This window comes from Bradyrhizobium sp. SZCCHNR1053, from assembly GCF_032381235.1.
Classification (GTDB): Bacteria; Pseudomonadota; Alphaproteobacteria; order Rhizobiales; family Xanthobacteraceae; genus Bradyrhizobium.
The window spans coordinates 1-48,224 of record NZ_JAUHJM010000019.1; the positions used below are offsets into that span (position 1 = coordinate 1).

Here is a 48,224-nt window from a genome sequence, read left to right on the forward strand (position 1 = left end):
TCATGGATGCCCAGAACGACTTCGTCATGGACCGGACGCCGTACCCCTTCATCGAGATGAACCCGAACGACATGAAGGAGCTCGGCCTGGGCGAAGGCGATCTGGTCGAGGTCTATAATGATGCCGGTTCGACCCAAGCGATGGTCCAGCCAACGCCGTCGGCGAAGCCAAAGCAGACGTTTATGCTCTTTGCGTTCCCGACCGGCGTGCAGGGCAACGTCGTCAACGCCGGAGTGAACGAGCTCATCATTCCCAACTACAAGCAGACGTGGGCGGACATCCGCAAGATCGCTTCGGCTCCCGAGACGACGAAACGGCTATCGTTCAAGTCGCCCCACTACAAGGCGTAGAGAACCGGGACCGGGCGGCGGGAGCCGCCCGGCCCCGATTCAAGTGTGTTGATCTCGGTCATGTCGCTGCCGGTCAGCCGAGGTCAACATGGTGCCGGGCTCGGCAAAATGCCGGATGCTCGACCTGTTGGACCTTCGCACCGGGGAGCGGGCGAGGATCACCCAGGATCGCGGAAGCGAGTCTCGCGGCTGCAAGCTGGACGAACAGGTCCTGCTCTCGATGGCGCATTGCATAGAATCCGCGATCAGGGATGCAGTGGATCTCGTCGTCATCAGTCGGTTTGGCAGAGCCGAGGCCGCAGGACACGGGCTGCTCGCTTCCTGCGCGGACGTCGTCTGCGCGGGAACCCCGCTCCTGACAGCGGTGCGGGAGCCCTACGTGGAACGCTGGCGCCAGTTTCACGGCGGCTTGGGAGCTGAGCTCCCCTGTTCGGCCGAGGCCGTTCTTGCCTGGTTCGACGCGATCCATCGCACTCCACAACACCGGGAGCAGAGCGTGCACGCTGAACCCGCCGGATAGAGGTGCAATCGATGCCGCCCCGCTAAACCTGCGCCGGCTCTAGGTCTTGAAAGGCGAGAGGGCTATAATCGGCGGCCCGGAACACCCGGCAGACCGCCATGTCGCGTACTCCATCGCTGTACGACCCGATTAACGAATACAAGCCCTTCGCGCCAGGAATCGGGGTCGTCGACGGGCCATTCGAGTACCTGACGATGGCTGGCGTGAAGCTGCCACTGCCGTTTTCGACGCGCATGACCGTCGTGCAGCTTCAGAATGGTGAACTATTCCTCCATTCACCCATCGCGCTCGATCTCGAACTCGCGCGCCACCTACGATCGATCGGTTCGATCAGCCATCTCGTATCACCAAACCAATTTCACTATGCTCACATCGGGGAGTGGTCGCGAGCATTCCCCGATGCCACTACGTGGGGGTCTCCGGGCGCACGCCGACGCGCACGGGCGCGAGGAACTGACGTGCGGTTTGATGATGAGCTTACGTCGACGCCGCCGTCGGCGTGGGGAGGTGAAATCGACCAAACTGCCATCCCAGGAGGCATTTTCGGAGAAATCGTCTTCTTTCACAAGGCGTCCAGAACGCTCATTCTCACCGATACGATCATCAACCTTGAGCTGGACAAGATTAGCGAGCCCTGGCGCTCGGCTGCGCGCCTCACGGGAATGTACCATCCCAATGGCCAGATCTTTTTCGGAATGCGCTTGCCACTCTTGTTGCACCGAAGAAGAGCCCGAGCCGCAATTGACAGAGTCTTGTCTTGGGACCCCGAGCGCATAATCGTGAGTCACGGGCGGTGCTTCGAGGCGAATGGCCGTCAAGTTCTCGATCGCTTCTTCGCCTGGTATGCCTGAGAGAACCAGAGCACGCGTTATTTCGACATTTCTAGAAATACCGTTGACTCTTCCTGCGCGCCGGCGCATATTTGCTACATGAAGATCGAAGACGTCGCAGCGCGCCTGGAAGCGCTTGGAAACCGGACCAGGCTCCAGATCTATCGGGCCCTCGTGAGAGCCGGCAGGGCCGGTCTGCCGGTCGGCCGGCTCCAGGAAAAGCTCAAGATTCCTGCGTCCACGCTGTCGCATCACATCAAGACGCTGGTCTCCGTCGGCCTGATCACGCAGGTCCGCGAATCCACCACGCTCGTTTGCCACGCCAACTACGAGATCATGCGCGGGTTGGTCGACTTCATGGCGGCCGAGTGCTGCGCCGACGAAGTGGAGTGCCGGAGCAAGAAGCCGGCGGCTTGATTTCTGATCGATCAATATTCGATAATTCTAGAAGGATAGGAGACGATCATGACGGAGAAGAAGAAGGTGGCGATCGTGGGGGCAGGCCCCGTAGGTCTCGCCGCGGCTGCGCACGTTCTCGAGCGCGGAATGGAGCCGATCGTGCTCGAGGCCGGACCCGAAGCGGCACATGCCGTTCGCCAGTGGCAGCATGTCCAGCTCTTTTCGCCCTGGGAGTACAACGTGGACAAAGCCGCGCAGCGTCTGCTCGCGCCGACCGGATGGAACTCTCCGGACCCTCAATCCTACCCCACCGGCGGCGAGCTCATCGACCGCTACCTGGAGCCGTTGGCGACGAAAACCGCGCTCCGCGAGTCGATACGCACCTCGAGCCGCGTGACCGCGATCAGCCGGGTCGGATTCGACAAGGCCAAGACCAAGGGTCGCGAGGGCGCTCCTTTCGAGATCCGCTATCAGAACGGCAAGGGGCCCGAGGTGCTGCGGGCTGATGCCGTCATCGACGTGTCTGGCACCTGGTTCTCTCCCAATCCCGCGGGAGCAAACGGTCTGCCCGCCCTCGGAGAACGGGAGTACGGGGGCAAGATCACCTACGGCATGCCGGACGTCCGCGGCGCCGAGCGAGCCAGATACGCTGGGAAGGCGGTCGCCGTCCTCGGCGCCGGCCATTCGGCCGTCGGTACGCTCATCGACCTCGCCCACCTCGCCGAAAAGGCACCTGGCACTGAGCCGGTCTGGCTCTTGCGCGGCGCCGACCCTGCGAAGTCGTTCGGCGGCGGCCGCAACGACAAGCTCGCGGCACGCGGCGAGCTAGGCGCCGCCTTCGCCGCGCTCGTCGCCTCCGGCAAGGTCCGGGTCGAAGCCGAATTCGGCGTCACGCATATCTCGGAGGCTGAAGGCCGGCTCCGGATCGCGGCCGGCGCGTGCTGCGGGGCGCGCAGCGTGGTCGCCGATGAACTGATCGTCTCGACGGGCTTCCGTCCCGACCTGTCGTTCCTGTCCGAACTGCGCCTAAAACTCGATCCGGCCATCGAGGCGCCCGTCGCTCTCGCTCCCCTCATCGATCCGAACGAGCATAGCTGCGGAACGGTACGCCCCCATGGTGCGCGCGAACTCGCACACGACGAGCCCGGTTTCTACGTGGCCGGCATGAAGTCCTACGGCCGCGCCCCCACCTTCCTCATGATGACCGGCTACGAGCAGGTCCGCTCGATCGCGGCCGACCTTGCGGGCGACAGGGCCGCCGCGGCGAGGGTCGAGCTCGTGCTGCCGGAGACCGGTGTCTGCACGCGTGGAAGCGTCGCGGCGGCCACGCTCGCGACGGCCTGCTGCGGCGGCCCTCCCAAGGAGGATGCATCGGCCTGCTGCGGCGCCGACGAGGCGGCCAAGAAGACGGGAGCTTCGGGCTGCGGGTGCTCATGAATCGAATTCCTGCGGGCCAGGCTGCAGGTCCGGTCGCGGTCGTCGTTGCACTCGGCACCACGCAAACCATTGCGTGGGCCTCGAGCTATTACCTTCCGGCCATCCTCGCTGCGCCAATCGCGCGGGATTTGGGTCTTGCACCCACCCATGTCTTCGCGGCGCTCTCGGGCGCCCTCGTGATCGCGGGACTTCTGGGGCCACGGGTGGGGCATGCCATCGACACGTTCGGAGGCCGAGGCCTGCTCGCGGCCTCGAACCTTGTTCTGTCGGGCGGCTTGTTCGTGCTCTCGATCGCAGAGGGGCCAGCACTCCTGGTCGTATCCTGGGTGCTGCTCGGGATCGGCATGGGAATGGGCCTCTACGAGGCGGCGTTCGCAACGCTCGCGCGCATCTACGGCAGCAAGGCGCGACGCTCCATCACCGGCATCACGCTGATCGCCGGGTTTGCCAGCACCGTCGGCTGGCCCTTGTCGACGTGGCTGGATGCCCAATACGGCTGGCGAGTGGCGTGCCAGGCTTGGGTGCTGATCCATTTGGTCCTGGCGCTTCCTCTCAATCTCTACTTGCCGCGTGCCGCGCCCCTACGACAGGAAGCCGGGACGGTGGATCATCCTCAACTCCCCTCGCGTGAAAGCGAAACGTTCGCGATCGTGGTGCTGGCCTACATGTTCGCCGCCGTCGGGTTCGTCAGCTCGGGGTTTTCGGCCATCCTGCCGACGATGCTGGTGTCCCTGGGTGCCTCACCGGCTGCCGCGTTGTTCGCAGGAACGTTGGTGGGGCCCGCCCAAGTTGGTGCCCGGCTTCTCGAAGCGGGTTGGCTCGGTCGCTTCCACCCGCTGCTCTCGGCGAGACTTGCTACACTGATGAATCCCATCGGCGTCATTACGCTGATCCTGGGAGGTCCTCTGTTCGCGTCTGCCTATGCGGTCCTGTACGGCGCTGGCAACGGGATCATCACCATCGCGCGCGGCACGCTGCCGCTGGCTCTGTTCGGACCCGCCGGCTTCGGGAGACGGGTCGGCATGATTTCGCTTCCGGCACGGGCAACGGGAGCCGTCGCACCGCTCGCGATGGGGCTCATGGTAGAACATGTCGGTAGCGTCGCGCTTTGGGTCAGCGCTCTCGCATCGCTGTCTGCCTTCGTCGCGCTGTTGCTCCTGCAGCCTGGGCGAACCGCATGAATGCCCACAGAATCGAGGGGAGGCGAGCATCCGCAACTTGACCGGCCGGCCGCTGATCGCGGTGATGTGTCTCGGACAGGTGGGCAACCTGCTGCCGCACGTGACCCTTTCGGCAAATCTGGCTCAACACCTGATGCCGGCATGGGGGCTCAGTGCCGCCGAAGGCGGCTTGATGGCAAGCGGCTACGCCTTCGGCTACATGCTCGCGGTGCCCCTACTGACGACGCTGACGGACCGTATCGACGCGCGCTTGGTGCTCCTCTGCGGATCGGTCGTGAGCGGACTTGCGACCATCGCCTTCGGCTTGTTTGCGCAAGGATTCTGGTCGGGCACAATCATCTGGTCGATCGCCGGACTCGGCTTTGCGGGGGCGTACATGCCGGGCCTGAAGGCGCTCACCGACCGGCTCCCGGCAGGAGACAGTTCGCGTGCGGTCACGCTGTACACATCGAGCTTCTCGTTCGGGGTGGGTATCTCTTTTCTGGTGGCGCAGGTGACGGCGGACAAATGGGGCTGGCCTGCTGCGTTCGTGGTCACCGGAATCGGACCCATTGCAATGGTGATGGCGTGCGCGCTGATGGAAGCTCGCCGACCGGAGCCCAAGACAGGGCGTCTTTTGAACTTCAAGCCGGTGTTCGCCAACCGAGAGGCCCTCGGCTACATTTTCGGCTACGGCGCCCACTGTTTCGAACTCTACGGCATCCGTACCTGGCTGGTAGGTTTCTGGACGTTCGTGGTTGCGCACCAGGACGCGCCGTCATGGCTGTCGCCAGTCGTAGTGAGCTTCTTGTTTGCAATCATCTCGATGCCCGCCAGCATTTTGGGCAACGAAGCCGCGCTGAAGTTCGGGCGGCACCGTGCGATTATCTCGGTGATGATCACGTCCGCCTGCGTGGCGACCATCATCGCCTTCAATGCAACCGCCCCGGCCTGGGCGCTGGTGCTGCTGCTGCTGATCTACGGCGTAACGGTCCCTGCCGACTCTGGAGCGTTGACCGCGGGAATGAGCGCAGCGGCCGACCCCAATTATCGGGGAGCCACGTTGGCGCTGCACTCCACTGTGGGCTTCGGGTTGTCGGCCCTCGGAGCCTGGGGCACGGGCGTGGCCCTCGACGCGGCGGGAGGACCCCAGAGCGCCGGCGGGTGGTGGCTTGCCTTTATGATGCTGGCCGTCGGGATTCTCATGGGTCCGCTTGCGCTGCTCCTGTCCCGGGCGGCTCGACCGAAGAGGGACGTCCCTGCGCAATAGGGCGAAGCACCTCGAGCGCTCTGTGCTTCTAACGATTTTGATCACCTCCACCAGTGTGATCAGGGAGAGTTCCTTGTGCTCCGGTCTCGTATCTACATCGTCGCGTATGGTTATCGGACTATCGCCTTCCGGGTCTCTAATTCGAGCACGGCGCTCGCGCGCCTTTGTCGCGAGTCGGCTTTGACGCGCGGAGACATGAACCAGATCCAAGCCACGACCTGGAGCGCGAGATTGAGAGCAAAGGCTGTCCGATAAGCGATTTCGGGATAGTGTCCCGCTTGAGGTGTCCAATACTGAAGTACAACGCCGGTCGCGTATTGCACAACGAAGGCCGCGGCAATGTGGAACAGATTCAGCGCGCCGTTGGCCCTTCCGGGGAGCTGTTTCGGGAAATACTTGGCCAGAGTCGCGAAGCTCAGCACCGTAGCCGCGCCGACGGCCGCTACAACGGCCCACTGCAAACATGACGGCAAGGGCAAGCGCAGATCAATGCGAACTGAGTTGCAATAAAGACAGCCGCAACAAGCCCCAGGAGCACCTCCGGTCCAACACCGCGCCTTCGCAGCCGATCGGCACCGCCCCCAAGAAGAATGGCACCCAGGCTGAGCGCGACCGCCATCGCAAACAACTGAAATACCACGCCGGCGCGATCGAGGCCCTCAACGTCCTTGAACCACTGCGCCGCCCAGAGCCCTTAAGAGCCCAGGCCGTTCCAATGCAGGATGCCGAGAGCGGCGCAACGCGCCAGAATCGCGGATCGGCATAGACCTCTTTCAAACCGGCTGCGACCGCGCCGCCCGGAACTGCAGTCCTCTCGGGCACGATCAGATAAATCGTGATCGCACCGGCGACAGTCAGCCCAGCGAGCAGACCAAATAGTTCACGTCAACCAATCCACTCCAGCAACAGGTCGGCCGGCAATGTCGCCGTGACCGCACCCAGCGCGCCCAGCATCACCATCAAGCCGTTCGGGAGCGGGACGCGATCCCCGGGAAACCAGAGAACGAGTGGCACGGGGATTTTTGGCCGCTTCTGCCAACCGCGCAGCCATGCCCTCGGAGAGGTAAATGCCAATTCTGGGTTTCATGAGAGAGACTTGCTCTGAGAGCGACTAGAGAGTCGTTAGTCGTGCAAACAAATCACGCTGGCATCAGCGGTCTGGTGCCGCGGCCGACGAAGGTCAGGATTTCGTAGGGCGTTGCCGCCATCAGACGGGACGTCTTCAGTCCGCCATCGCGAGCTTCAACGATTTGCGAAGCAGCCCAGATCAGGACGTCGGCGTCCCAAATAGTCGCCATGCCGTGCTCCGGAACGGCTTCGACACGAATGCGGATCTCGCCGGCGCGAAGAGCACCAATCCATGGGATGAAGTTGCCGCGTGATTAAATGGACTCGCAATGACCACTCTGTGTATCAAGTACGTATACGAGGACATGGATCGACACGGTAATGTGCGCCGGTATTTCCAGCACAATCGAGGACCCAATATCCGTCTTCGTGCCGTGCCAGGTACCGACGAATTCGGGGGAGAGTACCAGGCCGCTCTGAATGGCAAGATCGAGCCCAGAGAGACCGAACAACCGCAGGGCACGCGCGCGAAAAATGGGTCGCTGCGATGGCTGATTGAGCAATACTACGCCTCGGCGGAGTTCACGAGACTCGACACCAGCACCAAGTCAGCCCGACGCGGCATTCTCGATAATTTGTGTAGCGAACCGGTCTCGGACGAGAATTCGAATTTGATCGGTTCCTTGCCCTACGCCTCGATGCCGAGCAGCAAGGTGCGCGCGCTGCGCGATCGCAAAGCGGAATTTCCCGAGGCTGCCAACGGTCGCATCAAGGCGCTGCGCCAAGTCTTCAAGTATGCAATCGCGGCGGAGCATCCCGGCGCCGAGCGAAATCCGGCCGGGATGTGCCGTACATGAAGACCGGATCGCAGGGCTTCCACACTTGGACGATTGCTGAAGTGCTGCAATATGCCAAGAAGCATCCAATCGGCACCAAGGCGCATCTCGCACTCGCGCTATTGCTGTTCACCGGTCAGCGAAGATCGGACGTCGTTAAATTTGGCCGACAACACATCAAGAATGGCTGGCTTACGTTTACGGGCGCATGCATTGCGGCCGAGAACGGCGCGGCCGAGAAGCAGCTGATGGCGATCTTCGGATGGCAGACGATGAAGGAGGCCGCGCACTATACCAAGATGGCCAACAAAAACGTCTCGCCGCGAGCGCGATACCGCTCCTGTCCCTCGATCAAACCGCGAACAATAGTCTCCCACTTTTGGGCCCGGTTGAAGAAAGTGGGAGTAAAAGGGGGAAAAAACCGAGGAAGATCAAAGCCTGATTTGAGACATGGTGCCCAGGGGCGGAATCGAACCACCGACACTGCGATTTTCAGTCGCATGCTCTACCAACTGAGCTACCTGGGCAGGTCTCTTGCGGGCAAAAAAGCCCGGCGAGCCGGCGGGTTATAGTGGGACCGGACCGCGCTGTCTACCGCCCTGAGGGCAAGTTTTCACATTCCTTGTGCGGTTGCGCGGCGGCGCGGGACGCACGTCCCGACCGGCCGGCACCGTAGGGGCAAGATGATGAAAACACGGCACTATTCGACGTCGTCCTCGTCGCCCTCGGCGGCCGGGATGACATAGGAGCCGCTGAGCCAGCGATGCAGGTCGACGTCGCGGCAGCGCGGCGAGCAGAACGGGCGGACGGCCTCGGCCGCGGGCCGGTTGCAGATCGGGCAGCGGCGGACGGGCTTGGCGGATTTCGAAGCGGGAGCGCTCCGGTGGAGCGATTTGTCTGACATCGGCGGCTATTTAATGGGCTGGACGCGCGGATGCACCCCCGCACGCGAATGGTCAGACGGCGACCGTGTTGAGCCAGCCGAAGCGGATCGGGAAACCCTCGCCGGCGAGCAGCGTCGTCGTCTCGTAGAGCGGCAGGCCGACGACGTTGGTGTAGGAGCCGACCATCTTGACCACGAACGAGCCGGCGATGCCCTGCACGGCGTAGCCGCCGGCCTTCCCCCGCCATTCGCCTGAGCCGATATAGGCCTGGATATCGTCCTCGCTGAGCCGCTTGAAGCGGACGCGGGTCTCGACCAGGCGCTGGCGGAACGCCTCCTTCGGCGTCACCAGGGTGATCGCGGTGTAGACGCGATGGTTGCGGCCCGACAGCAGCCGCAGGCACTGCGAGGCCTCGTCGACCAGATTGGCCTTCGGCAGAATGCGGCGGCCGACCGCGACCACCGTGTCGGCGGAGATGATGAACGACCCGCGCAGCTCGTCGTCGAGCTGGACGGATTTGAGCGCGGCATCGGCCTTGGCGCGGGCGAGGCGATTGGCGCAGGCGCGCGGCAGCTCGCCGCGCCTCGGCGTTTCGTCGACATCGGCCGGGCGCAGCGCGTCGGGCTCGATGCCGGCCTGGTTGAGCAGCGCCAGACGCCTGGGCGAACCGGATGCAAGAACGATTTTGGGACGGCCGAGCATGCTGATTTCGCTAGGGGATTCGGAAGCTGTGGGGCGGGCGCGCGGAACCTATCGGAAGGGCTGCCATTCCACAACCCGCGAGGCGTGCGACAAGTCCGAGACGGGCCTGCTCTACGGCCTCAGTTTGAGCGGCGGACGACGTTGGTATTTCGGTTCGATGACACCTGTGCAGGAACCGGGACCCTACAAGCCCGCCGGCCCGGGCTTGCCGAAACGCTTGCGGATCCGCGTGAACAGGCCGTCGCAGACTTCGCGATAGGCGGCGAGCTTCTGCTCGCGGTTGCCGTCGGCGCCGGTCGGATCGGGCGTCGGCCAGTATTCGACGTCGGCGGCGATGGTACGGGTCAGCTCCAGCGCCTTGTGATGGGCCTCGGGAGACAGGGTGATGATGAGGTCGAAATTCAGCCCCTCCCAGTCCTCGAGCTCCTCGAAGGTCGTCGGCTTGTGCTGCGAGATGTCCTGGCCGAGCTCGGCCATCACAGACACCGCGAACGGGTCGAGCTCGCCCTTCTTGACGCCGGCGGAGCGGACATAGAGCGCCTGCGGATACATCTGGCGCAGCAGGCTCTCGGCCATCGGCGAGCGCACGCTGTTCTGGCCGCAGGCGAACAGCACCGCCTGCGGCTGGCGCGCGCGCGGCGGCACCTCGGCCATGCGCCTAGGCGCCCTCGGCCGCGAAGGTGGCCGGGCCCGGCAGCAGGCGACGATGCAGCGCGGACGGCATCACTGGCCCTCGCCCTTCCAGTGCAGCACGGTGATCAGGGTGAACAGCCGGCGCGAGGTCTCGAAATCGACCCGCACCTTGCCCTTCAGCCGCTCCTGCAGGGTGCGCGAGCCCTCGTCATGGATGCCGCGGCGGCCCATGTCGATGGCCTCGATCTTGTCGGGCGTCGCGGTGCGGATCGCCTGGTAGTAGCTGTCGCAGATCATGAAATAGTCCTTCACGATCCGCCGGAACGGCGACAGCGACAGCAGATGCGTCACGACAGGCGTGCCGTCCTCGCGGCGGATGTCGAACATCAGCCGGTTGGCGGTGATGCCGAGATGCAGGGTGAACGGACCGGCGCCGTCGGCACCTTCGGGCGCGAACAGATTCTCCTCGACGAGGTCGTAGATCGCAATCGCCCGCTCATGCTCGATGTCCGGACCAGAGCGGCCGATCGACTCCTCGTCGAGCGTCACCGCCACGATGCGATTGGTCCGGTCGTCGCCTGGCGGGTGCTGGGTCATGGCAGGTTGAGGCGTATTCCCACGGAGCGTGAATGGGCGTCGAGGCCCTCGGCCTTGCCCAGAGTCATCGCCGCTGGCCCCAGCGCGCGCAACTGCTCGGGGCCGCATTTCAACAGCGACGTGCGCTTCATGAAGTCGAGCACGCCGAGGCCTGAGGAGAACCGCGCCGAGCGCGCGGTCGGCAGCACGTGATTGGAGCCGCCGACATAGTCGCCGATCGCCTCCGGCGTGTGCGCACCGAGGAAGATGGCGCCGGCATTGCGGACCTTGGCCGCGAACGCGTCGGGATCGGCCGTCATGATCTCCAGATGCTCGGCGGCGATGGCATCCGCCAGCGGCACGGCCTGGTCGAGATTGTCGACCTCGATGATGGCGCCGAAATCGGCCCAGGACGCGCCGGCGATCGCGGCGCGAGGAAGCGTCTTGAGCTGGCCCTCGACGGCGCGGGCGACGTCATCGGCGAGGCGGCGGCTGTCGGTGATCAGGATCGACTGCGCGCTGGCGTCGTGCTCGGCCTGGGCGAGCAGATCGGCCGCGATCCAGTCGGCATTGCCGCTGTCGTCGGCGATGACAAGCACCTCGGAGGGGCCGGCGATCATGTCGATGCCGACCTTACCGAACACCAGCCGCTTGGCGGCGGCGACATAGGCATTGCCCGGGCCGACGATCTTGGCGACGGGGGCGATCGTCGCCGTGCCATGCGCCAGCGCCGCCACGGCCTGGGCGCCGCCGACGCGGTAGATCTCGGAGACGCCGCCGAGATGGGCGGCGGCCAGCACCAGCGGATTGAGCCTGCCGTCCGGCGCCGGCACCACCATCACGAGGCGCGCGACGCCTGCGACCTTGGCCGGAATGGCGTTCATCAGCACCGAGGACGGATAGGCCGCAGTGCCACCCGGCACATAGAGCCCTGCCGATTCGATCGCGCTCCAACGCCAGCCGAGCTCGACGCCGGCGGCGTCGGTGAAGCGTTGGTCCTGCGGCAGCTGCTTGAGATGAAAGGCTTCGATGCGGTCGCGGGCGAATTTCAGCGCGTCCAACGTGGCCGTATCGCAGGCCTTGAAGGCGGCCTCGATCTCGGCAGGCTTGACGCGCAACGAGGAGGCGTCGAGCTCCAGCCGGTCGAACTTGCGCGTTGCCTCGAGCAGCGCCGCATCGCCGCGTTTGGCGACGTCGTCGACGATGGCGCGCGCGGCGGCTTCGACGTCGGCGGAGGTCTCGCGCTTGGCGGCGAGAAACTGCCGAAACTGGGCGTCGAAATCGGTGCTGGCGCGGGACAGGCGAATGGGCATCTCTGGCACTTTCCGAAGGGGTGGCTGCCCCCGACCCCCTGCTCAATGGCGCGGCAGCGCGGGGCCGTCAACCCTTTGAACAGGCGCCTACCGGGTCAGCGGCGGACCGCCATCGATATCGCTGGTGCCGAGATCGTCCTCGCCAAGATCGGTCAGCTCGCATTCCAGACATTCGACATCGAGCCGCAATGCGCCGCCATGGGAGAACAGCAGCAGCGCGCTGCCGGCGGGCGGCTCGGCGCCGGCATGGAATTCGATGCCGATCAGCTCCAGCACAGTATCGGGCGCATCGACCTCGATCCGCCGCGACTTGCAGGCCAGCACCCGATCGAACCGCAGCGCCGCCAACAGCCGGCGCGGCTCGCTCTCACCATGCAGCGCCTGGTCCCAGTCGAGCCGGTTCATGCCGATCACCAGCCGCTTCTCGGCCTGGCGCCAGATGATGTCGGCCGCCTGCACCCGCGCATCCTGCACATGGGCCGAGATCACGGCGAGATCGTCGGCATCGAGCGCGATCAGTTTGAGCCGGTCGGTCACGGTCTCATCCTCTTGGCAGCGCCCTCACTCGCGGATGCGCTCGATCGTGGCGCCGCAGGCCTTCAGCTTGTCCTCCAGCCGCTCGAAGCCGCGATCGAGATGATAGACGCGATTGATCATGGTTTCGCCTTCCGCGGCAAGCCCGGCAATCACCAGCGACACCGAGGCGCGCAGATCGGTCGCCATCACAGGCGCGCCACGCAAGCTCGAGGTGCCCTCGATCCGAGCGGTCTCGCCATCGAGACTGATCCGCGCGCCGAACCGCGCGAGTTCCTGCACATGCATGAAACGGTTCTCGAAGATGGTCTCGGTGATCGCCGAGGCGCCCTGCGCGCAGACCATCAGCGCCATCAGCTGGGCCTGCAGGTCGGTCGGAAAGCCGGGGAACGGCGCGGTCGTCACCTGCACCGGGCGGATGCCGTGGCCGTTTCTGACGACGCGGATGCCCTCGGCGTCGCTCGTGATCTCGGCGCCCGCCTCGATCAGCACGTCGAGCGCGGACTGCAACAGCTCCGGCCGCGCGCCGGCGAGCCGGACATCGCCGCCGGTCATCGCCGCGGCGATCGCATAGGTGCCGGCCTCGATGCGGTCGGGCAGCACGGTGTGACGCGCGCCGTGCAGAGACGCCACGCCCTCGATCTCGATGCGCGGCGTGCCGGCACCGGTGATGCGCGCGCCCATCTTGTTGAGGCAGTCGGCGAGATCGGTGATCTCCGGCTCGCAGGCGGCGTTGGTGATGACGGTCGTGCCCTTGGCGAGGCTCGCGGCCATGACCGCGACATGGGTGCCGCCGACGGTGACCTTGGGGAAGTCGATCGTGCCGCCGCGCAGGCCGCCCGGCGCTTTGGCGACCACGTAGCCGGCGTCGATGTCGATATTGGCGCCGAGCTTTTCCAGCGCCATGATCAGGAGATCGACCGGACGGGTGCCGATCGCGCAGCCGCCGGGCAGGGACACCCGCGCCTCGTGCATGCGCGCCAGCAGCGGCGCGATCACCCAGAAGCTGGCGCGCATCCGCGACACCAGCTCATACGGCGCCGTGGTGTCGATGATGTTGGCCGCCGAGATCTGCAGCGTCTGGCCCTGGTACTGGCCATCGCCGGGACGCTTGCCGACCGACATGATGTCCACGCCGTGATTGCCGAGAATGCGCTGCAGCTGCGCGACGTCGGCAAGGCGCGGGACGTTGTCCAGGATCAGCGTCTCCGGCGTCAAAAGACCCGCGATCATCAGCGGCAGGGCGGCGTTCTTCGCGCCCGAAATCGGGATGGTGCCGCGAAGCGGGTTGCCGCCGACGATGCGAATGCGATCCATGCTGGTCCTGTGGGGCTGGCCGGGAAATTGGGCTAAGGTCGGCGCAACAGGACCGACATTACGGCGATTTGATGGGTTCGCAACGGCAGGTCGCATCGCCGGGGAATTCATCCCCTGACGGTGCGGCCCGCCGCGGCGGGAACGCGCGAATCAGACCGGTGGGACCAGCGCATCGGCCAGAAACCCGTGCAGCGCGGCGACGACCTGGGCCCCCTCGCCGATCGCACCGCCGACGCGCTTGACCGAGCCGGAGCGGACGTCGCCGACCGCATAGACGCCGGGCACCGAGGTCTCGAGCGGCGACACCATCCGCCCGGCATTCTGCTCCGACTGCGCGCCGGTGACGACGAAGCCGGCGCGGTCGAGCGTGATGCCGCAGCCGTCGAGCCAGCCGGTGGCGGGATCGGCGCCGACGAACAGAAAGAGATTGCTGATGTCAGCGGGCGTCTCTTCGCCGGACAGCCGGCTCTTCAGGGTGATGCGTTCGAGCCCCGTGTCGGCCCCGCCATCGAGCGCGACGACCTCGGTGTTGAACAACAGCTCGATGTTCGGCGTCGCCTCGATGCGCTCGATGAGATAGCGCGACATCGACGCGGCAAGCCCGCCGCCGCGGATGATCATCCGCACCTTCTTGACGTGCCCCGACACAAACACCGCGGCCTGGCCGGCGGAGTTGCCGCCGCCGACCAGCGCAACCTCCTGTCCCGCGCACAGCCGCGCCTCGATCGGCGAGGCCCAGTACCACACGCCGCGGCCCTCAAACTCCTTGAGCCGGTCGAGATCAGGCCGGCGATAGCGCGCACCGCTGGCAACCACCACCGAGCGCGCCCGCACCTCGTCGCCGCCCTCGAGCGCCAGCACGAAGGCGCCGGCCTTGCGCTCGCAGTCGAGCGCATTGACCGCCACCGGGATCATGATCTCGGCGCCGAACTTCTGCGCCTGGTTGAAGGCGCGCGCGGTCAGCGCGAGACCGGTGATGCCGGTCGGGAAGCCGAAATAGTTCTCGATGCGGGCGCTGGCGCCGGCTTGGCCGCCGAACGCACGCGAGTCCAACACCGCCACCGACAGACCTTCGGAGGCGCCATACACCGCGGTGGCCAGGCCCGCCGGCCCGCAGCCGACGACCGCGACATCGTAGATCTTCTCGCCGCGCGGACCGCCGATCATCCCCACGGCACGCGCCAGCTCGGTCTCGCTGGGATTGCGCAGCACGCTGCCGTCGGACACCACCACCAGCGGCAGCTCGGCGGGCGTCGGTGAATAGCGCGCGATCAGATCGGCCGCGTCGTGATCATCAGCGGGATCGAGCAGATGGTGCGGAAAGCCGTTGCGGGTAAGAAAGCTCTGCAGCCGCGCGATCGCAGCCGATTGCGGCGGGCCGATCATGACCGGGCCGCCGGCGCCGCCCTGGATCAGGTTGACCCGGCGCAGGATCAGCGCCCGCATGATGCGCTCGCCGAGCTCGGCCTCGGCGATCAGCAGCGCGCGCAGCCGTTCGGGACGAATCAGGATGACCTCGACGTCGCCCTCGGCATGGCCGTCGACCAGCGCGACGCGGCCGGAGAGCTGGGCGATCTCGGCCAAAAACTGCCCTGGCCCCTGGTCGATCACCGGCGTGACGTGACCGAGGCCGTCACGCTGGGTGATCGCGACATGGCCTTTGAGAATCACGAACATGCCGGGGCCGGGCTTGCCGGTCTCGAACAGCAGCTCGCCGTCGCGATAGGTCTGGATCTCGCCGAAGCCGCGCAGACGCGCGATCTCCTGGGGCGTCAGCTCTGGAAAGGTCTGCTCAAAGCGGGGCAGCGTCTTCGCCAGCTCCGCCCGCTGTGCCCCTGCCTCCACCGTCATCCCTTCATCCGCTGCCATCACGCCCACCCCGCTTGCAATCTGCTCAACGCTTCGAATCGTCCGGGCCGTCGGCAGCGGCCTCGTCCACGCCGCCCTCCTCGGCCGTCACCGCCTGGCTGCGCTCGCGGCTCTGCGCCTTGCGCCGCTTCAGGTTCTCGCGCAGCGCCTGCTTCAGCCGCTCCTCGCGCGCGCCCTTCGGCGCCGCCTTCCCGGTCTTATCCGTCATCCCCTTCCCCCGGTCACCCGATACCAGAGGCACAATTGGGGCCCCAGATGCGAAAGCCAAGAGGCGTTGGCGACGCAGACGCTAGGTTCCGCCCGACCGGCCGTCGCCTGCCCGGATGGGGAGTTGCCGGCGCGACCCGGGCATTGGGGACGCCAAGGGCGGCCAACCGCGAGAATCCACCGTGAACGGGTGATTTCGGTCCGATTTCGGAGGTCTTTCGCTCCCTTTCGATGCATCACGCTGACGTCTTTCCCCGAAAACCGGACGAGCCGCGCTTGCGCAGGCGGGGACCTTGTGGCAAGAACCGCCCGCGTTCGGTCGCGGCCTTCGGGCCGGTCCCCGCTAGTCCCTTTGCTGCCGTAGCTCAGTGGTAGAGCACTCCCTTGGTAAGGGAGAGGTCGACAGTTCAATCCTGTCCGGCAGCACCAGGGCATTCTTCCCCGACATGATCTTCGGCGACGCCTCGGGACCGCAGGCCACGCACAGATGCGCGTCATCGGCCTCGCGGCGCAATTTGCGTCCGAGCTCTGCTGCAGCACCGCCCTCTCCGGAAAATCGAGGGCGCAGGGAAGGCCGGGCGCTGGCCGCGCCCGTGGCCCGCCTGCGGAAAAAAATGCAGGCGGCAGGTACCACAGGTCTGGCCGAACACACCCGGCCCTCCCTGCGCGATGGGCTTACGATTTATACGCGCTCTCCCTGGGGACCGGGCTTTGTTGCCCCCATCACCCGCGATGCACTGACGCACATCAGCGAGCTTGACCTCAGCATCGGGAGGCCAGGACCACGCGACTTCACCGTCCGTATCGAAGTTGTTCGTCCGCTCGCGAATGCGCGCTGCAACTCCGACCCGGCCACCGCATCCCACACCCAACGCTCGTGACGACTCGCGAACGCCCCTCTTTCGATGAGCACGGGACGGCCGGAAATGTGCAGGTGATTTGCCCGACGAGGCTGGGCAAGAATCCGAATTAGGGGGGTGAGAGGGCTCGGCGCGGTGCAATTTCGAGCCATGACTGCATCATGGTCCAGAATCGGATCAGGGCAAGCGAAACCGCCTCCCATGCGCCCCTCGCTTCGCCGGAAGTGGCATGTAGAGCTGCAAGAGCCCATTCGGCGATGCGGGCGAGGAAGTCGTCGAAGCCGAGAATGTTGAGGGCGCGGGTGAGATTGTAGCAGAGCGCCATGAGGCTCCATTCCCCGCGAACCTTGTCGAAGCCGCGGACAAGGAAGTGCTGATAGCCGGCGCGGCACTTGAGCGTGCCGAACGGGTGCTCGACGATGGCCGAGCGGCGGCGCATCAATTGGCCGGCCTGTTCGCTCGCCATCCTCTGGCGGTGACGATCCAGCACCTCTTCGTGCTCCCATCGAGAGACGCGGCGGCTTTTTTCCTTCGCAGAGAGACAAGACGCCTTGAGGGGGCAGATGCCGCAAGTCGCCACGGAGGCCAGGTAGCGGCGTTCCATCCTGCCGCTCGTATTCTTCCAGAGCTTCTTTGTTGGATGCAGCGCTTGGCCTGCGGGACACTGGTAGGTGTCGGTCGCGGAATTGTAGGTGAAGTCACCTCGCGTGAAGCGACCGTGCTTCTTGCCATTGCCGTGATGCAGCGGGACATAGGCGGTGACGCCGTCATCCTCGCAAGCCTTGATATCCTCGCTGTTGTAATAGCCGACATCTGCCAGTATCTGCAGCGCCTCGACCTGGAGGCCCTCCTTGGCCGCCTTCGCCATCATATGAAGGTGTCCTGTATCGCTGCGATTGACGACCTCGCTGGCGATGATCAGCTTATGCTTGTCGTCGACGACGCTCTGGACATTGTAGCCTGCGATCGTCTGGTCGCCCTTGCTCAGCAGTCGCGCATCGGAATCGGTCTTCGACACCTGTCCCTTGTCGCCCTTGTCCAGGTTCTCCAGATCGGACTGTGCGCGTTCACGCCTGGCCATCAGCTCCTTGATCTTGTCCCCGACATCGCCGCCATCCTTGTTGCCATCCTTGCCGTCGTCGGGCTGCTTGGCTTCCGCCGCGTCGTTGGTGTCGAGAGACTTGCCGTACGCCTCAATCTCCTCATCGAGCTTGGCGATCTGTTTGGCGAGCTTCCCGCGCGTGAAGATGCTGTCCTTGCTGGCATTGCCGTGGAACAGCGCGCCGTCGACCGCGACCAGGGTCCCGCCGATCAACCCGATCTCCTGCAGCAACAGGACGAAGCTACGGTTCGCCGCCTTCAAGGCAGCCCAGTTCTCCTTGCGGAAGTTCGCAATCGTCCGATAGCCGGGCTTCAGGTTCCTCAACAACCAGATCAGCTCCAGATTGCGGCCGGCTTCACGCTCGAGCCGGCGCGACGATCTGATCTGGTTCAGATAACCATAGAGATAAAGCTTCAGCAGGTCCGCCGGATCGTACGGCGGCTGCCCGACACCCGATCCCCTCCGCTTGGCGTGGCGGAAGCCAAGCTTGGCCAGATCGAGAGCGTTGACGTAGCTGTCAATCGCACGAACCGGATTGTCCGGCCCGACATAATCCTCAATCCGAGGCGGAAGCAGGCTCTTTTGATCGCGGCTCTCGCCGCTCTTGAACGGCCGATTCGTCATGCCCCCAAATCTTACCGTGAACACTGAGTTCTTGCCCAGCCCCGACGACACAAGGGGAATTGTTGCGGCAAACTAGCACGACGGGCAGTTTGGGCATGGCCGGCATGCGGGAGCTTTGTTGTTTGGTGCAGCGTCACCGTAATCCCGCTCGCCCGAGCTTGAGGTGGCCATGCTCCCGTAAACTCGACGCACATCAGCATGCCTCTCAAGCTGATCTGACCTTAAGGTCGCTATCGCGGTCGACGCCAACCTCAGGAGCTTGACAAGAGCTAGGCGCTGGCGGCGTCGGCGTTTCGCCTCCAGTTTCGAGCGAATCGTGCGCAGACGTTTCGGCTTCATCGGGAGCTGAATTATCAGTAGATGCCTCACCCTTGCTCGACGATGAGTTGGTTGCTCGAAAACGACGCAGCTCTTCTTCATCGGCGGCGGCAAGCATTCGTTCTCTTTCCTCTATTTCTTTGCGAGCATCAGCCAAGTCCTTCTTGGCAAGATCACCTCCGCCAATTATGCCGCCCAAAATGCCGAGCATAAGAAAACCGACGCCGATGGAGTTCACCGCATTGTCCGAGAGAGCAAATAGGTACTTTGAACCAAATGCTATTCCGGCGCCGATAATCCCGATCATCGGGGTCGTAATCATTATTGCGAAGGCGACATTACCAAAAGCAATATCGAAAGATCTTTTAAAGCCGACCCCTTTACTGAGATATGCTTCATTGATTTGCGCGTCGACGTGACGCTGTAACGGAAGAAAGTTCGCCTTTGCTTCCCGAGCTAGTTTCAGAAGTTCGAGATCACGCTTCAGGCGATCAACGGATCGCGGCATTAGCTTATAGGCCAACCCCACCACGGCTGAGGCGACGCCGGTCAAGACAGAGAAAGTTTGAAGGTCAAAGTTCATAATCCCCTCCTTTGCCCACAGGAATCCTGCGAGCATCTATCGGCCCACCGGGGGACGATGGACGGAATCAGCAGTGAATTGATCATCACTTGTTTCGTCCGATGGACATAGCCGAACAAAAAAATTTGGAAAACTTTTGAGACGATAGCGAGAGTTGTGGCGGCCGAAATTTCCCCCGGTGGGCTACCCTGTTCGCTTTAACTTTGGACGGGCCTACGTGAGCCCCAGCCGATTGGATCCGCTCTGCATAGGCATCATGTAGGCCGCCGCTCGTGCGGGAGGCGATCGCCAATCTGCAACAGCCCCGAGCGAGCGCTCATATGGGTACGCTCCAGCGAGCAGACCCACAAAAGCAAAAGAACCTCGGCGCGGCGCTGCCTAGGGCGGCGTCATTCATGACACGCCTCCTTGTCACAGCTCAGCCCGGTGGCGTTCGCACGCCGAAGCTCGTGCTCGGCTTCGTGGCCGAGCCAGAGAGGGAGATGACGCGGCTCGTCACCGAGACGCGCGTCTACTGTCCCGGCCGCACATCCTTCTTCATGCTCCCGCCGTACTGGCTCGTGATCCGGCCGGTGAGCGGCCTCATCCGCCGGCGTATGCTCGGCGCCATCAGGCGGATGACGGAAAGACGGAGGATGGATCGGGGCACAGCCGGGATTTGAGCCGACTTGTTGACTCCTATATTCCATCATGGAGCTTACCGACCGCAGGGAGCGAGAGATGGTGAGTCCGGAGCTGGCGGCACGATGGACGGCGGTCAGAGCCTCGCTCGGGCGGGCACAGACAGCGCTGCCAGCGCCTCCGCTCCGGCACGTGCAGGCCTGCGCCAAGCTGTACGAGGACTTCGCCGAATATCTCGAGCACAATGAGCTCGCGCTTGCGCTCGACGCACTCATGGAGCTCGGCCGCCTCACCACGCCGCCCGGCGGATTCTGGCGCGACCTGGAGCGCGCCGCCGAAATCATGAACCTCGACGATCGGATTCTGGCCTTGCGAGAGGCGTTCCGTGCGGCACCGATTTCGCAGGACGACGCGTCGTCCGGCGGTCCATAGCTCGATCACACCCGGGGAATCGCGACCCTGCACGTCGCTTGCGGGCTTCGCGGCCGCACAGCGGAGGGACATCGGGGCACGAGCCCCGATGCTGACATGCGCGGATTGTCTTCTGCAATGGCCCGCGGGCCCAATGGGCGGCGGGCTGATCGCGGAAGCCCGGCCGGCTAGCCAATCGACGCCTGTGCAGGTGATCGATCGGCCTCGACGGAGCCGCCGCAGCCTCTGATGGGTTACGCCGCCCGCACCGAATCGAGGAAGCGGCTGACCTCGTCGCGGAGGCGGCTGCTCTGGCCGGAGAGCGACTTCGCGGCGGACAACACCTGCGACGAGGCCGAGCCGGTGTCGTCGGCGCCCTGCCGGACGCTGGCGATGTTGGCCGACACCTGCTGGGTGCCGTGCGCCGCCTGCTGGACGTTGCGGGAGATCTCGCGCGTCGCCGAGCTCTGCTCCTCGACGGCCGAGGCGATGGCCGAGGCGATCTCCGACATCCGGGCGATGGTTTCGCCGATCTCCTTGATCGAGCCGACCGACTCCTGGGTCGCCGCCTGGATGCCGCCGATCTGCTGGCCGATCTCGCCGGTCGCCTTGGCGGTCTGCTCGGCCAGCGCCTTCACCTCCGAGGCGACCACCGCGAAGCCGCGTCCGGCCTCGCCGGCGCGGGCGGCCTCGATGGTGGCGTTGAGCGCGAGCAGGTTGGTCTGGCCTGCGATCGCGTTGATCAGCTCGACGACGTCGCCGATCCGCGCCGCCGCCTTGGCGAGCTCCGCGACGTTGTCGTTGGTCTTGCGCGCCTGCGCCAGCGCCTCGTTGGCGATGCGCGCGGAGTCCTGCACCTGGCGGCTGATCTCGGTGACCGACGAGCTCATCTCCTCGGCGGCCGCGGCGACCGAATGCACGTTGGTCGAGGCTTCCTCGGAGGCCGATGCGACCACGGTGGCGAGCTCCAGCGAGCGACCCGCCGTCGTCGTCAGCGATGAGGCCGAGCGTTCCAGATCGGCCGACGCCGACGACACGACGCCGACGACCTCGCCGATCGCCATCTCGAACTCGCGGGTGAAGCGCTCGACGCGCTGGCCGCGCTCGATCTTGGCCTGCGCGTCGGCTGCGGCCGCCTGCTCGGCGCGCTTCTTCTCGAGCAGCGCCTCCTTGAACGTCTGCAGCGAGCCGGCCATCGCGGCGATCTCGTCGTCGCGATTGATCGTCGGAATCGTCACGTCGTCATTGCCGGCCGCCATCTGGCCGATCAGGCCGGTCAGGTTCACGATCGGGTTGATCACGCGGCGGCGCAGCAGCATGGTGACGAACACGAGAATGCCGGCGAGGGCAACGACCACCGCCGTCGCCAGCGCGAGCATCAGATAGGCTGCATCGCGCGCCGCGACGGCGCGGTCGCGCGCCTCGGCGATCGCGGCGTCGCGCACGACGAAGAACTTCTGCACGGCCGGGACGACCGCATCGGCCAGGGTGTCGGCGGTGAGTGCGTAGTTGAGATCGCCGAGCCCGGCGGCGATGTCCTTGTCGACGATCGGAATGGCACGTCCGAAATAGGCCTCCCGGGCGTCCTTGAAGGCCGTGAGCAGGCGCTCCGGATTGCCGAGCTGGTCGATGCCGGCCTCCAGGCGCTCGCGGTCGACCTCGGTGCGGCCCTGAGCGCGATCCATCGCCGCCTTCTCGGCCGGAGCCACGGCGCGGCGGGCGCTGAGCGCCGGCGACAGCGCGGCGGCACGACCGCCGGCGGTCACGCGCAGGTCTTGCGCCGTGCGGGCGACGTCGAGCAGCGTCGTCAGCGACGCGTCGGCATTGGCGATGCGGTTCTGCAGACGGTTCAGAATCGGCTCGATCGCAAGAGCCACCTGGGTGACCCCGGGGAGAAAGCTCTTGATCGCAGCCGGGTCGCGCGCGCTCAGCGGCGCGGTCAGCGTGGGGTCCACCTTGGCAAGAATCTCGGACAGCTTGGACGACGCCTGGTCCAGGCTGCGGGTGATCGCCTCGCTGTCGGACACGCTCGTCAACTGTGCGCGCGCTTTCGCGAAGGACGCCTCGGACGACTGCCTGATCTTGCGCACGCCTTCGAGCTGCGCGGGGGTTGCGGGACCTTCCTGGAAGATCGGCGTGATGTAGGGCGCGCGGTGACCCACGACATCCTGCGCGAACAGCAGGACCGCGCCGAAGGCCTCGACGGTCTTGATCGCTTCGGCCTTGTCGCTGACCGCCTTCACCTGCTCGATCACGACTTGTGCAGCAGGGAGGACGGCCAAAGCCGTCACGGAAAGCATCGAAATTGCAAAAAGTCGGCCGATTTTCATCATTGCCCCCGGATTACGCGGGCCCACGCTAGGTTCCTTATGATTAAGGTTGTGCTTAAATCGAATCCCGTATTTCAACGGGGGCTGGCCCCAGCGCATGTGCACCAGGCCATCTGAGCGGGGCTGCTGTTCGAGCCGCGAGCGGACCGAGCGCCCGGCCCGCCCCGCCTACAAATCAAAATTCGTCGGCAGCATCACGACGTCGCGGATGGTCATGCCGCGCGGACGGGTCAGCATGAACATGATCACCTCGGCGACCTCTGAGGGCTCCAGCAGGCTGCCGGACTCGCGCGCCTCCTTCAGCTTCTCGGCCGGCCAGTCCGCGATCAGGGCGGTCACCACCGGGCCCGGCGAGATCGCGCCGACGCGGATGCCGTGCTTGAACACCTGGCGGCGCACCGTCTGCACGAAGCAGTCGATCGCCCATTTCGACGACGCATAGACCGGCTCCCACGGCGTCGGGTAATGCGCCGCGAGCGAGCTGGTGACGATGATGTCGCCGGACCCGCGCGCGATCATGTGGGGGAGAACGTCGCGCACATTCTTCATCACGACGTTGACGTTGAGGTTCAGCATGCGGTCGATGGCGTCGGTCCTGGCGTCGACGAGATCGCCGCCGAGATAGCTGCCGGCATTGGCGTGGAGGATGTCGAGCCGGCCGGCCGCATCGAGGACGCGCGGCAGCAGGGTGGCGCAATCCGTGGGATCGAGCAGGTCGATGACCACGGGGATCACGGCCTCGCCGTGCCGCTCGCGCAGGCTCGCCAGCGCCGCGGCGTCGCGATCGATCATGACGACGCGCGCGCCGGCCGCCAGCATCGCTGCGCTGCTGGCCAGCCCGATGCCCGACGCCGCACCGGTGACCGCCGCCACCTTGCCTTCCAGTTCCCTGCTCATCATCTTCTCCCTTGTCCGGCCAGACTACAGCAAATCGCGCGGCATTGCCGCGCTCCGTTGGATCCATGGAAGTTCCTGCGCGTTGCATCCCGGCCGCATCACCCGTGAAGAGCCCGATGGAGACGATCGAAGCCTATCTCGCCCGCAAGCATCAGGAGCTGCAGCTCCTGAACGGCTGCCTGCGGAGACCGCATGCGCTGCCGGCGCCGCGCGCCGTGATGGAGGTCATCCGGCGCAAGTTTCAGCTCACGGCCGCGCTGAAGGCGGAGCACGCGCTGGGCGACTGGAGCGCGACGGAGACGGCCTGGGCGGATGCCGCCGATCATCGCGCCGGCCCGTTCGCCTACAGCTACGACTATCAGCGCGCCGATCTCGACGTGCGCGGGCCGTCGTTCTATGCGGCGGGCGAGAGCCGTCAGGACACCATCTACACCATCTCCGGCATGGCCGCGATCGCGGCGCTGCTGCTGGCGACGCGGCCCGCTCTCGGCACGGCGGACCTGCTGATGCTGCCGGGCTCCTATGGCGAGACGCAGGAGCTGGTCGCGGCGCATGCGCGGCATCTGCGCCCGGTGACGCTGACCCGCGACCTTGCCGCCGCGCTGGCGCAGCCCTCGCCCGCGCCGCGGCTGCTGCTGATCGATTCCAGCGCGACCGCGCCGCGCTTCGAAGCCGTGCTGAGTTGCGACCGCCCGGCGATCGATCTCCTGATCTTCGACACCACCTGCTTTGCCAATGGCTCCGGCCGCATTCGCCGCGTGCTGGCCTGGGCGCGGCGCTGGGACGTGCCGGTCGTGATGGTGCGCAGCCACACCAAGCTCGACTCGCTCGGCGCCGAGTACGGCCGGCTTGGCTCGGTCGCTTTCAGCGATTGGACCAATGCCGGCTCTGCAAGCCGCGTTGCGCTTCAGACGCTGCCGGACGAGACGCGCAACGCCGTCAGGCTGCTCGGCGGCGCGGCGCTGCCGGCGCATTTCCCGCCCTATATCGGGATGCCCGCCTATCGCGAACTGACCGCGCGTCGCGTCGCCGCCATCCTGCGCAACAGCCGGCGCGCGCGGCGTCAATTCGCGACGACGCTTCCCGAACTGACCGCGGAGCTCGACTTCGCGCACGGCCTCTACGTCACGCTGGCAGGCCGCGCGCCTCTGGACGAGGCCACCGCGCGGCAAGCCGCAACCGCCATGAGCGATGATCTCCGGCGCGCCGGGCTGCCGATCCGCCACGCCGGGAGCTTCGGCTTCGATTTCGCTGCGACGGAATGGTTTCACGACGCCACCACGGATCGCTACAGCGTGCGCGTCGCCGTGCCCGACCTGCCGACCGCGATCTGGGACGAACTGACGGACGCCATCGCCGCGTGGTGGTTCGCGCATCAGGGGCGATCCGCGGCGGCGTGACCGCTGCGCCATGGCACGCGCCTTGCCGCCTCAACGGCAAACCTATCATGCCGCAAGGGGGGTCCAATGAGCAGCTCGGATTTCGATGTCACACGCCGCCACGTCGTGCTCGGCGGTCTCGACGCCACCGCACTCAGTGCACTGGCATCGCGCCTCGCTTTGGCGCAGGGATTCGGGGCAACGCCTCGCACCGCTCGCAAGTGACCGGACCCGCTTCGGGAGGAGGGACCAACGGTCCGTCAACTCACAGCCACCCGCGCCGCCTGAACTGCCAATACAGCACGCTGCACACGGTGGCGATGAAGCCGAGCACCGCGTAGTAGCCGTATTGCCATTTCAGCTCCGGCATGTGCTCGAAGTTCATGCCGTAGATGCCGGCGACCGCGGTCGGCACCGCCAGGATCGCGGCCCAGGCCGTGAGCCGACGGGCGATGTCGGTCTGCTGCGCCTGGCCGGCCATCATGCTGGCCTCGAACACGAAGGCGAGGATCTCGCGCAGGGAATCCGCATCCTCCTCGGCGCGCTTGGCGTGGTCGAGGACGTCGCGAAACAGCGGCGCCATCTCGGCATCGATCGCGACGTTGTCGACGTGCTCGAGCCGCTTGCAGACGTCGACCACCGGGCCGACGGCGCGGCGCAGCCGCAGCAGGTCGCGCCGCAGGCGATACAGAAGGTCGACCTCGTGACGCGCGAGCGGCCGCTGCAGCACGACCTCCTCCAGCGTCTCGACCTCCGCCATGATGCTCTCGGTCACCGGGCGGTAGTTGTCGACGATGAAATCGAGGATCGCATAGAGGATGTAGTCCTCGCCCTTGGCGAGCGAGCCGGGACAGCTCTCGCAGCGCTCGCGCACCGCGCCATAGGAGGTCGAGGCGCCGTGGCGCACCGAGACGACGAAGCCGGGGCCGACGAAGACGTGGGTCTCGCCGAACACGATGTGCTCCTTGACGAGCTGCGCGGTGCGGGCGACCACGAACAGCGCATCGCCGTAGCGTTCGACCTTGGGCTGCTGATGCGCCTTCGACGCATCCTCGATCGCGAGCTCGTGCAGTCCGAACTGCTCGGCCACGCGCTGCAGCAGCGCAGCATCAGGCTCATGCAGCCCGATCCACACCACATGGCCCGGCCGCCTGCTCCAGGCGCCGGCCTCCTCGATGGCGATGTCGGCGACGCGGCGGCCATCGGCATAGACGCTGGCCGCGACCACGCCGGGCTCGCGCGACGCGCCGCGCGTGGGCACGGCCGGCGCATCGGCCGCTGTCTGCATCGTGACGGGACGCATGGCTGAATCTCCGCTTTCCGGGCCGACTTTCGACGCGAGGAGTCGCCGGGTCAAGCGTCGCATCAGGTCACGCCGGTGGGGCCGTCGAGCAACTGCCTGACGCGGCGGACCAGATCGGTGCGGCGGTACGGCTTGTTGATGATCTCGAACTCGCCGATGTTGGCATCGGCGCGCTCGACCGCAGCATCGGAATAGCCGGTGGTGAGCAGCACCTTCAATTTCGGCTGGCTCTTGCGCGCCTCACGCGCCAGCACGGTGCCGTTCATGCCGCCGGGCATCACGAGATCGGTGAACAGGAGATCGAAGCGGGCCTCCGAATCCAGCAGCTCGAGCGCGGCATGCGCATTGGCGGCGACCTCGATGCGATAGCCGAAATCCTCCAGGATCGAGCGCGCGAGCTCGGCCACGTCCGGACGATCCTCGACGATCAGAATGCGCTCGCTGCCCGACCGCTCCATCGCCATCTGCGTCCGGATCGAGGGCGCGGCGATCGCCTGCTCGGTCGCCGGAAACAGCAGCTGCACGGTCGTGCCGAGCCCGACCTCGCTGTAGATATAGGTGCTGCCGCCGGACTGCCGCGTGAAGCCGTAGACCATCGCGAGGCCGAGCACGGTGCCCTTGCCCTCCTCCTTGGTGGTGAAGAACGGCTCGGCGACTCGCGCGAGAATATGGTGCGGAATGCCGACGCCGTCGTCGGACACTTTCAGCACGACATAGCGCCCGCCCTTGGGCACGCCGAACTGCACGATGTCCTCCTCCGCGATCTCCCTGTTCTCGGTGCGGATGGTCAACGTGCCGCCGTGCGGCATCGCATCGCGCGCGTTGACGAACAGATTGAGCAGCGCGACCTCCGCCTGGGTCTGGTCGACGCGGCTGTTCCACAGGCCCGGCTGCGCCTTGACGACGATGCGCACGCTGTCGCCGAGCGTGTGGCGCGCCATCTGCACCATGGTCTCGATCATGTTGTTGAGGTTGATCGGCCGGCTGTCGAGCCGCTGCTTGCGCGCGAACGACAATAGCTGCTGCGTCAAGGTCGCGGCCCGGTTGGCGGCCGTGCGGATGTTCTCGACGGCGCGGCGGTGCCGCGGGGCCAGATCGGCGACGGCGCCCTGCAGGGTCTCGGTGTAGCCGATGATGACCTGCAGGATGTTGTTGAAGTCGTGCGCGATGCCGCCGGTGAGCTGGCCGATCGCCTCCATCTTCTGCGACTGCACCAGCGCGCTCTCGGCGTCGCGGCGGCGCGACACGTCGAGCTGCGAGCCGAAATAATAGACCAGCTCGCCGTCGCGGTTGTAGACCGGGCTGACGAACAGCGCATTCCAGAACGCAGCACCATTCTTGCGATAATTGAGGATCTCCACCGCGATGTCCTGGCGGTTGGCGATCGCCGTGCGGATCGCTGCGATGGTGTCGCGGTCGGTGTCCGGCCCCTGCAGGAAACGGCAATTGGTGCCGACGATCTCGGACGTCTCGTAGCCGGTCATTTCCAGGAACGCCCGGTTGGCGAACAGGATCGGATTGTCGGGCCGGCGCGGATCGGTGACGATCATCGGCATCCGCGTGGTCTCGACGGCCGCGAAGAAGATGTCGTGGCGCTCCGATGACAGATCGGATGCATCGCCGCTGTCGACGACCGCGCGATCGCGCTGCGGCTTGTGTTCCAACATGCTTCCTTGCTCCGCCTTCTCTCTCCATGACATGCAGGGTCGCGCCGGCACCGGCGTGAGTTGCGCAACGCGCCCCTTCGATATGCCGATGGATGGGATCGGGTTCCCGCAGGCATGCCTGCGCGCGGGATGGCGGACACAGGGCTCACGAAAATGCGAGGAGGCGGCGGGGGAACAAATCCGGAGGATACGGAAATACCCGAGCCGCATCATCGTCGGCGCATTGCGCGTCCGCCGACGGAGCGCGGCCTACATCACCGGGCAGAGCATCCGGGTCGACGGCGGGCTGACGCGCAGCGTGCGATGCGCTGCATCGTGGTCAGAACATCTCGAAATATTCGCGCTGCTCCCAGTCCGACACCTCGGCCTGGAAGCGCTCGAGCTCGGCGGTCTTGAGGAAGGTGTAGTAGTCGATGAAGGTCGAACCGAAGGCTTCGCGGAAGAACGCGTCCTGCTTCAGCGCATCGACCGCTTCGCCCAAGGATTTCGGCAGGAGATCTGCCTTTGTCTCGTAGGGAACGTCAGCGGACGGGCCGGGATCGATCTTGCGGTCGATGCCGTCGAGGCCGGCTGCGATCTGCGAGGCCATGTAGAGGTAGGGATTGGCGGCGGGCTCGCCGATGCGGTTCTCCAGGCGGGTGGCGCGATCGCCGGGGCCGCCGAGCACGCGGATCATGACGCCGCGGTTGTCGCGGCCCCAGATGGCGCGGTCCGGTGCCAGCGAATAGGCGCGGTAGCGCCGGTAGCCGTTGATCGTCGGCGTCGAAAACAGCGCGGAGGCGCGCGCATGCGCGAGCAGGCCCGCCATGTAGTGACGGCCGAGCGTGGACAGACCTTCGGCGTCCTCCGTCATGAACGCGTTGCTGCCGTCGCGCGCCACCAGCGACTGGTGCAGATGCCAGCCCGACGACATCACGTTGGGGATGCGCGGCCGGCACATGAAGGTGGCGTGATAGCCGTGGCGCTGCGCGATCTGCTTCACGGCGCTGCGGAACAGCACCATCGTATCTGCAGGCGCCACCCCGATGCCCGGCTGCAGCACGAATTCGCACTGGCTCGGCCCGTATTCGAGCTCGATCGAGCGCAACGGCAGGCCGAGCGCGACGAGGTTCGCCCTGATGATCTCGAGCGCCGGCTCCATCTGATCGAAGCGCTGCTCGGTGAGATACTGATAGCCTTGCGTCAGCAGGCTGACCGTCGGCGGCACGCCGGGCTGACCGGGCGAGCCGGCATCACCGGGCGCGAGCCTGGGATCCTCGACCTTGAAGATGTGGCACTCGACCTCGAGGCCGGCCATGAACTGATAGCCACGCTGATCGAGCGTCGCCAATGTCGACCGATAGAGATTGCGCGTGGCGAACGGCACCGGCGCGCCATTCGCGAAGTACAGATCACACAGCACCCAGCCGGTGCCGGGTGCCCAGGGCAGCACGTGAAAGGTGGTGGGATCGGCGACCATCAGTGCATCGCTGCCGCCCTGCATCTCGGCCATGCCGAAGCCGCCGCCGGCGGTGAACACCGGAAACACGGTGCGATGCGAGGTATCCTTGGCAAGCAGGGTCGTCGTGATCGAGCAGCCGTCCTCGAGCGAGGACAGCGCCGCATCGACGGTGAGCGTCTTGCCGCGCAGGATGCCGTGCTGGTCCGGGAACGAGAAGCGGATGGTGGTGAGGCCGTGCTCCTCGGCGAGGCGGCGCATGCGCACTGCGGCCTCGGCCTGCTCCACGGTCCACAACTGATGCTTGTCGACGAAACTCAACGATGGCTCCTCGAATCGTAGGACGGGCAAAGGCGCGTTCGCGGCGCGGCCTCCGCTGTTGCGCCAGTGGACACTGCGAACGCGACGCGCCCACTGCCGCGACGGTGCACGTGAATGGTGGGCACGCCGTCGGACGGTACGCTGCGCCGTTCCGCCGGCTTTGGCCACCGTACGGCAACTCGGAGCAAAGTAGCTACTCCGCCGCGCTCAGATGCGGGGCCAGCCGAATGATATCCGCCGGCACCGGCGGGGCCCAGGGGGCGTTGCGGCGGCGGCGGACGTCGACTTCCATCCAGTAGGTCTCCCAGCCGCGCGTCGGACCGATGCCGTCCATCGTCGCCGGGCCCTGCACGCTGCGGGCCTCAGCGGCATCGAGGAACAGCATCGGCGACTCGCCGCCCGCGACCTTCTCGATCTGCTCGCGCAGCAGCCGGCGATATTGGATGATCGCCTTGTCGGATTGGCCCAGATGCTCGCGGGTGCGGTCCTGGATCCGGCCCATCGACTCCACCGCCCACTGGTCGTGCACGTTGATGTCGCTGCCCATGCCGGTGTAGGTCGCGGTCGCCTGCTCCCGTGGATCGAAGCCGTAGTCGTTGCTCTTGTTCTTGCGCGAGCGATAGTCCGGCAGCTCATAGAGCTCGAGCCGCTGCGCCCGCATCTTCGCCCGGTCGACCGGCGCGCCATAGCTGGTGAAGATCGCGTACCAGTAGCAGGTCTCGTCATCGACCGGCACGTGCCACTGCGTGATCGTCATCTCCGTGCTCATCGGAATCACGAAGGCATGCGGGAACAGCTGATTGGTGACGCGGACGTGGGTGCGCTCGGCATCGATCTCGCGCAGCGCGATGATGCGCAGGCCGTATTCGGTCCGCTCGACATTGATGATCGGACGATCATATTCGCGCAGCACCTTGGTCATCGGCAGCTCGCTGTCGGCGGAGGCGCCGCGGAACTGCTTGCCATACGCAGTCGACGTATCCTCGTCCTCGAAGAAGCGGTGCAGGAACGAGGCATGCGCTGGATCGATGCCGACCTCCAGCGCCTGCAGCCAGTTGCATTCGATCAGGCCCTTGAAGGCGAAGGTGTAGGCGTCGGGCGCGGTGAAGCAGTCGAGATCCGGGAACGCTGGGGCTGCGCCATCGCCGAGCCAGGCCCAGAGGATGCCGCCCTTCTCGACCACGGGATAAGCGCGCTGCTTGACGTTCTTGCACAGCGGCGAGCCGGCCGGTTCGGCCGGCGTCTCCAGGCAATTGCCGTCGGCGTCGAACAGCCAGCCATGGAAGGCGCAACGCAACCCGCCGTTCTCCAGCCGTCCGAAGGCGAGATCTGCGCCGCGATGCGGGCAATCGCGATCAAGTAGTCCGTAGCGGCCCTGCGCATCCTTGAAGAGCACGAAGTCCTGACCGAGCAGCTTCACCGCGCGCACCGGCCGCTCGCCCGCGAGCTCATCGACCAGCGCGGCCGGCTGCCAGTACATCCTCATTAGTTTACCGGCGGGCGCGCCGGGTCCGACGCGCGTGATCAGGTCGTTCTGCTCCTGGCTCATCATGATGGCCGTCTCTCCTGTTCCGTCGCAAGTCGGGCGTTGAGCGTCACGCGATCATCTAATAATGTTCGCTAGACGAACACATGTTCGCCCAGATTAGATTCGCTTTAAGTGGGGAGAAGCGCAAGTGAAAAAGCTACAACCGAAGCCGAGGGGCAAACGGACTGCAGCTTCACTGCAGCCGAAAACAACAACAGCGGATCATGTCAGGCCGATGCCGAAACTGAAGCGCACTGATGAGGAGAAGAAGCAGGCTCGGGGCGACGGTCCCGAGTTCGTGGAAGCGCTCGATCGCGGCCTGCGGGTGATACAAGCCTTCAGCCGCGAGGGCCGGCCGATGACGCTGAGCAAGGCCGCGGAACTCACCGGCCTCGCCCGCGCCACGGTGCGACGGATTCTGCTGACACTGAAGGCCTCCGGCTTCGTCCATGGCGACGACCGGCTGTTCTCGCTGACGCCGCGCGTGCTGCTGCTGGCCTCCAGCTATCTCGCCTCCAACCAGATCAACAGCGTGATGCAGCCGTTGATGGACAGCACGGCCGGCGAGGCGCGCGAGGTCTGCTCGCTCGCCGTCCTCGACGGCGAGTCGGTCGTCTTCATCGCGCGCGCGACGTCGGCGCGGATGTTCTCGACCGGACTCGAAATCGGCTATCGGCTGCCGGCGTTCTGCACATCGGTCGGCCGCGTGTTGCTGAGCCGGATGCCGGACGATCAGTTGCGCCAGGCCGTCGAGCGCATGACGCTGACCGAGATGACGCCGCAGACGATCACCGACAAGGACGCATTGCTCGCGTCGATCATCGCCGTCCGCGACGACGGTTACTCGCTCGTCGACGGTGAGGCGGAGCTGGGTTTCCGCTCGATTTCAGTGCCGATTCGCCGCTATGACGGCGGCATCATCGCCGCCGCCAACATCGGCGGCCACGTCGATCGCATCGGCGTCGACGAGATGAAGGAGCGCTTCCTGCCGCTGCTGAAGAAGCTCGCAGCCACGGCGCAGCCACTGCTCGTCTGATCGTCGGGGAGAGGCCTCGGCCGCTGGCGCGCTGGCTCTCGCTCGCGCATCAGGTCACACCACCGCAACCTTCGCATCGAACTCGCGGCCACGAGCGCCGCTGCTCCATCCGGCAGCGACATCGCCGAGAGGCATCGTCGCGCCGCTGATCGAGCACGTCGTCCCGCCCCTCGCTGCACCGCGGATCGGCGCACTCGCCGTTCTCGTGAGAGTCGGACTTCGCGCGACAATCGTTCCGATGTCATCACCGACAGCGCGGTGCTACCAACTTATCGCCGCAGCAGCACGAGAGAGCCGGCCATCGCCGGCCACGTGAAGTTACCGGCCGCGCGAACTAATCGTTGTGGTCGCAGGCCTTGCGACGCCGCGGCCCACGCCCATTACGTGATATTATCGTGACGCCCGACCCTGTTTGCCACGATTGACGATCCATCCAGGTATCATCGCGCTGCATGCGATGGTGGCATGATCCGGAACGGAAGTAGTTGGATCCCCGCCTCGCGCGCGAATTGCGGACGACGCCACCAGATTGCCGCGAATGGCGCCGCAATCACGAAAGCCAGAGGCGCCGCGGCCCAAGCGGCATCGCGTGCGACCCGATCACTGCGTCCGTCCGGCCATACGCCGTCGCGAAGAGGCGCAGGATGAGCCAGGGCAAGGCTGAGGACGAGGTCGTCGCCCTGGGCGGCGGGCGCGAAGCGGAGCACATCGTTGGACATCGGCCGCCTCACGCGCGTAAATGGCATGCCGGGTGGAAAACACCCGGACCAGGTGAACGCCGTTTCCGGGGGGAAGACCCATGACTGATGCGCTGCCGCTCGTGCTGGTGCCTGGCCTGATCTCGTCGCCCCGCATCTATGCGCCTGTCATCCCCGCGCTGTGGCGGCTCGGGCCGGTGATGGTGGCCAACCACGTCCGCGATGACAGCATGGCCGCGATCGCGCGCCGCATCCTGGCCGAGGCGCCGCCGCGCTTCGCGCTCGCGGGACATTCGATGGGCGGCTACATCGCTTTCGAGATCATGCGCCAGGCGCCGGAGCGCGTGGGCCGGCTGGCGCTGATCAACACCCAGGCGAGGCCCGACACGCCGGAGGCGAGCGCGCGCCGCCGCACTATGATCACCCGCGCCAAGGAGGGCGACTATCACGGCGTGGTCGACGAGCTGTTCTCAGGCTTCGTCCATCCGTCGCGCCAGGACGATCCGCGGCTGCGCCAGCTGGTGCACGACATGGCCGAGGAGGTCGGCGTCATCGGCTTCGTCCGGCAGCTGACGGCCATCATGTCGCGTCCGGACTCGCGGCCGACATTGACCGCGATCCGCTGCCCGACCCTGGTGCTGACCGGCGACACCGACAACACCATTCCAAACAGCCTGTCGAAGGAGATGGCCGACGGCATCGACGGCAGCTGGCTGGTCGTGCTGGAGAATTGCGGCCACCTGCCGCAGCCCGAGCAGCCGGAGGAAACGGCGCAGGCGCTGATGGAGTGGCTCAGGGGGTGAGATCGCCAATGAGCCATATGAGACTCCGCACGCTGGCCGGTGGCAACTCACCGGAATGCAGCGTATATTGCGACAATGCTGGATAACGCCAAAATCGCCAAGATCGCCCGCGAGGTCGCCACTGCGAATCTGAGCAGCTCCGCCGCGGTAACAGACGTCACGACGGCGTCCTATGCGGACTCCGAAGGCCGTGACGCGCTGCGGATCACCATCGTATTGAGCCCCATCCAAGGGACCAACATCGAGGGAGAAGCAGTACTGGATACGCTGGTCCAGATCCAAGAGCAGCTCCAGGCCGCAGGCGAGGACCGTTTTCCGCTGATCGAATACGAGGCGGAGAACGAGGCCGTTGGCGATACTTAATCCGGAGCATCTGTTTCAGCAGGCTGAGCAGTTGATCGTTCCGCCTGCGGCGGGGCCACCACGGCAGGTGAACATCCGTCGCGCAATTTCGGCTGCGTACTATGGATTGTTTCATGCAACGCTCATCGCCGCTGCAGATCAATTCGTTGGCAAGACGAAACAAGGGACACCTTCATACGCCCTCGTCTATAGAGCCGTGGATCATCGAGACCTCCGATTGCTATGCGAGGAGATCAAAAAGTCGAAGCTCTCCGCCAAGTATCTCCCGTTTGCGCCCTCTGGAGGCTTTGGAGCAAACCTTCAAGCGTTCGCATTCGCTGTCCTGGAGCTGCAAGAGAAGCGCCATGAAGCCGACTATAATCCGATGATCCGCGTCAAAACCCTGGATGCGCAGCTCGCCATCAGAATGGCGAGAGCTGCATTGGCGAGCTTCGAAGCCGCTCGCGTCCAAAACCAGGAAACTTTCCTGACATTGTTGACGTTGTTGCTATTCCCGCCCCGCTGAGCCAGGACGGAAAGCCAACTACGCTTCGCTGACTCTTCCCTTCCCCACCCGCAACCCGTCCACGAACACATCCAACAGCCGCAGCACGCTCTGCTGCCAGCCGGTCTGATCGTGCATGTAGCACATGCCGATCAGCGCACGCAGGACGTCGTCGGCGCTGATGTCGCTGCGAATCTCGCCGGCCTGGACGGCCCGCGACAGCAGCGCGCCGATCGAGCGGGTGAGATGGCCGTGCGAATAGGCGGCGAGCTCGGAGTTCGCGTTCATGACGATCGCCAGTGCGGCCATCATGCCCTTCTTGGTGGCGACGAACTGCACCGTCGAGCGCAGCCAGCGCCGCAGCGCCTCGACCGGCGACGGCTCGCTCTTCAGCGCCTCGGCGAGCTCCGAGAGCTGCTCGACCTCGCGCCGGTACACCGCCTCGAACAGGTCCTCGCGGGTGGGGAAATGGCGATAGAGCGTGCCGATGCCGACGCCGGCCTGGCGCGCCACCGCTTCCAGGCTGGCTTCGGCGCCGCCGGCGCTGAACACCGCCTTGGCGGCCTCCAGCACGCGCTCGCGATTTCGCTGCGCATCGGCGCGCGGCTTGCGCGGCCGCTCTTGTGGTTTCGTCTGCATCTCACCAGCTCTTGATGACGGACCGTTCATGTCCCCTTGCTAAACGGAGGACCCCTCCGTATAAATAGACCTGCCACCCGGGACAGCCAACCTTCCTGAGCTGTCGTCCCGCGGTCGCTGGATCTGGACGGACCACCGCCCGTAAGGCGGTGCCCGCTGCGATCCGATTAGGCCATCGCTTCGATCGGAACAACGCATGAATTGGACTGTCAGACTCACCGTCAACGGTGAGCCGCGAACGCTTGCGCTCGACGACCCCAGGGTCACCCTGCTCGACCTGCTGCGCGAGCGCCTCCACCTCACCGGCACCAAGAAGGGCTGCGACCGCGGCCAGTGCGGCGCCTGCACCGTCCTGGTCGACGGCCGCCGCATCGACTCCTGCCTGACGCTGGCCGTCAGCCTCGACGGCGCCGCGATCACCACCATCGAAGGACTTGCTCAAGGCGACCAGCTGCACCCGGTGCAGGCGGCGTTCATCGATCATGACGCCCTGCAATGTGGCTTCTGCACGCCGGGCCAGATCATGAGCGCGGTCGGGCTCATCAACGAAGGCCAGGCGGGCTCCGATCCCGAGCGCGTGCGCGAAGGCATGAGCGGCAATCTATGCCGCTGCAGCGCCTATGTCGGTATCGTCGAGGCGGTGCTCGACGCGCAGGCGACGCTCTCTGATACGAAGGAGCGCGCGGCATGAACCGGTTCGACTATGTGAAGCCGTCGAGCGTCGCCGAAGCGATTGCCGCCGCCGGCGCACCCGGCGCCGCCTATCTCGCTTCGGGCACCAACCTGCTCGATCTGATGAAGGGCAATGTCGTCCGGCCGGCGCGGCTGGTCGACATCTCGCATCTCGCCGAGCTCACGCGCATCGAGACGCTCGGCAATGGCGATGTCAGGATCGGCGCGCTGGTGCGCAATGCCGATCTCGCGCATGATTCAGGCTTCGCGCGCGACTTTCCGGCGGTGGCGGAAGCGCTGCTGTCCGGCGCGTCGGCGCAATTGCGCAATGCGGCCACCGTCGGCGGCAATCTGCTGCAGCGGACGCGGTGCGCCTATTTCTACGACCCGGCGTCGGCCTGCAACAAGCGCACGCCTGGCGCCGGCTGCGACGCCCGCGGCGGCGACAACCACCAGCACGCTGTGCTGGGCTGGAGCGAGGCCTGCATCGCCACCAATCCCTCGGACTTCTGCGTGCCGCTGGCGGCGTTCGATGCCGTGGTTGAGATCGAAGGCAAAGCGGGCCGGCGCGAGGTCGCGCTGGAGGCGCTGCATCTGTTGCCCGGCAGCACGCCGGAGAAGGAGACCGTGCTCGCGTCGGGCGACATGATCGTCGCGATCCGGCTGCCGGCGGCTGCACGCGCCTTCGCCAGGCATGCGCGTTATCTGAAGGTCCGCGAGCGCAATTCCTACGCGTTCGCGATCGTCTCGGCGGCAGCCGGTCTCGTGATCGAGAACGGCAGCATCAAGCAGGCGCGCCTGGCGCTCGGCGGCGTCGCTGCCAAGCCATGGCGTGCCCACCAGGCCGAAGCGCTGCTCGCAGGACAGCCCGCGGATGCGCACCTGTTCGAACGCGCCGCCGAGGCGGCGCTGCACGACGCAAAGCCCTCCGGCGACAACGCCTACAAGATCCCGCTCGCGCGCAGCCTGATCGTGCGCGCGCTGCAAGCCGCGAGCCAAGGCACGCCGTCGCGCATGCCGGCGCTGCCGGCCTCTCCCTTCTCCTCCGTTCCAGGAGTGCTTCATGACGCCTGAGCTCAATCTCTCCCGCGATCCCGCCCATATCAGACACGGCTCCAACATCGGCCAGTCGCTGTCGCGCGTCGATGGCCGCGCCAAGGTCACCGGCACGGCACGCTACGCCGCCGACAACAATCCGCCCGGCCTGCTCTATGCCGTGCTCGCCGTCTCCAGCATCGCGCGCGGCCGCGTCGTCTCGCTCGACGTCGAAGCCGCCAAGGCTCATCCCGGCGTGGTCGAGGTGATGACCTCCGCCAACCGGCCGCCGCTGCACGCCGATCCCGACGGCAAGCCTAATCCGTTCGCGTTCCGGTTCGAGGCGCTGCAGAACGATCGCGTGCGCTACGCCAACCAGCCGATCGCGCTCGTCGTCGCCGAGAGCCTGGAAGCAGCGACCGAAGGCGCCGCTCTGCTGTCCCCGCGCTACGAAGTCGAGCCGGCCCGCATCGGGCTCGACGCCAGCGACGCCTACGTGCCGCCTGTGGTCGGCATGGGATTTCCTGCCGAGAGCTACCATGGCGATGTCGAGGCCGCGCTGGCGGGCAGCGACAGGCAGATCACCGCGACCTATGAGACCCCGGCGCACTATCACAACGCGATGGAGCCGCATGCGATCGTCGCCGAATGGCAGGGCGATCGCCTCGTCATCGACACGCCGACCCAGGGCCTCGTGATGATGCGCGGGCGCCTCGCCGAGCTGTTCGGCATCGCGCCGGAGAGCATCCTGATCCGCAGCCCCTATCTCGGCGGCGGCTTCGGCGGCAAGGGCCTCATCGCGGGACCGCAGATCCTCGGCATCCTCGCCGCGAAGCTGACCGGACGTCCGGTGAAGCTCGTGGTGCGCCGCGAGCAGCTCTACGGTCCGTTCGGCCATCGCTCGCCGACCCGGCAGACGTTGCAGCTCGGCGCAAGCGGCGCGGGACAATTGTCGGCGATCCATCATCACGCGCGGATCGCGACCTCGAGCTTCGAGGATTTCTACGAGGCGGCGGCGCATGTCACGCACACGCTGTATACCGCGCCGGCGATCGCGACCACCTATGACGCGGTGCGCATGGACACCGGCACGCCGCTGTTCGTGCGCGCGCCCGGCATCGCGCCGGGCTCGATCGCGCTGGAAAGCGCCGTCGACGAGATGGCCGAGGCCTGCGGCCTCGATCCGCTCGCCTTCCGGGTCAAGAACTACGCCGAGGTCGAGCCGGCCACCGGCAAGCCGTTCTCGTCCAAGGCGCTGCGCGAGTGCTACACGCAAGGTGCGGAGCGTTTCGGCTGGTGGGAGCGGCCGCTGAAGCCGCGCACGATGCGCGACAAGGACGGCTTCCTGGTCGGCTGGGGCATGGGCACGGCGACGTTCCATGCGCTGATGTTCGCAGGCCAGGCGCGCGCGGTGATCCGGCGCGATGGCAGCGGCGTGGTGGAGAGCGGCGCGCACGACATGGGCCAGGGCGCGTGGACCGCGTTCGCACAGATCGCCGCGGATTCTCTCGCGCTCGATCTCGACCAGGTCACGTTCAAGGCCGGAACGTCGGATCTGCCGGATGCCGGCATCGCCGGCGGCTCGGCCCACACGGCGACCGTGGGCACCGCGATCCACAATGCGGGAGCCGCGGTCATCGCGAAGCTTGCCGGGCTTGCGACGGCGGATGAGCGCTCGCCACTGTTCGGCGCCGGCAATGCCGGCGTGATCGCTCGCAACGGGCGGCTGCTGCGGCGCGACGATGACAGCCGCGGCGAGAGCTATGCCGACATCCTGGCCCGCGCCGGTCTCACCGAGATCGAGGGCTCCGGCTCAGGCGTGCCCGATCCCGCCGCCAACGAGCAGTACGCGATGAGCTCGCATGGCGCTGTCTTCGCCGAGGTCAAGGTCGATCCCGATCTCGGCCAGGTCAGGGTGACGCGGATGGTCGGCGCGTTTGCGGCCGGGAGGATCATCAATCCGAAGCTGGTGAACAGCCAGCTCATCGGCGGCATGATCTGGGGCATCTCGCTGGCGCTGCACGAGGAGGCCGTCACCGACCGGCGCAGCGGCCGCATCATGAACGCCAATCTCGGCGAGTATCATGTGCCGGTGAATGCCGACGTCCCGGCGATCGAGGCGTTCACGGTCGAGGAGCACGATCCGTTCGTCAACCCGCTCGGCATCAAGGGCGTCGGCGAGATCGGCATCACCGGCTCCGCCGGGGCGGTGGCCAACGCAGTGGCGCATGCGACCGGCATTCGGATCAGGCGCTTCCCAGTGCGGATCAGCGATCTGGTCTCGCGCCAATGACGATGGCGCGTTGAGGACCGGCACGAAGCCTCCGTTCTCTTGGCCGAGAGCGGAGGCAAGCGACGGCGCTCCGTCTACGCTGCCTGCCTTGCGAAGGTCCGCCTGAACCACGCCAGGAACGCCTCGCGATTTTGGCCGGGGTCGAACTCGACATGCAGCGCGTCCTTGTCACGGGCGCGAACCCGATACGGCACGCTGCCGTCGAAGCCGCTGAATTCCATGACGCCGCGATCGCCGATGCCAGGCTCGGGGTCGAAGCGGAACCAGGCGCCGCCTTCGGAAATGTCCACCAGATCGGCCTTCACCGCGCCCCTGCGATCGTCGACGACCTTGATCGACAGGCTCGACTTCAACCGCGGCGACTGACGGCGATCGGCTTCGGCGGTCGCGGCCCTGACGGCCTTCACCAGCGTGGCACGGAGCGAGGTCAGGCCCGTTGCCACGGAGCCGATGGCGTTGCGCACCTCGGCGGCCCGATCGTTGACCATGCCGGCGTCCCTGCCGACATTGCCGATCTTGGACGACACATCGCGCGCCGCGCTCGCCGACGACCGGACCGAGCGGCTGATCTCCTGGGTCGCCGCGTGCTGCTCCTCCATCGCCGCGGCGATCGAGGCCGCGACCTCGTCGATCTCGGAAATCTGGCTGCCGATGCCTTCGACGACGTCGACGGTCGCCTGCGTGGTGGTCTGCACCTCGCCGATCAGGCGCGAGATCTCCTCGGTCGATTTGGCGGTCTGATCCGACAGCGATTTGACCTCGGCCGCAACCACGGCAAAGCCGCGGCCGGCGTCGCCGGCGCGCGCCGCCTCGATGGTGGCATTGAGCGCCAAAAGGTTGGTCTGCTCGGCGATGCCGCCGATCAGGTTGGAGACCTCGGCGATCTTGTCCACGGCCGCGGACAAGGAGAGCATCGTGTTCTTCGCCTTCTCGCGCTCCGTCACCGCCGATTTGGTGATCGTGCTGGCGCGCGCCACCTGGCTCGAGATCTCGCGGATCGCCGAGCTCAGTTGCTCGGCTGCCGACGAGACCGTCTGGGCATTGGAGAGCGACTGCTCCGAGGCTGCGGCCACCGATTGCGCATCGGTCGACAGCTCCTCGGCCAGTTTCGAGAGGCCTGCGGCGACGGCCTCGACCTGGCGCGATGCGCCGGCCGCAGCTTCGACGGACGTCTCGGTCTCGCGCTCGATCACGTCGGCCATGTCGAGCATGGCGCGCTTCTTATGCTCCTCGGCGGCCAAACGGTCGCGCTCCTGCTTGTCGCGCAGGCTCGCATTCTCCAGCGCGTTGGTCTTGAAGATGCTCAGCGCGCCCGCCATCGCGCCGATCTCGTCGCCGCGTTCCGAATAGGAAATGTCGGCCGACAGATCGCCCTCGGCGATCCGCCGCATCAGGCCGGTCATGCGCGACAGCGGACGGACGACGCCGATCACCAGCCCGGACATGCCGGCGACGACCAGAGCCAGAACGATGCCGGACACGGTCCACACGACGATGGAGATGCTGCGATCCTGGGTCGCCGCCGTCGCCTCCATGTCCGCATTCAGCTTGTTCGCCTTGTCGACCAGCGTATCGATCACCGCGCGGTGGGCGGCGTAGGCTTCGGCCAGCCGGGCATAGGAGGCATCGGCCTTCGCCATGTCGCCGGAGCGCAGCGCCGGGATCAACTCGGCCTCCAGGGCCTGCCAGAACTTCCGGACCTCGCCGTCCGATCGTTCGACCAGCAGCGATTTCAGATCAGGCTGCAGGGCCGAGCCGGTCCAGAACGTCTTGCGATCCTCGTAGTCCTTCTTCAGCTGCGAAAGCTTACTGACATGCGTGTCGAGATCCTTCGGCGTCCGGAGTGCGAGGGTCGCCTCGAGATAGGCCTCGAGGACATATTCAGGCGGCGGCAGGATGTCGGCCACCAGATCATTGCCGAGCTTGATCTTGTCGTAGAGGGGCCCGCCGACCTTGAGCTCGCGCAGCGCATAGGCGCTGGTCAGCACGACCGCACCGAAGCCGAGTGCGAGCACAAGGCCAAAAGCCGCAATGAACGTGGAAATGGAGAGACGCATCTTCATGTCGGCGGCACATTTCGCTGGAGGGTGGACTGCACCCGCCGTCGCCCCGCCGGAGCCCTCTCCGCTCGCTTGCATGGAGCTGGTCCGTCCAGAACGACCGGCATCGAGTCGTCAATTTGATCAGCGTGCACAACCTTTTCTCAGGGTAAGGTAAATTTCCGCCCCCGTAGAAATGCGGTCCGGCCCGACTCGATCGGGGGACGCAGGCGCTCCGCCCACTATGACCTGGCGCAAGGCGGCGGGAGGCGGATCTGCGAACATGCGCGCATCGCCGCTCAGGAGCTACCATGTCGAAACCCATCCCGGACAAGGCCGAGATCGCGCTCGAATATCCCGACAAGTTCTATGCCGGCACGTTCGAGCATTCCTCGCGGTTCGAAGCCCATCTCGAATCATCTGGCCTGGCATTGACCCTGGAGCGCCCCGGCCCCGAGGACGTCCGCAAGTCGATCCATATGCATCTGAACTTTGGACTGCTCGCCGCGATCCTTCACGAGCTCGCCGCCGGCATCGCTTCGATGCCCAAGGACGACATCGTTCATCGCGAGCAGCTGCGCGACGCAGTCGCGGCCCTGCATCGAGCTCTTAACGCGCCTTAACCGGTTGTGCCGCGGCGGCACAAAGAGGCCCGGCGTTAACTCCCGGTTCAGCCTTCGTTAGTGCATTGCTAACTACGCCAGAACCTTTGCCCGCAGAAGGTCGGGTTGGAGGCCAGTGTGCTGCGCGAGTGACAGCATTTTATTCGAAAGCAATCTATCTCCGATCCATCGACGGCGCGCGCTGCGCGAGCCTTGTTAGTTGAGTATCGGAGACCCCGCCATGAAGAAGATCCTGTTCGCAACCGTTGCAGTCGCCGCGCTGGCCTCGGCCCAGTCCGCTGTCGCCGCCGATTTCGGCGCCCGGACCTATCCCTACGCAACCAAGGCGCCGCCGACCTATGCCGCTCCGATCTACAACTGGACCGGCTTCTATCTCGGCGCCCATCTCGGCGGCGCGTTCTCCAGCGACAACAACTTCTCTGGCCTCGCCACCGGCAACAACTCCAACGGCCGCTTCCTGGGCGGCGTGCAGGTCGGCGCCGACTGGCAGTTCGCACCGACCTGGGTGATCGGCGCCGAGGGCCAGTACAGCTGGCTGAGCGGCAGCGTCGGCGCCGCCTTCCCCGGCGGCCTCGTCTACACCAACAGCCAGCGCGGCCTCGGCTCGATCACCGGCCGCTTCGGCTACACCTGGGGTCCGGGCCTGCTCTACGTGAAGGGCGGCTACGCCTATTCCGACAACAACGAGAAGGTGACGTTCGCCGGCACGCCGGTCGGCTTCGCAACCAACGGCGACCACCGCAACGGCTGGACCGTCGGCGCCGGCCTCGAATACATGTTCGCGCCCAACTGGTCGGCCAAGGCCGAGTATCAGTACTACAATTTCGGCAGCGCCACCTTCACGGCGCCCGCCGCGCTGGTCCCGACCGGCAGCTTCACCACCGACGACCACACCTTCAAGGCAGGCGTGAACTACCGCTTCAACTGGGGCGCTCCGCTCGCGGCCCGCTACTGATCCGCAGGCGTCAAATAACAACAAACGACGGGAAGGCCGGCAGCGATGCCGGCCTTTTCTGTCATAGGTTATCGAAAGCGCGGCCCAACAATCCTTTCCGTCCTGTTAAATGCCGCACGGTGAAATGCGAAAATGCGAGAAAACTCAGCACTGCCCGAGTAGTTTCCCGGATTTGTTAACCGCCCGCCGCGATACTGCCTGCAAGCAACAGCTCCAAGTAGTGCATATCGGGGGACACCAGAGATGGCGATTCGGTTCAGCTTCAGCAGGGTGCTCGGAGTCCTGCGACCTGGATGGGGCGTCCGCGGCAGCCTGTTCGCAGCCTTCGCAGTGATCGCCGGCATGGCGATCGCGATCAGCGTCGCTGCGGGACTGATGCTGCGACACGTCGGCGGCACCATGGTCGAGCTCTCGGACCGCGAGATCCCGCGCCTCACCTCGAGCCTGCAGCTGCTGGCGCAGAGCTCCGGCCTGGCCAGCCTCGGCCCGGCGCTGCTGCAGTCCCAGAGCGAGGACGCGCTCAACGATCGCCTGAAGAAGATGCAGGAGATCCAGAAGACCACGCAGGAGCGCCTGAGCGAGATCAGCGCGCTCGGCGCCGCGAAAAGCGTGGTGGCGCCGCTCGCGGAGACCATCAAGAACATCAACGAAGCCAATCAGAGCCTGGTGTCGGCCGCACGCGAGCGGCTCGAAGTGGCGGCCCTGCACAACAAGCAGTATGACGCGCTGCGCAAGGCGCAGGCGGACTTCACTGCCGCCGCCAACGAGCCGATGCTAGATGCCCAGACGCAGCTCAACGCCGTGCTCGGCGCAGCCGAGGTGTCGGCAGACGATGCAACGGCGGCCGCACGGTTCGTCGAACAGCTCGGCAACGTGATCGCGTCCGGCAACCTGCTGGTGGCGCAGATGGCTGCCGCGCTCTCGGCCAACGACAGCGACACGCTGGAGACGATCGAGCGGCAGTTCAAGGAGGCGCTGGCGCAGCTCAAATCCAATCTCGAATTGCTGCCGACCGGCCGCAGCACCAAGGCAATCCACGATGCCGCGCTGAAGCTCGCCGCACTCGGCGAGGGCAAGGCCCGCGTGTTCAAGACGCGCGAGAAGGAGCTCGACGCCAACGATTACGGGCAGACCGTGCTGGAGGAGACGCGAAAGCTCAATGTCGGTCTCGACATCAGCGTGCAGCAGCTCGTCGAAGGCGTGCGCAAGTCGACCGAAAGCGCCACCAGCACGGCGGGCCGTGACATCGAGCTCGCGACGCTCGGCATGGCCGGTGCCGGCGCAGCCACGCTGCTCGGCTCGGTGCTGTTCGTCTGGCTCTATGTCGGCGGCAACATCCTGCGCCGGATCAAGCGGCTGCAGCAGGCGATGCAGACGCTGTCGAGCGGCGATCTCGACACCGAGATTGCGGCCTCGAAGCAGCGCGACGAGATCGGCGCGATGGTCGACACCCTGCAGGTGTTCCGCGACAACATGGTCCGTGCCCGTACCCTGGCCGCCGAGCAGGACCGCGAGAATGCCGCCAAGGCCGAGCGCGCCGCGCGCATGGAGGCGCAGATCGCCACGTTCGAGGCGACGGTGCGCAGCGCCCTCGGCACGCTGCAGAACTCCGCCACGGCCATGCAGGCGACCGCGCAGAGCATGTCGCAGACCGCCGACCAGTCCAACTCGCTGGTCAATGCGGTCGCGGCGGCTGCCGAGGAGACCTCGGTCAACGTCCAGACCGTGTCGGCCGGCACCGAGCAGTTGTCGTCGTCGATCGCGGAGATCAGCCGCCAGGTCGTGACCTCGGCCCAGATCGCCAAGAAGGCGGTCGAGGAAGCCGGCGCCACCGACTCGACGATGCAGGGACTCGCCGACAATGCGAGCCGCGTCAGCGTCGTCGTCGACCTGATCCAGGCGATCGCCTCGCAGACCAACCTGCTCGCGCTCAACGCCACCATCGAGGCGGCGCGCGCGGGCGAGGCCGGCCGCGGCTTCGCGGTGGTCGCGCAGGAGGTGAAGAGCCTGGCGAGCCAGACCGCCAAGGCCACCGATGAGATCCGCACCCAGATCGCAGGCATGCAGCAGGTCGCCTCGTCGGCCGTGTCGGCGATCCGCAACATCGGCGAGACCATCGCCGAGATCGACAACGTCACCACCGCGATCGCCGCCGCCGTCGAGCAGCAGGGCACCGCGACGCACGAGATCGCCCGCAACATCCAGCAGGCGGCCTCCGGCACCACCGAGGTCTCCAACAACATCACCGGCGTCTCCAGCGCCTCGGCCCAGGCCGGCACCTCCGCCAACGAGGTGCTCAGCGCCTCGGAGGCGCTACGCCGCGAGGCCGACACCTTGCGCGCCGAGGTCGATTCGTTCCTGACCAACATCCGGGCGGCGTAGTTGCTACTCGCCGGTCATTCCGGGTTCGAGGCCTGCGGCCTCGCGCCGGAATGACGGGGGCGTGGCGAAGCAGAAGGCGCCGAGGCAGGTCATGCTGGCGCGCCCCGAAGCACCTTCCGTACCCCGGAATGCCGTCCAGCCATGTGTTTTTCGGCTGGCGCTCGCCCGCAGCGGCCGTTAATCGATGAGGCATGACGAAGACAGACACCGTTCACTCCTCCGCCGAAGCCCTGCGCTATCCCTGGGAGCAGCATCCCGGTGAGGACCAGGTCGTCGAGGTCGCGCCCGGCGTGCTGTGGCTGCGCCTGAAGCTGCCGTTCCGCCTCAACCATGTGAACATCTATCTGCTCGCCGATGGCGACGGCTGGGTCGCGGTGGACTCAGGCTTCGGCAACGAGGAGTCGATCGCCGCCTGGACGCGGCTGCTCGATGGTCCGCTCAAACACGTCAAGATCAGCCGGCTGATCGTGACGCATTCGCATCCCGACCATGTCGGGCTCGCCGGCTGGATCGTCGAGCGCTTCAACTGCCCGCTGGTGATGTCGCAGGTCGAGTATCTGCAGTCGGTCTATCACCAGAACCGCGGCACCGAAGAGCGCCGCGATGCCCAGCGGCTGTTCTTCCGCCGCCACGGCATGGACGAGACCCTGACCGACAAGCTGCTCGGCCGCGGCCAGGAATATCTGCAGCGCGTCTCGGTGCTGCCGGCCTCCTACCGCCGCATCTCCCATGGCGACGAGATCCAGATCGGCAGCCGGCGCTTCAAGGTCATCACCGGCGGCGGCCACGCGCTCGACCAGGTCATGCTGTATTGCGCCGCCGACAAGCTGTTCCTGTCCGCCGACCAGGTGCTGAGCAAGATCTCGCCCAATGTCAGCGTCTGGGCGGTCGAGCCGGACCAGAACTCGCTCGGCGAATATCTGGCCTCGCTGGCGAGCCTCACCACCACCCTGCCCTATGACGTACTGGTGCTGCCAGGCCATGGCGTGCCGTTCTACGGGCTGAAGACGCGCATCAAGCAGCTCGCCGACCACCACGAGGAACGCTGCCGGATGATCGCGGACGCCTGCCGCGACGAGCCGAAAACCTCGGCGCAGCTCGTGCCGGTCGTGTTCCACAAGCACGTGCTCGACCCGCATCAGATGGGCTTTGCCGCCGGCGAGCTGATCGCCCACGTCAACTACATGCTGGTCGAGGGCCGGCTGACCAGCCAGGACGTCGACGGCGTACTGCATTATCGCACCACCTGAGGCTGCGGAGCTGTGCCGCCGCCGCGTCGCCGCAATCCGGGCGCCGTTCGGCCGAGATCCTCCTCCCTTGGACAAATCGCCCAATTCCCGCCGTGGGATTCCGGCTCGACAGCCGCTCTGGAAACGCTCTAAGAAGACCTCACGCCACGCATGCCGCGAGGTTTCACTTCAGGTGCTGCACTGCAGCGCGCCAGTTCGGGTTTCGTGATGGACTACAGCCAGTACTTCAGTGCCGCCCTCGGTCGCCTGCATGATGAGCGTCGCTACCGTGTCTTCGCCGATCTCGAACGCATCGCCGGCCGGTTCCCGCATGCGACCTGGCACTCGCCGAGCGGACCACGCAATGTCGTGATCTGGTGCTCCAACGACTATCTCGGCATGGGCCAGCACCCGAAGGTGGTCGGCGCGATGGTCGAGACCGCGACCCGCGTCGGCACCGGCGCCGGTGGCACGCGCAACATCGCCGGAACCCATCATCCCCTGGTGCAACTCGAGGCCGAGCTCGCCGACCTCCACGGCAAGGAAGCGGCGCTGCTGTTCACCTCCGGTTATGTCTCCAACCAGACCGGCATCGCCACGCTCGCCAAGCTGATCCCCGACTGCCTGATCCTGTCGGACGCGCTGAACCACAATTCGATGATCGAGGGCGTGCGCCAGTCCGGCTGCGAGCGCCAGATCTGGCGCCACAACGACCTCGGCCATCTCGAAGAGCTCCTGATCGCGGCCGGCCCGAACCGGCCGAAGCTGATCGCCTGCGAGAGCCTGTATTCGATGGACGGCGACGTCGCGCCACTGGCGGCGATCTGCGATCTCGCCGAGCGCTACAACGCGATGACCTATGTCGACGAGGTGCATGCGGTCGGCATGTACGGCCCGCGCGGCGGCGGCATCGCCGAGCGCGACGGCGTCATGCACCGCATCGACATCCTCGAAGGCACCCTCGCCAAGGCGTTCGGCTGCCTCGGCGGCTACATCGCCGCGAAGGGCGAGATCATCGACGCCGTGCGCTCCTACGCGCCGGGCTTCATCTTCACGACCGCGCTGCCGCCGCCGATCTGCTCGGCCGCCACGGCTGCGATCAAGCACCTGAAATCGTCGAGCTGGGAGCGCGAACGCCACCAGGACCGCGCCGCGCGGGTGAAGGCGATCCTCAACGCCGCCGGCCTGCCGGTGATGACCAACGACACCCACATCGTGCCGCTGTTCGTCGGCGATCCCGAGAAGTGCAAGCAGGCCTCCGACCTGCTGCTGGAAGAGCACGGCATCTACATCCAGCCGATCAACTACCCGACCGTCGCCAAGGGCGCCGAGCGCCTGCGCATCACGCCCTCGCCCTATCACGACGACGGCCTGATCGACCGCCTCGCCGAGGCCCTGCTGCAGGTCTGGGAACGGCTGGGCCTTTCGCTGCACAAGAAGGCGATGGCGGCGGAGTAGCCCTTCGTAGCCCGGGTGAGCGCAGCGACACCCGGGTTCGCCTCGGCAGCTCATAGGACCCCGGATATCGCTCCGCTCATCCGGGCTACGCGCGCCCGCGGCTGAGCTGGCTACGCGATCACCTCACGCGCCACTGCGCTCCCCTCCCCCTTGCGGGGAGGGGTCGGGGGTGGGGGTCCACGAGGGTATGAACCGGGCTGAGTCCTGACAATTCAGACCGGGTTGATT

At 66.0% G+C, this 48,224-nt stretch carries 43 protein-coding genes, 2 tRNA genes and 1 pseudogene; 24 read left to right on the plus strand and 22 right to left on the minus strand.

Translation table 11 applies throughout. The annotated features are described in order from the left end of the window. The 7 genes from QX051_RS28360 to QX051_RS28390 all read left to right on the plus strand — a co-directional run. A partial coding sequence (locus tag QX051_RS28360; protein ID WP_315778393.1) for a molybdopterin dinucleotide binding domain-containing protein occupies positions 1-350 on the plus strand: 350 nt, incomplete at its 5' end. Positions 351-438: 88 nt separating this feature from the next. After that, complete coding sequence (locus QX051_RS28365) at positions 439-870, plus strand: DUF2478 domain-containing protein (RefSeq protein WP_315778394.1); 432 nt, start codon at positions 439-441, stop codon at positions 868-870. A gap of 98 nt (positions 871-968) precedes the next feature. After that, the gene (locus tag QX051_RS28370) at positions 969-1,721 is read left to right on the plus strand and encodes a DUF4336 domain-containing protein (RefSeq protein ID WP_315778395.1); all 753 of its coding nucleotides are present in this window, start codon (positions 969-971) and stop codon (positions 1,719-1,721) included. Between the two features lie 78 nt (positions 1,722-1,799). Beyond that, positions 1,800-2,117 (plus strand): metalloregulator ArsR/SmtB family transcription factor, encoded by a 318-nt coding sequence (locus tag QX051_RS28375; protein ID WP_315736010.1) that lies wholly within the window; start codon positions 1,800-1,802, stop codon positions 2,115-2,117. A gap of 48 nt (positions 2,118-2,165) precedes the next feature. Next, complete coding sequence (locus tag QX051_RS28380; RefSeq protein WP_315778396.1) at positions 2,166-3,536, plus strand: NAD(P)-binding domain-containing protein; 1,371 nt, start codon at positions 2,166-2,168, stop codon at positions 3,534-3,536. Further along, complete coding sequence (locus QX051_RS28385) at positions 3,533-4,717, plus strand: MFS transporter (RefSeq protein WP_315736006.1); 1,185 nt, start codon at positions 3,533-3,535, stop codon at positions 4,715-4,717. Before QX051_RS28380 ends, QX051_RS28385 begins: the two co-directional genes overlap by 4 nt. Positions 4,718-4,781: 64 nt before the next feature. Then, complete coding sequence (locus tag QX051_RS28390; RefSeq protein WP_315778421.1) at positions 4,782-5,966, plus strand: MFS transporter; 1,185 nt, start codon at positions 4,782-4,784, stop codon at positions 5,964-5,966. A 1,160-nt stretch (positions 5,967-7,126) separates the two neighbouring features. Here the strand turns inward: QX051_RS28390 and QX051_RS28395 are convergent. Beyond that, positions 7,127-7,312, minus strand: a pseudogene (locus QX051_RS28395) (replication initiator protein A); the annotation flags it as partial. Between the two features lie 51 nt (positions 7,313-7,363). Here QX051_RS28395 and QX051_RS28400 point away from each other — a divergent pair. Beyond that, complete coding sequence (locus tag QX051_RS28400; RefSeq protein WP_315778397.1) at positions 7,364-7,891, plus strand: hypothetical protein; 528 nt, start codon at positions 7,364-7,366, stop codon at positions 7,889-7,891. 430 nt (positions 7,892-8,321) lie between these two features. On the opposite strand, the gene QX051_RS28405 is transcribed toward QX051_RS28400, so the two are convergent. The 10 genes from QX051_RS28405 to QX051_RS28450 form a co-directional block, all read right to left on the minus strand. Continuing rightward, positions 8,322-8,397 (minus strand) — tRNA-Phe (locus QX051_RS28405). A gap of 173 nt (positions 8,398-8,570) precedes the next feature. Then, on the minus strand, positions 8,571-8,774 hold the full coding sequence (gene yacG, locus QX051_RS28410; RefSeq protein ID WP_315778398.1) for a DNA gyrase inhibitor YacG: 204 nt from the start codon (positions 8,772-8,774) through the stop codon (positions 8,571-8,573). A gap of 52 nt (positions 8,775-8,826) precedes the next feature. Beyond that, positions 8,827-9,456 carry a Maf-like protein gene (locus tag QX051_RS28415; protein ID WP_315773787.1) on the minus strand — a complete coding sequence of 210 codons (630 nt, stop codon included), beginning with the start codon at positions 9,454-9,456 and terminating at the stop codon, positions 8,827-8,829. A gap of 183 nt (positions 9,457-9,639) precedes the next feature. Then, positions 9,640-10,110, minus strand: coding sequence for an arsenate reductase ArsC (locus QX051_RS28420; protein ID WP_315735995.1), 471 nt, complete (start codon positions 10,108-10,110; stop codon positions 9,640-9,642). A gap of 69 nt (positions 10,111-10,179) precedes the next feature. Beyond that, positions 10,180-10,686 carry a UPF0262 family protein gene (locus tag QX051_RS28425; protein ID WP_015663966.1) on the minus strand — a complete coding sequence of 169 codons (507 nt, stop codon included), beginning with the start codon at positions 10,684-10,686 and terminating at the stop codon, positions 10,180-10,182. After that, a complete protein-coding gene (hisD, locus tag QX051_RS28430; RefSeq protein WP_315778399.1) occupies positions 10,683-11,978 on the minus strand; it encodes a histidinol dehydrogenase in 1,296 nt (431 codons plus the stop codon). Before hisD ends, QX051_RS28425 begins: the two co-directional genes overlap by 4 nt. Before the next feature lie 87 nt (positions 11,979-12,065). After that, positions 12,066-12,515 carry a DUF2948 family protein gene (locus tag QX051_RS28435; protein ID WP_315735991.1) on the minus strand — a complete coding sequence of 150 codons (450 nt, stop codon included), beginning with the start codon at positions 12,513-12,515 and terminating at the stop codon, positions 12,066-12,068. 24 nt (positions 12,516-12,539) lie between these two features. Continuing rightward, on the minus strand, positions 12,540-13,829 hold the full coding sequence (gene murA / locus QX051_RS28440; protein WP_315778400.1) for a UDP-N-acetylglucosamine 1-carboxyvinyltransferase: 1,290 nt from the start codon (positions 13,827-13,829) through the stop codon (positions 12,540-12,542). 150 nt (positions 13,830-13,979) lie between these two features. Next, the gene (locus QX051_RS28445) at positions 13,980-15,680 is read right to left on the minus strand and encodes an FAD-dependent oxidoreductase (RefSeq protein ID WP_315778401.1); all 1,701 of its coding nucleotides are present in this window, start codon (positions 15,678-15,680) and stop codon (positions 13,980-13,982) included. Positions 15,681-15,723: 43 nt separating this feature from the next. Further along, complete coding sequence (locus tag QX051_RS28450) at positions 15,724-15,906, minus strand: hypothetical protein (RefSeq protein WP_315778402.1); 183 nt, start codon at positions 15,904-15,906, stop codon at positions 15,724-15,726. Positions 15,907-16,259: 353 nt separating this feature from the next. Between QX051_RS28450 and QX051_RS28455 the strand changes: the two genes are divergently transcribed. Further along, a tRNA-Thr gene (locus tag QX051_RS28455) sits at positions 16,260-16,334 on the plus strand. 540 nt (positions 16,335-16,874) lie between these two features. On the opposite strand, the gene QX051_RS28460 is transcribed toward QX051_RS28455, so the two are convergent. Together QX051_RS28460 and QX051_RS28465 are read right to left on the minus strand one after the other, a co-directional pair. Continuing rightward, the gene (locus tag QX051_RS28460; protein WP_315775967.1) at positions 16,875-18,491 is read right to left on the minus strand and encodes an IS1182 family transposase; all 1,617 of its coding nucleotides are present in this window, start codon (positions 18,489-18,491) and stop codon (positions 16,875-16,877) included. Between the two features lie 205 nt (positions 18,492-18,696). Further along, positions 18,697-19,392 (minus strand): hypothetical protein, encoded by a 696-nt coding sequence (locus QX051_RS28465; protein ID WP_315773780.1) that lies wholly within the window; start codon positions 19,390-19,392, stop codon positions 18,697-18,699. A 320-nt stretch (positions 19,393-19,712) separates the two neighbouring features. Between QX051_RS28465 and QX051_RS28470 the strand changes: the two genes are divergently transcribed. Then, on the plus strand, positions 19,713-20,054 hold the full coding sequence (locus QX051_RS28470; protein WP_315773779.1) for a hypothetical protein: 342 nt from the start codon (positions 19,713-19,715) through the stop codon (positions 20,052-20,054). A gap of 58 nt (positions 20,055-20,112) precedes the next feature. Then, on the plus strand, positions 20,113-20,445 hold the full coding sequence (locus tag QX051_RS28475) for a hypothetical protein (RefSeq protein ID WP_315778403.1): 333 nt from the start codon (positions 20,113-20,115) through the stop codon (positions 20,443-20,445). Between the two features lie 233 nt (positions 20,446-20,678). On the opposite strand, the gene QX051_RS28480 is transcribed toward QX051_RS28475, so the two are convergent. Both QX051_RS28480 and QX051_RS28485 read right to left on the minus strand, forming a co-directional pair. Next, complete coding sequence (locus QX051_RS28480) at positions 20,679-22,754, minus strand: HAMP domain-containing methyl-accepting chemotaxis protein (RefSeq protein WP_315778404.1); 2,076 nt, start codon at positions 22,752-22,754, stop codon at positions 20,679-20,681. 168 nt (positions 22,755-22,922) lie between these two features. Then, positions 22,923-23,651 (minus strand): SDR family oxidoreductase, encoded by a 729-nt coding sequence (locus QX051_RS28485; RefSeq protein WP_315778405.1) that lies wholly within the window; start codon positions 23,649-23,651, stop codon positions 22,923-22,925. Between the two features lie 116 nt (positions 23,652-23,767). Between QX051_RS28485 and QX051_RS28490 the strand changes: the two genes are divergently transcribed. Continuing rightward, complete coding sequence (locus QX051_RS28490; protein WP_315778406.1) at positions 23,768-25,051, plus strand: hypothetical protein; 1,284 nt, start codon at positions 23,768-23,770, stop codon at positions 25,049-25,051. A 244-nt stretch (positions 25,052-25,295) separates the two neighbouring features. Here the strand turns inward: QX051_RS28490 and QX051_RS28495 are convergent, their stop codons facing one another. The 4 genes from QX051_RS28495 to QX051_RS28510 form a co-directional block, all read right to left on the minus strand. Beyond that, the gene (locus tag QX051_RS28495) at positions 25,296-26,333 is read right to left on the minus strand and encodes a magnesium and cobalt transport protein CorA (RefSeq protein ID WP_315773774.1); all 1,038 of its coding nucleotides are present in this window, start codon (positions 26,331-26,333) and stop codon (positions 25,296-25,298) included. Positions 26,334-26,395: 62 nt separating this feature from the next. Beyond that, positions 26,396-28,000, minus strand: coding sequence for a hybrid sensor histidine kinase/response regulator (locus QX051_RS28500; protein ID WP_315778407.1), 1,605 nt, complete (start codon positions 27,998-28,000; stop codon positions 26,396-26,398). Positions 28,001-28,319: 319 nt separating this feature from the next. Next, positions 28,320-29,759 (minus strand): glutamine synthetase family protein, encoded by a 1,440-nt coding sequence (locus QX051_RS28505; protein ID WP_315778408.1) that lies wholly within the window; start codon positions 29,757-29,759, stop codon positions 28,320-28,322. Positions 29,760-29,952: 193 nt separating this feature from the next. Next, positions 29,953-31,311 (minus strand): aromatic ring-hydroxylating dioxygenase subunit alpha, encoded by a 1,359-nt coding sequence (locus tag QX051_RS28510; RefSeq protein WP_315778409.1) that lies wholly within the window; start codon positions 31,309-31,311, stop codon positions 29,953-29,955. A gap of 211 nt (positions 31,312-31,522) precedes the next feature. On the opposite strand from QX051_RS28510, the gene QX051_RS28515 reads away from it, so the two are divergent. Next, positions 31,523-32,323: an IclR family transcriptional regulator C-terminal domain-containing protein gene (locus QX051_RS28515; protein WP_315778410.1), complete on the plus strand. Its 801-nt coding sequence runs from the start codon at positions 31,523-31,525 to the stop codon at positions 32,321-32,323. Positions 32,324-32,763: 440 nt separating this feature from the next. On the opposite strand, the gene QX051_RS28520 is transcribed toward QX051_RS28515, so the two are convergent. Further along, entirely contained in the window at positions 32,764-33,042 is a 279-nt protein-coding gene (locus tag QX051_RS28520; RefSeq protein WP_315778411.1) for a hypothetical protein, read from the minus strand. A gap of 80 nt (positions 33,043-33,122) precedes the next feature. Between QX051_RS28520 and QX051_RS28525 the strand changes: the two genes are divergently transcribed. The 3 genes from QX051_RS28525 to QX051_RS28535 all read left to right on the plus strand — a co-directional run bounded on the left by QX051_RS28525 (position 33,123) and on the right by QX051_RS28535 (position 34,692). Further along, on the plus strand, positions 33,123-33,824 hold the full coding sequence (locus QX051_RS28525) for an alpha/beta fold hydrolase (RefSeq protein WP_315735960.1): 702 nt from the start codon (positions 33,123-33,125) through the stop codon (positions 33,822-33,824). Positions 33,825-33,899: 75 nt separating this feature from the next. Beyond that, on the plus strand, positions 33,900-34,187 hold the full coding sequence (locus QX051_RS28530) for a hypothetical protein (RefSeq protein WP_315735958.1): 288 nt from the start codon (positions 33,900-33,902) through the stop codon (positions 34,185-34,187). After that, positions 34,174-34,692 (plus strand): hypothetical protein, encoded by a 519-nt coding sequence (locus tag QX051_RS28535; protein WP_315735957.1) that lies wholly within the window; start codon positions 34,174-34,176, stop codon positions 34,690-34,692. The genes QX051_RS28530 and QX051_RS28535 overlap by 14 nt, the downstream gene beginning before the upstream one ends. Before the next feature lie 18 nt (positions 34,693-34,710). Here the strand turns inward: QX051_RS28535 and QX051_RS28540 are convergent, their stop codons facing one another. Further along, complete coding sequence (locus tag QX051_RS28540) at positions 34,711-35,310, minus strand: TetR/AcrR family transcriptional regulator (RefSeq protein ID WP_315778412.1); 600 nt, start codon at positions 35,308-35,310, stop codon at positions 34,711-34,713. Positions 35,311-35,506: 196 nt separating this feature from the next. Here QX051_RS28540 and QX051_RS28545 point away from each other — a divergent pair, with 196 nt between their 5' ends. From QX051_RS28545 to QX051_RS28555, 3 genes are read left to right on the plus strand one after another with little or no spacing between them, the layout of a single operon-like run. Next, positions 35,507-36,001 carry a (2Fe-2S)-binding protein gene (locus QX051_RS28545; RefSeq protein ID WP_315778413.1) on the plus strand — a complete coding sequence of 165 codons (495 nt, stop codon included), beginning with the start codon at positions 35,507-35,509 and terminating at the stop codon, positions 35,999-36,001. Further along, positions 35,998-37,056 (plus strand): xanthine dehydrogenase family protein subunit M, encoded by a 1,059-nt coding sequence (locus QX051_RS28550; protein WP_315778414.1) that lies wholly within the window; start codon positions 35,998-36,000, stop codon positions 37,054-37,056. Before QX051_RS28545 ends, QX051_RS28550 begins: the two co-directional genes overlap by 4 nt. Next, positions 37,046-39,310 carry a xanthine dehydrogenase family protein molybdopterin-binding subunit gene (locus QX051_RS28555; RefSeq protein WP_315778415.1) on the plus strand — a complete coding sequence of 755 codons (2,265 nt, stop codon included), beginning with the start codon at positions 37,046-37,048 and terminating at the stop codon, positions 39,308-39,310. Before QX051_RS28550 ends, QX051_RS28555 begins: the two co-directional genes overlap by 11 nt. 74 nt (positions 39,311-39,384) lie before the next feature. On the opposite strand, the gene QX051_RS28560 is transcribed toward QX051_RS28555, so the two are convergent. Continuing rightward, positions 39,385-41,373, minus strand: coding sequence for a methyl-accepting chemotaxis protein (locus QX051_RS28560; protein WP_315778416.1), 1,989 nt, complete (start codon positions 41,371-41,373; stop codon positions 39,385-39,387). A 287-nt stretch (positions 41,374-41,660) separates the two neighbouring features. On the opposite strand from QX051_RS28560, the gene QX051_RS28565 reads away from it, so the two are divergent. The 5 genes from QX051_RS28565 to hemA all read left to right on the plus strand — a co-directional run bounded on the left by QX051_RS28565 (position 41,661) and on the right by hemA (position 47,996). After that, positions 41,661-41,972 (plus strand): hypothetical protein, encoded by a 312-nt coding sequence (locus QX051_RS28565; protein ID WP_315717894.1) that lies wholly within the window; start codon positions 41,661-41,663, stop codon positions 41,970-41,972. A gap of 220 nt (positions 41,973-42,192) precedes the next feature. After that, positions 42,193-42,927 (plus strand): porin family protein, encoded by a 735-nt coding sequence (locus QX051_RS28570; protein ID WP_315778417.1) that lies wholly within the window; start codon positions 42,193-42,195, stop codon positions 42,925-42,927. Between the two features lie 243 nt (positions 42,928-43,170). Beyond that, on the plus strand, positions 43,171-45,309 hold the full coding sequence (locus QX051_RS28575) for a HAMP domain-containing methyl-accepting chemotaxis protein (protein WP_315778418.1): 2,139 nt from the start codon (positions 43,171-43,173) through the stop codon (positions 45,307-45,309). Positions 45,310-45,500: 191 nt separating this feature from the next. Continuing rightward, complete coding sequence (locus tag QX051_RS28580; RefSeq protein WP_315778419.1) at positions 45,501-46,559, plus strand: MBL fold metallo-hydrolase; 1,059 nt, start codon at positions 45,501-45,503, stop codon at positions 46,557-46,559. Positions 46,560-46,766: 207 nt separating this feature from the next. Further along, on the plus strand, positions 46,767-47,996 hold the full coding sequence (hemA, locus tag QX051_RS28585; protein ID WP_315778420.1) for a 5-aminolevulinate synthase: 1,230 nt from the start codon (positions 46,767-46,769) through the stop codon (positions 47,994-47,996). Positions 47,997-48,224 lie beyond the last annotated feature (228 nt).

Bases quoted from the DNA above. Each gene is read 5' to 3' on its own strand.
- QX051_RS28420 (WP_315735995.1), bottom strand. From the start codon at position 10,110: ATGGCCGAGGTGCCGCCGCGCGCGCGCCAGCCGCAGGCGGTGCTGTTC.
- QX051_RS28475 (WP_315778403.1), top strand. From the start codon at position 20,113: ATGGTGAGTCCGGAGCTGGCGGCACGATGGACGGCGGTCAGAGCCTCG.
- QX051_RS28390 (WP_315778421.1), top strand. From the start codon at position 4,782: ATGTGTCTCGGACAGGTGGGCAACCTGCTGCCGCACGTGACCCTTTCG.
- hemA (WP_315778420.1), top strand. From the start codon at position 46,767: ATGGACTACAGCCAGTACTTCAGTGCCGCCCTCGGTCGCCTGCATGAT.
- QX051_RS28580 (WP_315778419.1), top strand. From the start codon at position 45,501: ATGACGAAGACAGACACCGTTCACTCCTCCGCCGAAGCCCTGCGCTAT.
- QX051_RS28365 (WP_315778394.1), top strand. From the start codon at position 439: ATGGTGCCGGGCTCGGCAAAATGCCGGATGCTCGACCTGTTGGACCTT.
- QX051_RS28490 (WP_315778406.1), top strand. From the start codon at position 23,768: ATGGAGACGATCGAAGCCTATCTCGCCCGCAAGCATCAGGAGCTGCAG.
- hisD (WP_315778399.1), bottom strand. From the start codon at position 11,978: ATGCCCATTCGCCTGTCCCGCGCCAGCACCGATTTCGACGCCCAGTTT.
- QX051_RS28450 (WP_315778402.1), bottom strand. From the start codon at position 15,906: ATGACGGATAAGACCGGGAAGGCGGCGCCGAAGGGCGCGCGCGAGGAG.
- QX051_RS28540 (WP_315778412.1), bottom strand. From the start codon at position 35,310: ATGCAGACGAAACCACAAGAGCGGCCGCGCAAGCCGCGCGCCGATGCG.
- QX051_RS28385 (WP_315736006.1), top strand. From the start codon at position 3,533: ATGAATCGAATTCCTGCGGGCCAGGCTGCAGGTCCGGTCGCGGTCGTC.
- QX051_RS28380 (WP_315778396.1), top strand. From the start codon at position 2,166: ATGACGGAGAAGAAGAAGGTGGCGATCGTGGGGGCAGGCCCCGTAGGT.
- QX051_RS28570 (WP_315778417.1), top strand. From the start codon at position 42,193: ATGAAGAAGATCCTGTTCGCAACCGTTGCAGTCGCCGCGCTGGCCTCG.
- QX051_RS28375 (WP_315736010.1), top strand. From the start codon at position 1,800: ATGAAGATCGAAGACGTCGCAGCGCGCCTGGAAGCGCTTGGAAACCGG.
- QX051_RS28560 (WP_315778416.1), bottom strand. From the start codon at position 41,373: ATGAAGATGCGTCTCTCCATTTCCACGTTCATTGCGGCTTTTGGCCTT.
- QX051_RS28370 (WP_315778395.1), top strand. From the start codon at position 969: ATGTCGCGTACTCCATCGCTGTACGACCCGATTAACGAATACAAGCCC.
- QX051_RS28445 (WP_315778401.1), bottom strand. From the start codon at position 15,680: ATGACGGTGGAGGCAGGGGCACAGCGGGCGGAGCTGGCGAAGACGCTG.
- QX051_RS28565 (WP_315717894.1), top strand. From the start codon at position 41,661: ATGTCGAAACCCATCCCGGACAAGGCCGAGATCGCGCTCGAATATCCC.
- QX051_RS28515 (WP_315778410.1), top strand. From the start codon at position 31,523: ATGCCGAAACTGAAGCGCACTGATGAGGAGAAGAAGCAGGCTCGGGGC.
- QX051_RS28520 (WP_315778411.1), bottom strand. From the start codon at position 33,042: ATGTCCAACGATGTGCTCCGCTTCGCGCCCGCCGCCCAGGGCGACGAC.
- QX051_RS28550 (WP_315778414.1), top strand. From the start codon at position 35,998: ATGAACCGGTTCGACTATGTGAAGCCGTCGAGCGTCGCCGAAGCGATT.
- QX051_RS28500 (WP_315778407.1), bottom strand. From the start codon at position 28,000: ATGTTGGAACACAAGCCGCAGCGCGATCGCGCGGTCGTCGACAGCGGC.
- QX051_RS28465 (WP_315773780.1), bottom strand. From the start codon at position 19,392: ATGAACTTTGACCTTCAAACTTTCTCTGTCTTGACCGGCGTCGCCTCA.
- QX051_RS28510 (WP_315778409.1), bottom strand. From the start codon at position 31,311: ATGATGAGCCAGGAGCAGAACGACCTGATCACGCGCGTCGGACCCGGC.
- QX051_RS28425 (WP_015663966.1), bottom strand. From the start codon at position 10,686: ATGACCCAGCACCCGCCAGGCGACGACCGGACCAATCGCATCGTGGCG.
- QX051_RS28575 (WP_315778418.1), top strand. From the start codon at position 43,171: ATGGCGATTCGGTTCAGCTTCAGCAGGGTGCTCGGAGTCCTGCGACCT.
- QX051_RS28485 (WP_315778405.1), bottom strand. From the start codon at position 23,651: ATGAGCAGGGAACTGGAAGGCAAGGTGGCGGCGGTCACCGGTGCGGCG.
- yacG (WP_315778398.1), bottom strand. From the start codon at position 8,774: ATGTCAGACAAATCGCTCCACCGGAGCGCTCCCGCTTCGAAATCCGCC.
- QX051_RS28530 (WP_315735958.1), top strand. From the start codon at position 33,900: ATGCTGGATAACGCCAAAATCGCCAAGATCGCCCGCGAGGTCGCCACT.
- QX051_RS28525 (WP_315735960.1), top strand. From the start codon at position 33,123: ATGACTGATGCGCTGCCGCTCGTGCTGGTGCCTGGCCTGATCTCGTCG.
- QX051_RS28415 (WP_315773787.1), bottom strand. From the start codon at position 9,456: ATGCTCGGCCGTCCCAAAATCGTTCTTGCATCCGGTTCGCCCAGGCGT.
- QX051_RS28555 (WP_315778415.1), top strand. From the start codon at position 37,046: ATGACGCCTGAGCTCAATCTCTCCCGCGATCCCGCCCATATCAGACAC.
- QX051_RS28400 (WP_315778397.1), top strand. From the start codon at position 7,364: ATGACCACTCTGTGTATCAAGTACGTATACGAGGACATGGATCGACAC.
- QX051_RS28480 (WP_315778404.1), bottom strand. From the start codon at position 22,754: ATGAAAATCGGCCGACTTTTTGCAATTTCGATGCTTTCCGTGACGGCT.
- QX051_RS28495 (WP_315773774.1), bottom strand. From the start codon at position 26,333: ATGCGTCCCGTCACGATGCAGACAGCGGCCGATGCGCCGGCCGTGCCC.
- QX051_RS28470 (WP_315773779.1), top strand. From the start codon at position 19,713: ATGGGTACGCTCCAGCGAGCAGACCCACAAAAGCAAAAGAACCTCGGC.
- QX051_RS28460 (WP_315775967.1), bottom strand. From the start codon at position 18,491: ATGACGAATCGGCCGTTCAAGAGCGGCGAGAGCCGCGATCAAAAGAGC.
- murA (WP_315778400.1), bottom strand. From the start codon at position 13,829: ATGGATCGCATTCGCATCGTCGGCGGCAACCCGCTTCGCGGCACCATC.
- QX051_RS28545 (WP_315778413.1), top strand. From the start codon at position 35,507: ATGAATTGGACTGTCAGACTCACCGTCAACGGTGAGCCGCGAACGCTT.